The 57183-nt window shown below is 56.9% G+C and carries 51 protein-coding genes (1 of these 51 running past the window's edge); 26 read left to right on the top strand and 25 right to left on the bottom strand.

All coding sequences use genetic code 11. The features are described 5' to 3' along the window. Window positions 1-253: 253 nt before the first annotated feature. Window positions 254-1357: a succinylglutamate desuccinylase/aspartoacylase domain-containing protein gene (locus ABLQ08_RS25720; RefSeq protein WP_352948318.1), complete on the bottom strand. Its 1104-nt coding sequence runs from the start codon at window positions 1355-1357 to the stop codon at window positions 254-256. Here ABLQ08_RS25720 and ABLQ08_RS25715 point away from each other — a divergent pair. The 5 genes from ABLQ08_RS25715 (at window position 1326) to ABLQ08_RS25695 (ending at window position 7061) form a co-directional block, all read left to right on the top strand. Beyond that, window positions 1326-2411: a substrate-binding domain-containing protein gene (locus ABLQ08_RS25715; RefSeq protein WP_352948315.1), complete on the top strand. Its 1086-nt coding sequence runs from the start codon at window positions 1326-1328 to the stop codon at window positions 2409-2411. The genes ABLQ08_RS25720 and ABLQ08_RS25715 overlap by 32 nt on opposite strands. A gap of 98 nt (window positions 2412-2509) precedes the next feature. Beyond that, the gene (locus ABLQ08_RS25710) at window positions 2510-4156 is read left to right on the top strand and encodes an ABC transporter ATP-binding protein (protein WP_352948312.1); all 1647 of its coding nucleotides are present in this window, start codon (window positions 2510-2512) and stop codon (window positions 4154-4156) included. A gap of 11 nt (window positions 4157-4167) precedes the next feature. Further along, window positions 4168-5100 (top strand): ABC transporter permease, encoded by a 933-nt coding sequence (locus ABLQ08_RS25705; RefSeq protein ID WP_352948309.1) that lies wholly within the window; start codon window positions 4168-4170, stop codon window positions 5098-5100. Between the two features lie 2 nt (window positions 5101-5102). Then, window positions 5103-6011, top strand: a complete 909-nt coding sequence (locus tag ABLQ08_RS25700) for an ABC transporter permease (protein WP_352948306.1) — start codon at window positions 5103-5105, stop codon at window positions 6009-6011. Between the two features lie 3 nt (window positions 6012-6014). Then, a complete protein-coding gene (locus ABLQ08_RS25695) occupies window positions 6015-7061 on the top strand; it encodes a DUF475 domain-containing protein (RefSeq protein ID WP_352948304.1) in 1047 nt (348 codons plus the stop codon). Between the two features lie 90 nt (window positions 7062-7151). Here the strand turns inward: ABLQ08_RS25695 and ABLQ08_RS25690 are convergent, their stop codons facing one another. The 4 genes from ABLQ08_RS25690 to ABLQ08_RS25675 all read right to left on the bottom strand — a co-directional run bounded on the left by ABLQ08_RS25690 (window position 7152) and on the right by ABLQ08_RS25675 (window position 10887). After that, on the bottom strand, window positions 7152-7781 hold the full coding sequence (locus ABLQ08_RS25690; protein ID WP_352948301.1) for a helix-turn-helix domain-containing protein: 630 nt from the start codon (window positions 7779-7781) through the stop codon (window positions 7152-7154). Between the two features lie 198 nt (window positions 7782-7979). Then, on the bottom strand, window positions 7980-9191 hold the full coding sequence (locus ABLQ08_RS25685; protein WP_352948298.1) for an NAD(P)/FAD-dependent oxidoreductase: 1212 nt from the start codon (window positions 9189-9191) through the stop codon (window positions 7980-7982). A gap of 115 nt (window positions 9192-9306) precedes the next feature. Then, on the bottom strand, window positions 9307-9630 hold the full coding sequence (locus ABLQ08_RS25680) for a 2Fe-2S iron-sulfur cluster-binding protein (RefSeq protein ID WP_352948295.1): 324 nt from the start codon (window positions 9628-9630) through the stop codon (window positions 9307-9309). Between the two features lie 294 nt (window positions 9631-9924). After that, on the bottom strand, window positions 9925-10887 hold the full coding sequence (locus ABLQ08_RS25675; RefSeq protein ID WP_352948292.1) for a GlxA family transcriptional regulator: 963 nt from the start codon (window positions 10885-10887) through the stop codon (window positions 9925-9927). A gap of 106 nt (window positions 10888-10993) precedes the next feature. On the opposite strand from ABLQ08_RS25675, the gene ABLQ08_RS25670 reads away from it, so the two are divergent. From ABLQ08_RS25670 to ABLQ08_RS25620, 11 genes are all read left to right on the top strand, one after another. Further along, entirely contained in the window at window positions 10994-12244 is a 1251-nt protein-coding gene (locus ABLQ08_RS25670) for a sarcosine oxidase subunit beta family protein (protein ID WP_352948366.1), read from the top strand. Window positions 12245-12261: 17 nt separating this feature from the next. Further along, window positions 12262-12549: a sarcosine oxidase subunit delta gene (locus ABLQ08_RS25665; protein WP_352948290.1), complete on the top strand. Its 288-nt coding sequence runs from the start codon at window positions 12262-12264 to the stop codon at window positions 12547-12549. After that, complete coding sequence (locus tag ABLQ08_RS25660; RefSeq protein WP_352948287.1) at window positions 12546-15503, top strand: sarcosine oxidase subunit alpha family protein; 2958 nt, start codon at window positions 12546-12548, stop codon at window positions 15501-15503. Before ABLQ08_RS25665 ends, ABLQ08_RS25660 begins: the two co-directional genes overlap by 4 nt. Beyond that, window positions 15496-16089, top strand: coding sequence for a sarcosine oxidase subunit gamma (locus ABLQ08_RS25655; protein ID WP_352948284.1), 594 nt, complete (start codon window positions 15496-15498; stop codon window positions 16087-16089). Before ABLQ08_RS25660 ends, ABLQ08_RS25655 begins: the two co-directional genes overlap by 8 nt. Window positions 16090-16513: 424 nt before the next feature. Next, window positions 16514-17500, top strand: a complete 987-nt coding sequence (gene speB, locus ABLQ08_RS25650; RefSeq protein WP_352948281.1) for an agmatinase — start codon at window positions 16514-16516, stop codon at window positions 17498-17500. Between the two features lie 311 nt (window positions 17501-17811). Then, window positions 17812-19140: a flavin monoamine oxidase family protein gene (locus ABLQ08_RS25645; protein ID WP_352948279.1), complete on the top strand. Its 1329-nt coding sequence runs from the start codon at window positions 17812-17814 to the stop codon at window positions 19138-19140. Between the two features lie 214 nt (window positions 19141-19354). Further along, window positions 19355-20635, top strand: coding sequence for an NAD(P)/FAD-dependent oxidoreductase (locus ABLQ08_RS25640; protein ID WP_352948277.1), 1281 nt, complete (start codon window positions 19355-19357; stop codon window positions 20633-20635). Between the two features lie 32 nt (window positions 20636-20667). Continuing rightward, window positions 20668-22050, top strand: a complete 1383-nt coding sequence (locus ABLQ08_RS25635) for an aldehyde dehydrogenase family protein (RefSeq protein ID WP_352948274.1) — start codon at window positions 20668-20670, stop codon at window positions 22048-22050. A gap of 22 nt (window positions 22051-22072) precedes the next feature. After that, window positions 22073-23386, top strand: a complete 1314-nt coding sequence (locus tag ABLQ08_RS25630) for an aspartate aminotransferase family protein (RefSeq protein ID WP_352948272.1) — start codon at window positions 22073-22075, stop codon at window positions 23384-23386. 55 nt (window positions 23387-23441) lie between these two features. After that, window positions 23442-23813, top strand: a complete 372-nt coding sequence (locus ABLQ08_RS25625; protein ID WP_352948269.1) for a cupin domain-containing protein — start codon at window positions 23442-23444, stop codon at window positions 23811-23813. A gap of 103 nt (window positions 23814-23916) precedes the next feature. Next, a complete protein-coding gene (locus ABLQ08_RS25620) occupies window positions 23917-24423 on the top strand; it encodes a GNAT family N-acetyltransferase (RefSeq protein WP_352948266.1) in 507 nt (168 codons plus the stop codon). Between the two features lie 54 nt (window positions 24424-24477). Here ABLQ08_RS25620 and ABLQ08_RS25615 read toward each other — a convergent pair whose 3' ends face one another. From ABLQ08_RS25615 to ABLQ08_RS25590, 6 genes are all read right to left on the bottom strand, one after another. After that, window positions 24478-25215, bottom strand: coding sequence for a type 1 glutamine amidotransferase (locus tag ABLQ08_RS25615; protein WP_352948264.1), 738 nt, complete (start codon window positions 25213-25215; stop codon window positions 24478-24480). 154 nt (window positions 25216-25369) lie between these two features. Then, window positions 25370-26710 (bottom strand): glutamine synthetase family protein, encoded by a 1341-nt coding sequence (locus tag ABLQ08_RS25610; RefSeq protein WP_352948261.1) that lies wholly within the window; start codon window positions 26708-26710, stop codon window positions 25370-25372. Continuing rightward, window positions 26707-27522 carry an ABC transporter permease gene (locus ABLQ08_RS25605; protein WP_352948258.1) on the bottom strand — a complete coding sequence of 272 codons (816 nt, stop codon included), beginning with the start codon at window positions 27520-27522 and terminating at the stop codon, window positions 26707-26709. Before ABLQ08_RS25605 ends, ABLQ08_RS25610 begins: the two co-directional genes overlap by 4 nt. Further along, window positions 27519-28415, bottom strand: a complete 897-nt coding sequence (locus ABLQ08_RS25600) for an ABC transporter permease subunit (RefSeq protein WP_352948255.1) — start codon at window positions 28413-28415, stop codon at window positions 27519-27521. Before ABLQ08_RS25600 ends, ABLQ08_RS25605 begins: the two co-directional genes overlap by 4 nt. Window positions 28416-28427: 12 nt before the next feature. Next, window positions 28428-29567 (bottom strand): ABC transporter ATP-binding protein, encoded by a 1140-nt coding sequence (locus ABLQ08_RS25595; RefSeq protein WP_352948252.1) that lies wholly within the window; start codon window positions 29565-29567, stop codon window positions 28428-28430. A 69-nt stretch (window positions 29568-29636) separates the two neighbouring features. Beyond that, window positions 29637-30725, bottom strand: a complete 1089-nt coding sequence (locus ABLQ08_RS25590) for a polyamine ABC transporter substrate-binding protein (protein ID WP_352948249.1) — start codon at window positions 30723-30725, stop codon at window positions 29637-29639. A gap of 143 nt (window positions 30726-30868) precedes the next feature. On the opposite strand from ABLQ08_RS25590, the gene ABLQ08_RS25585 reads away from it, so the two are divergent. The 7 genes from ABLQ08_RS25585 (at window position 30869) to ABLQ08_RS25555 (ending at window position 38987) form a co-directional block, all read left to right on the top strand. After that, window positions 30869-31519, top strand: coding sequence for a GntR family transcriptional regulator (locus tag ABLQ08_RS25585; protein ID WP_352948247.1), 651 nt, complete (start codon window positions 30869-30871; stop codon window positions 31517-31519). Between the two features lie 119 nt (window positions 31520-31638). Then, a complete protein-coding gene (locus ABLQ08_RS25580) occupies window positions 31639-33015 on the top strand; it encodes a glutamine synthetase family protein (RefSeq protein WP_352948244.1) in 1377 nt (458 codons plus the stop codon). Window positions 33016-33031: 16 nt separating this feature from the next. Then, complete coding sequence (locus ABLQ08_RS25575) at window positions 33032-34426, top strand: aspartate aminotransferase family protein (RefSeq protein ID WP_352948241.1); 1395 nt, start codon at window positions 33032-33034, stop codon at window positions 34424-34426. A 14-nt stretch (window positions 34427-34440) separates the two neighbouring features. Beyond that, window positions 34441-35742: an NAD(P)/FAD-dependent oxidoreductase gene (locus ABLQ08_RS25570; protein WP_352948238.1), complete on the top strand. Its 1302-nt coding sequence runs from the start codon at window positions 34441-34443 to the stop codon at window positions 35740-35742. A gap of 52 nt (window positions 35743-35794) precedes the next feature. Further along, window positions 35795-37129, top strand: coding sequence for an NAD(P)/FAD-dependent oxidoreductase (locus tag ABLQ08_RS25565; RefSeq protein WP_352948236.1), 1335 nt, complete (start codon window positions 35795-35797; stop codon window positions 37127-37129). Between the two features lie 19 nt (window positions 37130-37148). Continuing rightward, complete coding sequence (locus tag ABLQ08_RS25560) at window positions 37149-37508, top strand: cupin domain-containing protein (protein WP_352948233.1); 360 nt, start codon at window positions 37149-37151, stop codon at window positions 37506-37508. Between the two features lie 48 nt (window positions 37509-37556). Next, entirely contained in the window at window positions 37557-38987 is a 1431-nt protein-coding gene (locus ABLQ08_RS25555; protein WP_352948230.1) for an aldehyde dehydrogenase family protein, read from the top strand. Between the two features lie 153 nt (window positions 38988-39140). On the opposite strand, the gene ABLQ08_RS25550 is transcribed toward ABLQ08_RS25555, so the two are convergent. From ABLQ08_RS25550 to ABLQ08_RS25525, 6 genes are all read right to left on the bottom strand, one after another. Next, window positions 39141-40148, bottom strand: a complete 1008-nt coding sequence (locus tag ABLQ08_RS25550) for an Ldh family oxidoreductase (protein ID WP_352948227.1) — start codon at window positions 40146-40148, stop codon at window positions 39141-39143. A 15-nt stretch (window positions 40149-40163) separates the two neighbouring features. Then, complete coding sequence (locus ABLQ08_RS25545; protein ID WP_352948224.1) at window positions 40164-40877, bottom strand: DUF3726 domain-containing protein; 714 nt, start codon at window positions 40875-40877, stop codon at window positions 40164-40166. Then, on the bottom strand, window positions 40870-42558 hold the full coding sequence (locus ABLQ08_RS25540; protein WP_352948222.1) for a hypothetical protein: 1689 nt from the start codon (window positions 42556-42558) through the stop codon (window positions 40870-40872). Before ABLQ08_RS25540 ends, ABLQ08_RS25545 begins: the two co-directional genes overlap by 8 nt. Before the next feature lie 67 nt (window positions 42559-42625). Continuing rightward, window positions 42626-44173 carry a BCCT family transporter gene (locus ABLQ08_RS25535; RefSeq protein ID WP_352948220.1) on the bottom strand — a complete coding sequence of 516 codons (1548 nt, stop codon included), beginning with the start codon at window positions 44171-44173 and terminating at the stop codon, window positions 42626-42628. 24 nt (window positions 44174-44197) lie between these two features. Further along, window positions 44198-45217 carry a membrane dipeptidase gene (locus ABLQ08_RS25530; RefSeq protein ID WP_352948217.1) on the bottom strand — a complete coding sequence of 340 codons (1020 nt, stop codon included), beginning with the start codon at window positions 45215-45217 and terminating at the stop codon, window positions 44198-44200. Beyond that, window positions 45214-46665: an aldehyde dehydrogenase family protein gene (locus tag ABLQ08_RS25525; RefSeq protein ID WP_352948215.1), complete on the bottom strand. Its 1452-nt coding sequence runs from the start codon at window positions 46663-46665 to the stop codon at window positions 45214-45216. Before ABLQ08_RS25525 ends, ABLQ08_RS25530 begins: the two co-directional genes overlap by 4 nt. A 91-nt stretch (window positions 46666-46756) precedes the next feature. Between ABLQ08_RS25525 and ABLQ08_RS25520 the strand changes: the two genes are divergently transcribed. Next, the gene (locus tag ABLQ08_RS25520; protein WP_352948212.1) at window positions 46757-47638 is read left to right on the top strand and encodes a LysR family transcriptional regulator; all 882 of its coding nucleotides are present in this window, start codon (window positions 46757-46759) and stop codon (window positions 47636-47638) included. 85 nt (window positions 47639-47723) lie between these two features. On the opposite strand, the gene ABLQ08_RS25515 is transcribed toward ABLQ08_RS25520, so the two are convergent. After that, window positions 47724-48314, bottom strand: coding sequence for an NADPH-dependent F420 reductase (locus ABLQ08_RS25515; protein WP_352948210.1), 591 nt, complete (start codon window positions 48312-48314; stop codon window positions 47724-47726). Between the two features lie 82 nt (window positions 48315-48396). Between ABLQ08_RS25515 and ABLQ08_RS25510 the strand changes: the two genes are divergently transcribed. Beyond that, on the top strand, window positions 48397-48783 hold the full coding sequence (locus ABLQ08_RS25510; protein ID WP_352948207.1) for a winged helix-turn-helix transcriptional regulator: 387 nt from the start codon (window positions 48397-48399) through the stop codon (window positions 48781-48783). A 96-nt stretch (window positions 48784-48879) separates the two neighbouring features. Here ABLQ08_RS25510 and ABLQ08_RS25505 read toward each other — a convergent pair whose 3' ends face one another. Further along, entirely contained in the window at window positions 48880-49287 is a 408-nt protein-coding gene (locus ABLQ08_RS25505) for a nuclear transport factor 2 family protein (protein WP_352948204.1), read from the bottom strand. Window positions 49288-49848: 561 nt separating this feature from the next. Here ABLQ08_RS25505 and ABLQ08_RS25500 point away from each other — a divergent pair. Then, entirely contained in the window at window positions 49849-51234 is a 1386-nt protein-coding gene (locus tag ABLQ08_RS25500) for a DUF3179 domain-containing (seleno)protein (protein ID WP_352948201.1), read from the top strand. A gap of 36 nt (window positions 51235-51270) precedes the next feature. On the opposite strand, the gene ABLQ08_RS25495 is transcribed toward ABLQ08_RS25500, so the two are convergent. The 6 genes from ABLQ08_RS25495 to ABLQ08_RS25470 all read right to left on the bottom strand — a co-directional run. After that, window positions 51271-52338: a threonine aldolase family protein gene (locus ABLQ08_RS25495; protein ID WP_352948198.1), complete on the bottom strand. Its 1068-nt coding sequence runs from the start codon at window positions 52336-52338 to the stop codon at window positions 51271-51273. Between the two features lie 38 nt (window positions 52339-52376). Further along, on the bottom strand, window positions 52377-53786 hold the full coding sequence (locus tag ABLQ08_RS25490) for an amidase (RefSeq protein ID WP_352948196.1): 1410 nt from the start codon (window positions 53784-53786) through the stop codon (window positions 52377-52379). A gap of 2 nt (window positions 53787-53788) precedes the next feature. Then, a complete protein-coding gene (locus ABLQ08_RS25485; RefSeq protein WP_352948194.1) occupies window positions 53789-53992 on the bottom strand; it encodes a hypothetical protein in 204 nt (67 codons plus the stop codon). A 62-nt stretch (window positions 53993-54054) separates the two neighbouring features. Next, window positions 54055-55206, bottom strand: coding sequence for a M24 family metallopeptidase (locus ABLQ08_RS25480; RefSeq protein ID WP_352948191.1), 1152 nt, complete (start codon window positions 55204-55206; stop codon window positions 54055-54057). Window positions 55207-55256: 50 nt separating this feature from the next. Beyond that, a complete protein-coding gene (locus tag ABLQ08_RS25475) occupies window positions 55257-56414 on the bottom strand; it encodes a M24 family metallopeptidase (RefSeq protein ID WP_352948189.1) in 1158 nt (385 codons plus the stop codon). Between the two features lie 101 nt (window positions 56415-56515). Next, on the bottom strand, window positions 56516-57183 hold the 3' portion of the coding sequence (locus tag ABLQ08_RS25470; protein ID WP_352948186.1) for a TRAP transporter large permease. 628 nt of this gene lie beyond the right edge of the window; only the last 668 of its 1296 coding nucleotides appear in the window; its start codon lies beyond the right edge, outside the window; it ends in the stop codon at window positions 56516-56518.

Below are 57183 nucleotides of genomic sequence, written 5' to 3'. Positions count from 1 at the left end.
AACGTCGGTCGGAGAGGGTGGTCGCAGGCTGCTCTCTCCTTCCATTTGTAGTCCGTGAAATATCTTGAAACATAGAAGAGGCAGCGCTGTGCCGCCAAAGAATTGTATCACCGTGAGGTGATGCCAAAAAGTGCGTTCAATGCAATCCCACAATCACATTGAATGGACCAGAAAACGATCTTGTCTGCAGCCTTAAGGGCCGGTCACCGACCGGCCTCTTTTTTGTTTCTGCCATGTGTGTTTTCGACTGATCTCAGCGGATGAGGTCGCTTGGAGCGTTTGAGATTTCACGTGCAAACCTGCCGCAGCTGCCGCCATTCAGTCGGAAGTGAACCGGCATGATGAAGTAACAATTGTCGACGGGGCTCCGCACTTCCTGCCTTGTGGGGCCGGCATAGCCGAGCAGGGTGCCTTTTTTCGGGAAGAATGTTCCGTTCCTGAAATCGTCTGCATATTCAAACTGGCCGCCCTCGGGAAGGACGATCTCAACAATTTCAAGCTGCTTTTGCGACTGCTCGGAAGTCGTGCAATTTGGGTCAAGAATGCCAACGCATTCCAGGAATTGAAGGGCTATTGCTTCGCCCTCGTCGATGGCGCCGGCTTCCCAGTGCTGGCCTGCCTCGACCTGAATGGCGACGGCGGGGCTATCCGGGTCGCCGAACTGTGAAAAGTCCCTTAACCGCAAGCGGTCTGCCTGGTGCATTTTTCCAGTTAGAACGAAGGGGATCTTAGTGATTTTCGAGATGAGTGAAAGCGCTGCGCGTTTGCCTTGAACCAGCGCAACGGGTTCACCGCGTCCCTGCATTGTATGAATGTCGAGGAGATAATCGACCGATTCGACCAGGGGACGCAGCCTTCGGGCGCGAAGAACCTCACGGTCCTGGTTTTTTTCATCATGCAATTCTGCGCCCCAGACGCGGTTGATGTCGGTGTCGACATACCGGTGCTGATAGGGTTCGTCGGTATCGAAGCGCTCGTAAGCCTCCGGATTTCCGAAGCAAAACGTTAATTTGCCCCTGGTTGGGCGTAGTCCGGATCTCATCAGGCGATCCAGAATGGCCGCGCCTGCTATTTCGTTGCCGTGCATGATGCCGCAGACCATGGCGTGAGGGCCTTCGCGCTCGGAATCAAAGGTCCAGACAAAAGGGATTCCCGAGTTCCCTTCCTCGTAGGCCGAAATTTCCACTGGAGCGTATTCGACTTGCATATAGGACTTTGAGAGTTCGTCCATTACAAATGTAGGCATACAAGTTTTTCCTGCTAATACAATTTGTTTGACAAACAAACATATTGTACGGTAGAGGTCAATACATCGGAGGAATGACATGGCGGACAGCCCAAACGGATCGGCATTCATAGACAAGCTGCGCGCGGAGTTTTCCGAGCTCGCCGCCGGATCGCGCGTGCCGACCATACGCGACGTTGCTGCAAGTCATTCTGTCAGCCAGTTTTCCGTACAAAGAGCATTTGAGGCGCTCAAGGAAGAGGGGCTGATCCAGAGTTTCGTCGGACGCGGGTCGTTTATCGCCGGTGCTGACCAGGTTCCTGTCTCACAAGACAATACAAAGTCGGCGCGCGTATTGATTGTAAGTCACTCCACGCCTTCGCGGCGGGGAGCGGAAATTGCGACTCATCTGCAATCCGCGCTTCATGAGGTTGGCCACAAGCCAATCAGCGTTACTTACTCGGATGTATCGGATCTTCGCGACCTGTTGGGGAAGGGAGGCTTTGATGTCTGCGTCCTGCAGCCGCGCCGGTCGATCCTGCCCGTCGAGGCGCTGGCACTTTTGAAGTCCAAGGCGCGTCACATGATCGTGGAAGGGCGTCAGCTGGAACTGCTTGATGTGGATGTGATTGTGCGTAACCGCGCCAAAAGCATCGCCATGGCGCTGAAGCATCTCAGAACCCAGGGACACCGTCGGATCGGACTGGTCACGGAACGACTTGATGCCGGTGCAGGCTATGGAGAGATTGAAAACCTCTATACCCAAAGCCTCTCGTCGCTTCCAGGTAGGGCGCATTCGCTTGTGTTGCGGGTCAACGACGGAAGCCCGGATGCCGCGGAAGGCATTGCGGCATGCTTGAACGAGGAAATGGGGAATGCCGAAATGGCACCTACAGCCTTCGTCGTCTCCGGCAGGTTTTCCGATGACGAAATCAGGCGTGGCTTTGAGCAGGCAGGATTGAGCGTCCCAAAGGACGTCAGTGTGGTTCACCTTCGCGCGCAGGATGCCAGCACTCCCGTTGACAGAAGGCTGACAGCTGTTGGCCGCAACGCGGAACATGTGGCCAAGGCGATTGTAGACATTGTCGGTTGGCGGCTTGCTCACCCGAACGATCCTTCCGGATTGGTTCTGGATGATCCCAAGCTCGTCGAAGGGAGCAGCACATGCGCAATCCCGGCTGATTGATCATCCCGTGACGCCGAGCGTCGCGGGGTAACCTGAATTTTTCAACGTGAGTGGTCGGCATTCTTGTGGTGCGCGGCGCCTTAGGTGTGAGCAAACGAATGACATTAGAGACCCAAAACGGACATTGCGAAGAACATCTGCCGCTCGAAATTGATCGCATGTCAATCACGCTCGGTCACGGTGCCGGGCTCCGCGTTGTCGATGATTTTTCGCTCAGCGTTCGAAAGGGTGAGATTGTCGGACTTGTCGGTGAAAGCGGCAGCGGCAAGTCTGTCACCTGTCTGGCTGCCATGGGATTGCTCAGCGAAGAATGGCAGATTGACGGCCATATTCAAGTCGCCAACACACACATCGACCGGACCACAGACCGGAAGGATCTTCTCAGTTTGCGTGGCCGCGGGGCGGCCATGGTGTTCCAGGATGCCAACGCTTCGCTCAATCCGATCCAGAAAGTCGGCAAACAGCTGACAGACACGGTTGCCCGTCTGCGAGGCGTCTCCCGTTCTCAAGCGCGGCAGACCGCGCTCGACCTGTTGCGGCAGGTCGAAATGCCCGATCCGGAAGAACGGTTTCATTCCTACCCGTTTCAGCTCTCAGGTGGTCAGAACCAGCGTGTCATGATCGCCCTGGCGCTGGCAGGAAAGCCTGAGTTGTTGTTTGCAGATGAACCGACCACTGCACTCGATGTCACCGTTCAGTCGCAGATCCTGAATTTGATCCGCAAATTGCGTGATGAAACCGGAATGGGAGTGGTTTTTGTCACCCATGATCTTGGTGTGGTGAGCGAGCTCTGTGACACGGTGGCGGTCATGTACAAGGGCAAGCTCCTGGAGCGTGGTTCTGTCGAACAGATCATGACCAACCCGCAAAACGACTATACCAAGAAGTTGCTGGCGGCGATGCCCGCCCTGCCGCATGACGACCCGGGTCCGTCCACGCCGCCGCAGAGCAAGATCGCGGACGAAGCCTTGCTGAGACTGCGAAACGTTGCCTGTGACTACAAGACACGCAAGGGGACATTTCGTGCGGTTGAGGATGTCTCGCTCGCCCTTCGCACAGGAGACAGCCTGGCCGTGATCGGTGAAAGTGGCTCCGGCAAATCGACAATCAGCAAGCTGATGCTTGGGATAGAACCTCCTTCCGAAGGTTCGGCGCTGTTCGAAGGGGAACCTGTTCCGCTTCTGGGAACGCGCGAATACAAACCTTTTGCCCGTAAGGTGCAGTTGGTCCCGCAAAATCCGTATCTGTCGCTCGACCCGCGCGCCACCCTGGGTGATCAGATCGAAGAGCCTTTTGTGATCCATGGGATCGGGTCGCCGGCAGAAAGATTTGTCCGGCGAAACGAGCTTCTGGAAGCTGTTCAACTCACCCCCGCGCATGGGGAGCGCTATCCGCACGAAGTCAGTGGTGGGCAGTGCCAACGTGCGGTGATCGCCCGCGCCCTGGCGCTTGAGCCGAAGCTTTTGATTTGCGACGAAGCGACCGCCTCGCTGGACGTATCCGTCCAGGCGCGCATCATCGAACTGCTCCAGGACCTGCAGGAAAAATTCCACCTGTCACTGGTTTTCGTGACCCATGATCTGCGGCTGATCCACGGACTTTGCAATCGTGTTGCTGTCATGTGCAAAGGGGAACTGGTCGAGCTCAACCGTACAGATGCGATGTTTGCCAATCCGCGGCACCCCTATACCCGCGAGTTGCTGGCCGCAATTCCCGATGTGCTGTCCCAAAGTGCCGCTGAGTAGAAGGTGACGACATGACCCGTATTATCCTGCGCAAACTTTTTCGCGCTGCCCTGACCCTCTTTTTGGTGGTCACCTTCGTGTTTTTTGTTTTGAGGATCACCGGCGACCCTGTGTCGGCGATGATGCCTGACGACACCGACCCGGCGATCATGGAGCAATTGCGCGAGCAATGGGGGCTCAATCGGCCGCTGGGCGTTCAATACGCGGAATACTGGAAAAACCTGGCAACAGGTGATTTCGGAAATGCGTATCGTGACGGACGCCCTGCTCTGGACATAGTTCTGGAGCGTGTGCCGGCGACCCTGAAACTGACACTCACAGGATTTCTATTCATATTGCTCATCGGGTTTCCGATGGGAATTGCCGCTGCGGTCAATCGAGGCTCGGCAGTCGACCGGCTGATCATGACGCTCTCGGTGACAGGCTTCAGCCTGCCGAATTTCTTCCTCGGTATCCTGCTGATCCTGGTGTTTTCCGTGAACTTGCGATGGCTGCCGGCATTCGGATCGGGGCATTGGTACAACCTGATCATGCCGGTTATCACGCTTGGAACTGCTGGCGGTGCGGTCATCGCCAGGTATGTCCGATCCTCAATGCTTGAAGTTCTGAATGCGCCCTATATTCGCGCAGCCAGAGCTTGCGGAATGAGCGAACGGGCGATCATCTGGACCGTGGCGCTGCCGAACGCCGCAATTCCTTCCATCACCGTGATCGGTTTCATGGTCGGTGCGCTCATTTCCGGTTCGATCGTCACAGAAACCGTCTTTGCGTGGCCTGGAATCGGTCGGCTTCTCATTGACAGCGTTTCCTCGCGCGAACTAGCGGTCGTGCAAACCATTGTCATGATGACGGCCGCATCGATGGTGATCGCAAACCTGACAGTCGACATCCTTTATCTGATTATTGATCCGCGTCAGCGCTACGGCACCGGATCGGGAGAATGACCATGTCCCACTCCGATGCAATTGCAGAATTCGCCCCTCATTCGTGGTGGAAAAGGCTTTTCGTGACGCTGGCGCAATCGCCAGGTCTGGTCCGCGTCGCGATCGCCTGGCTGGCCATGATCCTGTTCATTGCACTGACTGCCCGGTTGATCATGCCTTACGACTACCAGGCGACGTCGCTGCTTTCCCGCTTGCTGCCACCAGGCAGCACGGCAATGAATGGTGATTTTCATCTTTTGGGAACCGACCATCTGGGGCGTGACCTCCTGAGCCGTTTGTTCGCGTCGATCCAGCTAACTATGCTGGTGGCGGTATTCGGCACGTTCTTTGGCGCCATTGTCGGCAGCTCCATCGGCTTTGTCGCGGCAAGGTTCAAAGGATGGGTGGACGATGTGATCATGGTCCTGGTGGATTTCCAGGCATCGATGCCATTTGTGATCATCGCACTGTCCGTCATCGCGGTGACTGGAACCGGCAACTTGCTTCTGTTCGTTCTGCTGGTCGGTTTTCAGGGCTGGGAGCGCTATGCCCGTATCTCCCGCGGCCTGACGCTGGCAGCGGTGAACCATGGATACGCCGCTTCCGTTCGCCTCCTTGGGGCCGGAACGATGCGGGTTTACCTCCGCCACATTCTTCCCAATATCCTGGCCGCGCTGATCGTTCAGGTGTCGATCAACTTTCCTGAAACCGTGATCCTCGAAACGTCGATGAGTTTTCTCGGTGTCGGTATTCAGCCGCCCAACACTTCGCTCGGCAACCTTCTGAGCTACGGTCGCGATTACCTCCTGAATGCGTGGTGGATCGCAGGGCTGCCTGGCCTGACGATTTTCTTCACGACCTTGTCGATGAGTATTGTCGGGGATTGGCTGCGCGATGTGCTCGACCCAACCACTGCAACCCGTCCGAGGTAAGGCATGACTTCGATGCGGCAATCAGCGCGGCTGTTCAGAGTGCCGCTTGTCTTTACCGGAGCAGGTCTTGCCGGTGCAGTCCTGGTGGGGTGGAGTTATGAACAGAGCATAAGCGGTGCGCTTTCGTTTCTGATTGTCGCCAGCGTGCTCGCAGTACTGGAAATATCATTGTCCTTCGACAATGCCGTCGTGAACGCCAACACGCTCAACCGGATGACGCCTGTCTGGCAGCGCCGCTTTCTAACCTGGGGAATCCTGATCGCTGTCTTCGGAATGCGCATTGTGTTTCCCCTTGCGATCGTATCGATTGCTGCTCAGATCGGGCCCTTGTCGGCGATCTACCTGGCAGCGGCGGATCCAGCTGAATATGCACGCATCATTGAAGGCGCGCATATCTCGATTTCAGCGTTCGGTGGCACGTTCCTCATGATGGTTGCCCTTTGTTTTTTCATTGATGAAGGCAAAAAGGTGGACTGGATACGCAGCCTGGAATGCCAGCTTCGTAAATGCGCTTCCATCCGAGGCCTCGAAATCGCGCTTGTGCTGATCATCATTCTTGTCGTCTCCGGTTTTCTGCCTGACGGCAAGGCCAGCGAGTTCGTATTCGCAGCTATTCTCGGCCTTCTTACTTTTCTTGGTTTTGAGGCATTGGGGCACTTTCTGGGGGAAAAAGCCAATCTGCCGGGTCACATGGCACGGGGCGGAGTGGGAGCATTTCTTTATCTTGAAATGCTGGATGCATCCTTCAGCCTTGACGGCGTCATCGGAGCTTTCGCGCTGACCAACAATCTGTTTCTGATCGCCATAGGGTTGGGAATCGGCGCCTTTTACGTGCGTTCAATGACAATCATGCTGGTTGAAAATCGGACTTTGACAGAATTTCGCTTTCTTGAGCATGGCGCGTTTTATTCGATCTTCATCTTGTCCGCGATCATGTTCATGCAGTCATTGATGCATGTGCCGGAAGTGTTCACCGGATTGGTGGGAGCCTCTCTCATTCTCTTTGCCGGCTGGCGCTCGATCGAGTACCGCAAAGCGGAAAAGGGATAGCCGGTCTGCAAAGCGGAACGGCACAGATCGAGGCATCGGTGCACATGGACGTTTCCCGTCTGCCGTTGGATCTTTGAAGTCCAATCGTTCTCAGCGCGACTGACGATAGGAGATGATCGACAGGAACTTGATGGGCAGATCCACCAGGACTTCCGGGCCGTGAGGCGCGTCTGCGTCAAAGAACAGAGTGTCGCCCGGCTTAAGGCGATAGAGCCGGTCGCCATGGCGGTAGTCGACTTCTCCTTCCAGCATGTAGAGCATCTCAATTCCGTCATGCTGAAAGGTGGGAAAGACATCCGACTCTTCGGTGAGCGTGATCAGGTAGGGTTCCACCACAACGCCGCTGGTGTTGGCGCTCAGATGACCCAGCAGATTGTACTGATGTCCCGCCCGCGTCCCGGCACGTTCAATCTCCACGCCGTTTCCGGAAGTCGTAAGGACTGCCTCCCTGGTGTCCTCAAAGCGCAGGAACAAAGTGCTGAGCGGAACGTTCAGGGCATTCGCCAGGCCCTGTAGTGTCGTCAGCGAAGGGGAGATGTTGCCGTTCTCGATCTTCGACAACATGCCGACCGAAAGATCCGCCGCGTTTGCCAGATCGGAGACGTTCATGCCCCTTTGGCGGCGAATGGCCCGTACTTCACGTCCGATGGCTTCTTCAAGGTTTCTTTCGACGCCGTCGCGAACCTTGTGCGGATCCTGAGAAAGTTTTCGATGTTTCAAGACACATTCGCCCGGCTGGTAGACATGCCCCCTTGTCCGACAACATGGATTTCAGATCAAGCCATTGATGCTTCCGGGCGAAAGCGAGACATGTCCGGCGCAGCAGGAAACCTGCGACTTATGGGCCGGTCGCCGACGGTCGCAGAGGCGACATTCTCGGGAGCTTTAAGCAGCACAACAAGCACCTGAAGCGCTTCCTTACATCTTTAGCAGTTGCTTCAGATCCGTGTTGAGATCCTCGACGAGGACCGGATCGGCATTCTTTCCGCCATCGATCAATCGCTTGCCGACCATGTAGGCGCGCGGATCGTTCATCGCTTCCACTGCAATCAGATGCTCTTTTCTGTAATACCAGAACGAGGTGGTGAGGCCTTCGCCCCTTCGCGAGACCACTTGATCATAGCCGTTGTTCAGTCCTGCAATTTGCAGCTTCACATCGTACTGGTCCGACCAGAACCAGGGTTTGGCGACATATTCCCTGTCTGCACCGAGCATGTTTTTCGCAACCGTTTCCGCATGTTCGATGGCATTCGGTACACTTTCCAGGCGGATCCTTTCACCGTTGAAGGGAAACGACGCGCAATCGCCGGCTGCCCAGATGGCGGCATCCGACGTGCGGCCGAAGGCATCTGTACGCACGCCATTGTCGATCTCCAGGTTTGCCATTTCGGCCAGTTGGGTCGTCGGGTCGACCCCGATGCCAACGATGACGAAATCGATGCACAGTTCGGATTTGTCGCTGAGGACTGCTGCCGTGACCTTGCCTTCGGCACCGGCCAGCCGCTCCAGGCCGACGCCTTCGCGCAGGTCAACACCGTGGTTCTTGTGCAGGGCGCGGAAATAATCGCTGGTCTGCGGCGCGGCCACGCGTTGAAGAATACGGTCGGCTGCCTCCAGAAGCGTGACTTCCACGCCGCATTTGGCACAGACCGCAGCCGCCTCCAGCCCAATATAGCCCCCACCAACAATCAGGGCTTTGGCGCCGCGCGACACATACGGCATCAGTCCATCGACATCGGCCAGGTTGCGCAGCACGTGGACACCGGCAAGACCGCCTCCCATGGTATCTGGTAGCCGGCGCGGATGAGATCCTGTGGTCAAAGCCAGCTGATCATAGGCAAGGGTTTCTTCCTCGAAGGTGATCGTTCTTGCGACCGGGTCGATTCCAGTAACCTGTCTGCCCAGTTTCAGAGCAATGTTCTGCTCTTCGTAGAACCTGTCCGGTCTCAAATAGAGGCGATCCAGATCCATTTCACCGAGCAGGTAGCCCTTGGAGAGCGGCGGCCGCTGATAAGGCAGGGCCTGCTCCGCGCCGACAAGAGTAATCTCTCCGTCAAAACCTTCCTTGCGCAATCCTGCCACCAGAGACGATCCGGCCTGTCCGGCCCCAATTACGACTACACGGTTCATCTTGTGCCGCCTCCGCCGGCAGAGCAGCTATTGCTGAGAAACATTTCGAGGACCTTCCTTGTCCGGGAAACCGGAATTTTCGCCAAACCGTGCCACCGGATCGCCGTGAGCATCACTAAAACTGGTTTTCCGGAATGTGAACGATCAAGCCGTTCAGCGCGTCTGTCACCTCGATCTGGCAGGTCAGGCGAGAACGAACCAGGTCGGGTTCGCTGGCAAAATCCAGCATTTCCGTTTCCATGTCGTCCTTGGCCGGAACACCTTCGATCCAGGCTTCGTCGAGATATACGTGACAGGTTGAGCAGGCACAGGCGCCGCCGCATTCGGCAACGATACCTGGAATGTTGTTTGTGCGAGCACCTTCCATGACCGTCAAGCCGTTGGCGACTTCCACTTCATGCCTGGTTCCGTCATGCTCCACGTATGTGATGTTTGCCATTTCACTACCTTGTCAATTTGCCTTGCATGCCTGGTTTGACTGTCACTCTAGAACTCGAGCAGAGCTTGCGGTCATTTCGGAATTCGTAGGTAAATTAAGAAATGCGCGATCAATATCTCTGTCAACTCAAAAATTTTAACGAATTAGAAATTAAACTTACAAAATTCTACGTAATCATGAAAAATGAGCGTTGGCAGTCAACCCGGCAGATGCTCGGTCGACGTGCCTCGAACCGGTTGAAAAGATCGATGGGAATGCTGGAGATCACCGATTGCCTTCAAAAGAGGGCCCGCTTCAGTCTTTCACGGTCTTCCGGCGCTCGGACGGCGGGATGCCGAACTTCGCCTTGAAGGCCTTTGCGAAATGCCCCTGGTTCACGAAGCCCGTGGTCAACGCGATTTCCATAAACGGCAGTCTCGTTTTCCTTGTCAGCTCGTCTGCCTTGTCGAGACGGATGTCCAGGTAGCACTGCATGGGGCCGGTGCCCAGTTCCTGGTCAAAGCGACGCTGAAGCTGGCGTTGGCTGACCCCGGCAAGCATAGCGATCTGTTTGAAGGATAAGGGATCCGCGATGTGGTTTTCCATAAGGTCCAGTGCACTGAGAACAACCGGGTGAAGGTTTTTGTTGCTTCCGGCATACCCGGATTTCTGAGGTTGCTCGGGGCTTCTGATCTCCGTGTGAATGAACCAGTCACTGACTGCTCGGGCAAGATCCGAGCCATGATCCGACTGAATCAGGGCGTGCATCATGTCGAGCGGCGCCATTCCTCCGGCGCATGTGTACCTGTCCCTGTCGATTATGAAGAGGCGACGCTCCATCAGAAACCGGTCGGAAAGTTCCGTGAGCTCTTCAAAATGCTCCCAATGAACCGTGAAGCGGCGTTTCTCCATGATGCCGGCTTTTGCCAAAAGAACCGGAGCGCCTGAAATTCCACCAAGATGGGTCCCGTGTGCAGCAAGCGACCTCAACAGTCCGGTAACAGCCGGATCCTTGAACGCCATGACGTCGCCTCCGGCGACAAAAAACAGGATATCAAGTCCATGATCCGGCCCCGTCAGGCAGGTCGTATCGAATGATGCGCCACACGAGGAAAAGGTCGGTCCGCCATCTTTGGAGAAAAACTTGATTTCGTAGAGGGTGTGTTTTGCCAGGAGGTTGGCGGCCCTCAAGGGGTCGACCGCTGCGGCTGCCGACAACAGGGCAAATCCGTCAATGAAAAAGAAGCCGATTTTCCGTTTCGTTTCGTTTCGCATCATCGCATTTCTATAACGGTGACGCGATAAGAGAACAATATGGCCGGATTAAAAAAACTTTCCCGCCGTCTGCTGCCAAACTTGGGTGATCAAACAGCGCGAGGACAAGGTGACTTATTCCGGTTTCAGGTTGATCAGGGAGGCCTTGACAGGTCATGGCGGATGGAAGCCGGTCTGGAGAAATCCCGAACCGCAATCCGCTTACGATTTTGTCATTGTCGGAGGTGGCGGACACGGTCTCGCGACCGCTCATTATCTTGCCAAGGTTTACAAAAAGTCCCGCATTGCCGTCCTGGAAAAAGGATGGATAGGCGGTGGCAATGTGGGCAGGAACACAACGATCATCCGATCCAACTATCTGCTGCCGGGCAATGAACCTTTTTATGAACTCTCTTTGCAGCTGTGGGAAGGGTTGGAGCAGGACCTGAACTACAACGCCATGGTCAGTCAGCGCGGCGTGATGAACCTCTTCCATTCAGACGCGCAACGAGATGCGTTCCGGCGGCGGGGCAACTCCATGATCCTGCACGGATCGGATGCGGAGCTGCTGGATGCCGACGGCGTTCGGCGCGAAGCTCCCTTCCTGAATTTCGACAATGCCCGCTTTCCGATCAAGGGCGCATTGATGCACCGCCGCGGTGGCACTGTTCGTCACGATGCCGTTGCCTGGGGATACGCCCGCTCTGCCGACAGACACGGGGTCGATATCATACAGAACTGCGAAGTAACCGGCTTCAGGATCGAGCAAAACAGGGTTCTGGGCGTGGAAACATCCCGGGGATATATCGGAGCAGGCAAGGTCGGCGTTGCCGTAGCCGGATCTTCGGGAAAAGTCATGTCTCATGCCGGCATGCGCCTTCCCATAGAAAGCCACGTACTGCAGGCGTTTGTTTCAGAAGGCCTGAAGCCTGTTCTTCCGGGCGTCATCACCTTCGGTGCAGGGCATTTTTATGTCAGCCAGTCCGACAAGGGTGGACTTGTCTTCGGCGGTGACCTCGATGGCTACAACACCTATGCGCAGCGGGGTAACCTGCCGGTGGTGGAAGATGTTTGCGAAGGCGGCATGGCTCTCATGCCGATCATCGGGCGCACGCGTCTGTTGCGCATGTGGGGCGGGGTCATGGACATGTCCATGGACGGTTCTCCCATCATCGACCGCACCGGGATCGAGGGGCTCTATTTCAACGGTGGCTGGTGCTACGGCGGCTTCAAGGCAACCCCGGCATCGGGCATGGTCTTTGCCCATCTCCTTGCCACCGATGCTCCTCACGATACAGCCGCCGCCTACCGGTTCGACCGGTTCGAAAAGGGTCTGATGATCGACGAAAAGGGCGTCGGTGCCCAACCCAATCTGCACTAGAGGCTCAGGAAAGACCGATGATTATTCCGCATCCTGTTTTGGGTCCGAGAGACGCCCAGGAATTCGTTTATCTTGGGGACGCATCCCTGCTGAACCGGCCGGATTGGCAGGTCGAAGGCGCTGGTGAAGCGTATCACGACTACATGTACCAACGCGACAATCCTGCAGGTCTTCATCGTGAATTGTGGTTCCACGAACAGGGCGACCGTTCCTGGCTTGTGGTCACCCGCGACACGACAACACACGAAATCCTGAAGGTGGAAATGGCGCGCGATGTCGCTCTTGGGGAAGGGGCTGACCGATGACACAGGCAAACCGTCTCGCCGGTGGGCTGATAGACCGCTCCAAGCAACTTTCCTTCACGTTTGACGGCAAGGTCTATTCCGGTTTCAAGGGAGATACGCTCGCCTCGGCGCTTCTGGCCAACAACGTCAAGCTGATGGGGCGGAGTTTCAAGTATCACCGGCCGCGCGGCGTTCTTTCCTCCGGATCTGAAGAGCCCAATGCTCTTGTCGAATTGCGCAACGGCGCGAGGCGGGAGCCGAACACGCGCGCTACCGTCGCCGAGCTCTTCGATGGCCTGAGCGCGACCAGCCAGAACCGTTGGCCATCCCTGGCATTCGACGCCATGGGCATCAATGATGCGTTCTCAAGTTTTCTGACCGCCGGTTTCTACTACAAGACCTTCATGTGGCCGAAAGCCTTCTGGGAAAAGGTTTACGAGCCCATCATCCGCAAGGCCGCCGGTCTCGGCTCGATCTCCATGGAAGCCGATCCGGACGTCTACGAGAAGGGTTTCCTTCATTGTGATCTTCTGGTGATCGGCTCCGGTCCTGCCGGTCTCGCCGCGGCACTGACCGCGGCCAGAGCCGGAGCACGGGTTGTCCTTGCCGAAGAGGATTTCGAACTCGGGGGGCGCCTCATCTCGGAAGACCTGGCGCTCGATGAAAAACCTGCGCGGGAATGGCTTGGAAACACCGTCTCGGAATTGCGCAGCTGCAAAAATGTGCGCATTCTCTCCAGAACAACCGTGTTCGGGGCATTCGATCATGGCATCCACGGGGCATTGGAGCGAGTGGGCGATCATCTGGCCTCCCCCAATCCCGACCTGCCGCGTCAGATCCTGTGGCGGATCTATGCCGGCAAGACGATCCTGTGTGCCGGGGCCACCGAACGGCCAATTGCCTTTGAAAACAATGACCGCCCGGGCATCATGATGGCGGGCGCGATGCGCGCTTATGCGAACCGTTGGTCGGTTACAGCTGACAAAAGCATCGCAGTCTTCACCAACAATGATGATGGCCACCGGACCGCACGTGACCTCATGAAAAAGGGTGTTGAGGTCAAGGCGGTGATTGATGTGCGCCCGGAAGCGACTTCCCTGGGCGATTATCCGCTTCTTGCCGGTGCAAAGGTAATCGATGCAGCCGGGCGACTTGGCCTCAAGGAGATCAAGGTGCGTCTTGCTGACGGAGGGGTCCGGACCATTTCATGCGGTGCTCTCGGCGTCTCCGGCGGCTGGAACCCGGCTGTCGCATTGACATGCCATCAACGAGGCCGGCCTGTTTGGAACGAGGAAATCGCAGCCTTCGTTCCGGGGGAAAGCCTGCCGGTGGGAATGACGGTTGCAGGTGCAGCCAATGGGACACTGTCGACCGCTGGCGCCTTGAAGGAGGGCGTTGCGCGGTCCGTCGAAGCCTTGAGTGCACTTGGGTTCGATGCTGACGCGATATCAGTGCCTGCGGCTGACGACCGTCCGGCCACACTTTCAGCCTTCTGGCATTCGGGCGAGGGCAAAGGCCGCGCCTGGCTGGATTTCCAGAACGATGTCACGGTTAAGGATGTGAAGCTGGCTCATCAGGAAGGTTTTCTTTCGGTCGAGCATCTCAAGCGCTACACCACGCTTGGCATGGCGACAGATCAGGGCAAGACCTCCAATCTCGGCGGTCTTGCAATCATGGCCGAACTGACGGGCAAATCGATCCCTGAAACCGGCACGACGATCTTTCGGCCGCCTTACACACCTGTTGCCATCGGCGCATTTGCCGGCCGCTCCCGAGATGAGGAATTTCGTCCGGTGCGCAGGACACCCAGCCATGATTGGGCGAAAGAACAGGGGGCCATCTTCGTCGAGACCGGCATGTGGTTGCGGGCGCAGTGGTTCCCACGTGCTGGCGAAACCCATTGGCGCCAGAGCGTGGACAGGGAAGTTCTGGCGGTGCGCAGCTCCGTCGGCGTCTGTGACGTGACCACGCTTGGCAAAGTTGATGTTCAGGGCAGGGATGCGGCAGCGTTCCTCAACAAGGTTTATTGTAACGGCTTTGCCAAGCTGGCTGTCGGCAAGACGCGGTATGGTCTCATGCTGCGGGAAGATGGCATTGCCATGGATGATGGCACGGCAGCACGGCTTGCCGAGGACCACTTCGTCGTCACGACGACAACCGCAAATGCGGTCAGCGTCTACCGGCATATGGAGTTTGTCCGTCAATGCCTGTGCCCGCACCTGGATGTTCAGCTCATTTCGACAACAGAGGCCTGGGCTCAATATGCCGTGGCCGGTCCGAATTCCCGAAAGCTTCTGCAAAAGATCGTCGATCCGGAATTCGATATCTCCAATGAAGCCTTTCCATACATGGGCTGCGCGGAAATCACCGTGTGCGGCGGTGTGCGGGCACGCCTGTTCCGGATCTCGTTTTCCGGTGAACTTGCCTATGAAATCGCGGTACCGACACGCTATGGCGACAGCCTCATACGGGTTCTGATGCAGGCCGGGGAGGAGTTTGACGTGACGCCCTATGGCACTGAGGCGCTTGGTGTACTGCGTATCGAAAAGGGGCATGCAGCGGGGAATGAGCTGAATGGCCAAACGTCTGCGGCGCACCTCGGCATGGGACGGATGGTATCTACCAAGAAAGACAGCATCGGAGCCGTTCTGTCACGCCGTGAAGGGTTGTCCGGCGATGATGGATTGCGCCTCGTCGGGCTGGAGGCAATTGACCCGGCCGCAAATCTTCCGGCGGGCAGCCACCTCTTTGTCGAGGGAAGCCAGAAAGTGGCGTCGAACGATGAAGGCTGGGTCACGTCTGCGGCCTATTCGCCTCACCTGAAGAAGTCGATCGCACTCGGTTTCCTTCAGCGCGGATCGGATCGCCTGGGAGAACAGATCGATGTTGCCAACCCGCTTGAAGGTGTCACCTTGAAGGCCAAGGTCGTCAGCCCGCATTTCGTCGATCCTGAAGGAGAACGCCTCCGTGTCTGAGTATCGCCTCACACCCACGCCTGCACTTGGCCAGGGAAACTCCGTCCCGGAAAAAGTCGCGACCTATGAACTGGAAGAAAACCGGTCGCTCGCCCTTGCTTCGGTCGCCGCCCGGTCCACTCACGGTGAAGAGGTTGCGGCCAATCTGGCGGCACTTCTCGGCAGCGCCGTGCCCCAAGCGGGGACCCTGGTTGAAGGGGAAGATCACGTTGCGTTCTGGATCGGGCCGGATCAGTGGATGGTTGCGGCCAGCCATGACGATCACGAGCTTTTGGCAAGAGAACTGAAAGAACGCTTTGGAGACACGGCCTCCGTCACGGAACAGAATGACGGCTGGGTCTGCCTGGATGTTACCGGATCCGATCTGCCGGTGGTGTTTGAAAGATTGGCGGCGGTTGATGCTCAGACTCTGGAAGCCGGATCCGCTGTCAGAACGGTCATTGAGCATGTTGGCTGTTTTCTGCTTTGCCTGGAAAAGGATCGCCACTATCGGCTTTTCGCGGGACGCTCCTTTGCGCACTCCTTCCACCACGCAATCCTGACGGCGTTGAAATCGACAGTCGCAATCCAGGAGACACACGGATAAAAATTGCCCAGGCAATTGCTCATTGCGATGAAACAGACAGGTGGCCGGACTCCGGTCACCTGTTTTCATTTGGGACCAGTCGAGATCGATGTTTTGATATTTGATTAAAAGTGCAATGTTTGGAAACCGGATTCTAATGGGGTTTTCAATAGTCATCCAGAGAGAGAAAAAATGGTAATTATCTGAAATAACAAAAATATTCACTGTCTAGATTATGATGAGGCTATGCTTTTTGCAATCGAAGGATTGTGAGACTTCTCCGTTTGGAATAATATGATCAAAAGTAGTAGTTGTGCGAGTCGATGATACGGTGGAGCGTCCAAGCAACGACTGGGGCGGCGCTGCCTCCGGTGGCAATCTGTTTCCGGTCAGATTCTTTCATTAGCCGCACAACTTCATTGGTCTGAAAAATGAGGGACTATTGATGGCTGAGACCGATAACGACGAACTGGTTGATGCGGCTTTCATGAGGCGAAGCCTGATGGGGTCTTCCATCGAGGCGAGTTATGCCGGAGCCTTGAGTTTTCAGCGCAGGAAATACACCAAGGACCTGGCGGGTGTGGATGTGGCTGTCACCGGCATTCCTTTTGATCTGTCGGTCAGCAACCGGCCCGGAACCCGTTTTGGACCTGAGGCGATCCGCAAGGCGTCTGCTCAGCACTCCTGGGGCCCGGTCTGGCCGTGGAGGTTCGATCCGTTCGATACGCTGGCGGTGACCGACTATGGCGACTGTATGCTCGACACGGGCATGCCTGCCGAAATTCCTCAGGAGATAGAAGACCACATTTCAAGGATCATTGGAGAAGGTGTTTCGACCCTGGTTCTGGGTGGTGACCACTTCGTCACCTATCCGACGCTTAGGGCCTATGCGAAGAAATTCGGGCCAATCGGTCTTGTTCAGTTCGATGCTCACCGGGACGTTGAGCCGGACACATCCGGCCGCATTGATCATGGAAGCATGTTCAACAGGGCGATCAGGGAAGGGATCATCGATCCGAAGCGTTCTGTCCAGATCGGTATCAGGACCTGCTATCTGGGCGAAAAATCCTACGGTATGACTGTGATCTTCGCCGATCAGGCTCAGGAAATGCAGGCGTCTGAGATCGCGACCGTCATCAAGGACGTGACTGGCAGTGGTCCGTCTTACCTGACGTTTGACATCGATTGTCTCGATCCTTCCGCGGCTCCGGGAACAGGAACGCCGGTGCCTGGTGGACTTTCGAGCTACCAGGCCTTGTCGATAATCCGTGAGCTGAAGGGCATGGATTTTGTCGGCATGGATGTGGTCGAGGTCTCGCCGCCTTACGATCATGCGGAAATGACTGCGAACGCGGCTGCCATGATCGCGACGGAACTTTTGTGTCTGAAGAGCTGGGCCAGGGGCGCAAGGCCGACGCCCATGGGTGAGTAAGGACAGCGTCAGAATTCAATTCCTCTTCCAGCCAATTTGGGCAGGAATTCAACGTAACTGTCTGGCCTCCAATTTTCTGGATTTTCGTGTCTGGCGCATTCGGCAAGTGCGGTCTGATCTTTACGTCTTTGCTCAATGGCAGCCCGTTGTCGTGCTCTCCGGGGGGGCGTTGAATAAGAATTTTTATCAAAACTAAATCTAGCCGAAACAGAAAAATGCATAGAGTAAAACAAGATAAATAGTAACTTTTCTGCACTTGAGTCTCTGAAGAGGGTGTCGTAGAAAAATTTTGATCAAAAAATGAGGTGATCATGATTGCGATTTCCAGGAGAAGCTTTCTGCTCGGAGGTGCGGCGACGCTGGCGGCGCCATTGTATGTTGGACGGGTTTATGCCGCGGATGTTGATGTGGTGGTCATTGGGGCTGGTGCGGCGGGTGTTTCGGCATCGCGCGAGTTGAGGCGCAGAGGGCTGACGGTCACGACAATCGAAGCTGATGGGCGCATAGGCGGGCGGGTTCATACCGATTACGAGATCTTCGGGGCTCCCTATGATGTCGGGGCGCACTGGCTTCATTTTGGCGAAGAAAATCCCTTTCTTGAATACGGGCAGAACAACGGTTTCGACATGTACAGAGCTCCGGATGAAGAGGTTTTCTATGTTGGAAATCGCCTGATTTCGGAAGACGAGGGCAGGGAACTCGAAAAGGCCCGCAGAAAGGCGCTGAGCGCAATCTCTAAAGCCGGCCGAAAAGGGAGAGACATTGCTCCCGCTGATGTTGTGCCCGATCTGGGGGATTGGGCGTTGACCGTGAACCTCTACGAAGGCGCGTATGAAATTGCGAAAGATTTCGATCATTTCTCCTGCGCGGACTGGTACACGGCGGAAGACGGAACCGACTGGTATTGTCGTGAGGGTTTCGGAGCTCTGTTTGCGCACAGCGCGCGCGACGTTCCGGTCACGTTGAATACCGCAGCAAGCAAGGTTCGCTGGGGCGATCAGGGAGTCGAGGTTCTGACCGACAACGGTACGATCAGGGCCCGAGCTGTTGTCGTCACCGTTTCAACAGGCGTTCTTGCCAGTGGAGATATTGAGTTCGATCCACCTCTGCCCGTGAAGAAGCAAGAGGCGATCAGCGTGCTGACGATGGGGCACTACATTCACGTCGCGCTGCAGCTCAAGGACAACTTCTTCGGGGTTGGGGAAGATGGATATTTTGCGTTCAAATCGACAGAGGCATTGAACGGTGCGCCGATGGGTTTCGGGGCGCTTGTCGATGCCGGTGGTCATGGCATTACCTACTGCGACCTTGGTGGTGAATTTGCCCGGCAGCTGTCTGAGGAAGGGTCAGGTGGAATGTATGACTATGTTCTGGAGGAGCTGAAGAAGACCTTCGGCAGCAGTGTTGAGAGCGCTGTCCTCAACAGTTCGACATTTGACTGGACTGCCAGTCCCTTCACTTATGGTTCTTATGCATCGGCGGAACCGGGCGGAGCGTGGTCACGCGCTGAGTTGCGCAGGCCGGAGGCAGGGCGGATTTGGTTCGCCGGTGAAGCGCTCAGTGAGAATGATTGGGCCACGGTTGCCGGAGCGCATAAGTCAGGTTTGGCGGCTGCGGCGGAGATTTCCGGTACTTTGTGAGTTGGTGCCGAGGTTATGCGATGGTGCGAGGCGGTGCGAGCTATGCAGCGCCTCGTTTTAATTTGATCAAATTAATTTCAATCATGCTGAGTTATCACCGGTATTGGATGTATTGGCGCATTTTGATTAATTAAAACAAGCAGAAACAAAATTGTGAAGTCTACGCTTGCAAGCTCTTTTGGATTGAATTATTTTTGATCAAAAAGAGGATGAGATGCACGTAGACTCCTATTATGCAGCGACAGCCCGTGATACCAGGGGCTTTGCCCGGTTGGCCGGCACCTACGATGTGGATGTCGCAATTGTTGGCGGCGGCTTCAGCGGGGTTTCCACGGCCGTGGAGCTGGCAGAGCGCGGCTTTAGCGTGGCGCTGCTGGAAGCTGAGAAGATCGGTTGGGGTGCCACAGGTCGCAATGGCGGGCAGGTAACCGGCAGCCTGTCGGGTGACGTCGCCATGGCGCGGGAGTTCCGGCGCACTGTCGGAGCGGAAGCCGACGACGTCGTCTGGCAGACCAGATGGCGCGGTCACGACATCATTCGCAATCGGATCGAGAAGTACGGCATAGAATGTGACCTCAGCTTCGGTCATCTGCAGGCGGCGATGAAGCCCACTCACATGGAAGAATTGAAAGCCGTTCAGGACGAAGCGCAAAAACGCGGCATGGCCGACGATCTTGAACTGCTCGAAGCCAGCGATATCCCGGACTATCTGGAAACCGATCTCTACTGTGGCGGCCTCGTGAACAGACGCAACATGCATGTCCATTCGATGGACCTTTGCGTGGGCGAGGCGCGCGCAGCCGAAACGCTCGGGGTGAAGGTTTTTGAAAACTCGCGTGTTCTCGAAATCGAACACGGCTCCCGTCCGACCGTGGTCACCGCTGACGGCAGAGTGAAGGCGGACAAGGTTCTGATCGCCGGCAACGCCTATCATTTCCTCGAACAGAAGACCCTTGCCGGAAAACTGTTTCCGGCGTCGCTGGCCAACATGGCGACGGTCAAGTTGGGAAAACAGGTTGCTCGCAAGATCAATCCGCACAATCTGGCGGTCTACGACTGCAGGTTCGTCCTGGACTATTATCGTTGCACCGCCGACCACCGGCTGATGTTTGGTGGCGGCATCAATTACTCAGGCCGTGACAGCAAGGATATCGCTGCGGAGCTGCGCCCGGCGCTTGAGCGGACGTTTCCACGCCTCAAGGGTGTCGATATTGAATTCAGCTGGACGGGCGTCGACGGGATCGTGCTCAACCGCATACCGCAGGTCGGCAAGGCCGGTGACAACGTTTTTTACATGCAGGGGTATTCCGGTCACGGGATCGCGCTGACCCACATCCTGGGAGAGATAATGGCCGAAGCGCTGGCCGGCGATCTTACTGAATACCTGATCTACGAGAATGTTCGTCACCTCAAACTCCCCTTCACCCGGTCGCTCGGCAGCCAGGCCATCGCACTGGGCATGATGTACTACAAACTCAGGGAAAAGCTGCGCTGAGCGCCCAGTAAGCGCCCTGAAGGAGATCCAACATGGCAGAAATCAGGTGCATATCGCCCGTTGATGGCGAGGTGTTCGCAGCGCGGCAGGCAATGCCCAGGGCGGAGGCGCAGGAGCGGATCCGGCGCAGCAGGATCGCAGGCAAGTCCTGGGCGGCGCGCCCTTTGGCGGAGCGCTGTGCTTTGGTGATGAAGGCAATCCATCAATTGGCAACCCATCAGGATGAGGCCGCCGAAGAAGTGACCATGATGATGGGAAGGCCCAAGGCGCAGTTCTTCGAGTTCAACGGCTGTATTGAGCGGGCGACCTACATGGCCGGCATCGCAGAGACGGCGCTGGCACCCATTGTGGCTGAAGACAGCGACAGCTTCGAACGCCGGATCGAGCGCGAGCCAGTTGGTATCGTTTTTATCGTTGCGCCCTGGAATTATCCTTACCTGACCACGATCAACTCGCTGGTCCCTGCATTAATTGCCGGTAACAGCGTGATCATGAAACATGCCGCTCAGACACTGCTGGCCGGTGAGCGCATTGTAAATGCTTTTGAGGAAGCCGGGTTTCCGGAAGATGTGTTGCAAAATGTCTTCTTCGATCATGCCACCACCTCGGACCTGATTGGCGAAGGCCACTTCGGCTTCGTCAACTTCACGGGCTCCGTTGGCGGCGGCCAGGCGATGGAAAGAGCTGCCGCAGGCACGTTCACGGGCGTCGGCACGGAGCTTGGTGGCAAGGATCCGGCCTATGTCATGGAGGACGCCAACCTGGAGGCCGCCGTATCCGCTCTTATGGACGGTGCGTTTTTCAATGCCGGTCAGTGCTGTTGCGGTATCGAGCGGATCTACGTTCACGAACGCCTCTATGACCGTTTCGTAGAAATGGCTCTCGCCGAGGTCAAGAAACTCAAGCTTGGCAATCCGCTGGAAGAAGGAACCACGATCGGTCCGATGGCCAATGTGCGCTTTGCGAGCGAAGTGCGGGACCAGATCCGGGAAGCGATTGCAGATGGTGCGAGAGCGCTGGTTCCAGAAGGGTATTTCGCAGTTGACGATGGTGGTGCCTATCTTGGGCCGCAGATTCTGGTGGACGTGACCCATGACATGCGGGTGATGCGCGACGAAAGCTTCGGACCCGTCGTCGGCATCATGAAAGTGTCGTCGGACGAAGAGGCGATCGGTCTGATGAACGACAGCGAGTTCGGCCTGACCGCAAGCCTGTGGACCGAAGACGCAGACCGGGCTGCCCGGATCGGCCGGCAGATCGAGACCGGAACCGTATTCATGAACCGGTGCGACTATCTCGATCCGGCTGTGTGCTGGACCGGTTGCAAGAACACCGGTCGCGGGACGACGCTTTCCGTGCTCGGTTACCAGTCTCTCACCCGCCCAAAATCCTTCCATCTGAAAAAAGCGCTGTAGTTACGGCGGAAAGAGGAACTTCATGAACATTCAGAACCGAGATCTCGGCGCTTATTGGATGCCGTTCACGGCCAACCGGCAATTCAAGGCCTCTCCCAAGATCCTGTCCGGTGCAAACGGGATGCACTACACGACGGAAGATGGGCGTCAGATTATCGACGGAACAGCCGGTCTGTGGTGCTGCAATGCGGGTCATGGCCACCAGGAAGTGGCCGATGCCGTTTACCGCCAACTCAGTGAGATGGATTATGCGCCCAGCTTCAACATCAGCCACAATCCAGCGTTCGATTTCGCAAACCGCCTGAAGGCGTTGGCTCCAGATGGGTTCGATCATGTTTTCTATACCGGTTCCGGGTCGGAGTCGGTGGACACCGCGCTCAAGATTGCGTTGGCCTATCACCGGGCCCGGGGGGAGGCGTCGCGGACACGGTTGATCGGGCGCGAGCGCGGCTATCATGGCGTTGGTTTCGGCGGTATTTCGGTCGGTGGCATCGTCAACAATCGCCGTCACTTTGGCGGCATGCTGACCGGCGTCGACCATTTGCGTCACACCCATCTCCCGGAGAATGCGTTTTCAAAAGGTCAGCCGGAACACGGAACCGATCTGGCGGACGATCTGGAACGTCTGGTTGCGTTGCACGGCGCTGAAACGATTGCGGCCTGCATCGTTGAACCGGTGGCGGGGTCGACTGGCGTTCTCGTACCACCCAAAGGCTACCTGGAACGGTTGAGAGAGATCTGTACGAAGCATGGAATTCTGCTGATCTTTGATGAGGTGATAACCGGTTTCGGCCGTCTGGGTACGCCGTTCGCCTCGCAGTTTTTTGGTGTGACGCCTGACCTCTTCACCACGGCCAAGGGGCTCACCAACGGTGTCGTGCCCATGGGAGCGGTTTTCGCACAGAAACACGTCCATGACGCGTTCATGCAGGGGCCGGAAGACATGATCGAGTTGTTCCATGGCTACACCTATTCAGGTCACCCGGTTGCCTGTGCCGCGGGCCTTGCGGTGCTCGATATCTACGAGAAGGGGGAGCTGCTGACGCGGGCAGCAAAGCTGAACGGCAAGTGGCAAGACGCGGTGCATTCGCTGAAGGGCAAACCGAATGTCATCGACATCCGCAATCTGGGACTGGTCGGGGGCATCGAGCTCGCAAGCCGGGAAGGGGCTCCAGGAGCGCGGGCGTACGAGGTGTTCACGGAGTGCTTTGAGCAAGGCGCGCTTATCCGCGTCACCGGCGACATTATCGCATTGTCACCACCGCTGATCATTTCCGAAGACCAGATAGAAGAACTGATCGGGATCGTGAGAACCGCGATCCGCAAGATCAGCTGATCTGCCAACTGGCCCGGCAGATGCCGGGCCTTTCTCCAACGGAGTTTCACTCTCGATGCGCACGAACCAAATTACCCGCGTAGACCAGTCCGTTGCAAAACTGGCTGACACTATTCCGGCCGAAAAACTGATCTCAGGCAAGTCGCCAACCAGCCTCTGGAATGCGTTCTCCGATACTTCCGAGCAGTTCTACGTCGGTCAGTGGTCCAGCGAAGCCTGTAAGCTGCACGTCAGCTATTCAGAAAACGAGCTGTGTGTTCTGGTCGAGGGAACCGTCAGGATGGAAAACTCCGATGGGGAGAGCTGGACCTTTGTCGCGGGTGACGCCTTTGTCATTCCGGCCGGATTTGCCGGTACCTGGGAATCGGTAACACCCGTGCGGAAGATTTATGCTGCGTTTGAGGCTGCTCCCGATCCAGGAGCCTAGCTCCAGGCGGTCTCGTCCTGAAACTCCAGGCCAGGTGACTTCGCGCCTTGGTCTTGACCTTCTCGCCTGAATTGCGGATGACCTGCCTGAACAGGAGGTCCGCATGGTGGCAGGGGCAATAAAGATCAGGCGCATTCAAGCCGATGAAGTGGAGGCTTTTCGGCAAATTCGTCTGGAAGCGCTACGTGCCGAGCCTGCCTTTTACGCCAGCAGCTACGAAGACTGGGTAGATCTTCCCATCGAGGAGTGGCAGTGCCGATTGAACGACCCGGTGTTTGTTGCTTTCCTGGGCGATGAACCCGTTGGCATTACCGGTTTGCGCCGGCAGCCCTCCAGCAAAATGGCTCATCGGGCCACCCTTGTGATGGTCTATGTGCGCAAGTCTCTACGTGGATCCGGGCTGGCCAGGGACCTGTTGCACGTGTCTGTTGACTGCGCGCGTGATCTCGGCATTTTGCAGTTGGAACTGGCCGTGAGTGCAGAGAACCCTGCCGCAATTTGCTTCTACAAACGGCAAGGTTTCTCCGAAGTCGGCCGAATTCCCGGCGGCTTCCGTCACGAAGGCCGGGAAATTGACGATGTCGTCATGGTTCATCGCCTGGCAACTTAGTCGGTTGCAGGAATACCTTTTGACAGCAGAGACTGTTTCGGGATCAGCGCGATCTCAGGCAGGTTCCTTCTGGCGCTGCTTCAGCAGATGATCGCGGATCAACTCCGCCAGATGAGACCGGTTGTCATCCATCACCATGCTATCCTGAGCCTGATCGACATCCTCGCTCTTGAGCACGGTGCCGCGACGGCTTTCCAGCAACGCACTTGCATATGGTTTGCCGAATTCAGGGTGTCCCTGAACGGTGATTGCAAATCCCGGATACCAAAGCCCGGCATGCTCACAGAATTCGGTCGACGCGATGGTCACGGCGTTTTCGGGGACTTCTTCAACCTGGTCCTGATGATAGGCCTGGATCGCGATTTTGTCCGGCGCTTCGCCCAGCTCTTCCGGCCATGAACTGGTCGTCGGGTATTCATGCACACCAAGGCCCCAGCCTTTGCCGGACTTGCGGACGATACCGCCCAGAGCCTGAGCGATGATCTGATGGCCAAAGCAGATGCCGAACATGAGCTTGCCCGAAGACCGGACTTCACGAACGAACTCTTCCAGCGGCGGGATCCATGGATGGTCTTCGTAAGCTCCGAATTTCGATCCGGTGATCACCCACAGGTCGGCTTCGTGAGCGCTGGCCGGAAACTCCATGTCCAGAACAGCATAGGACGAATATTCCGCGTCCAGCACGTTGAGCCACTGGCGTACCATGCCTGGATAGTCACCATGCGTATCTGCCAGCTCTACCGGCGGCCGGCCGGTTTCCAGAATGCCGACGCGGATTGGCTTGTCGTTCATCTCCAGACTTTCTTCATCTTGTCGTTCACTCGGTGCTTCATGAGCCGAAGCAATATCCGATCAGTTAAGGTTTGTGTCCCCAAATCCCTAACTCACCGGCATCAATTATCCGTTCCGAAACCCTCTGACGTTCGTTCTTTTGGCAAATCCAGTCTTACATCCTGCTGAGATAGTACTCGTATTCAGCTGGTGTGATCGGGTTTTGGATGGTGCCGATCTCGTCTCGTTTAACTGTCACAAAGAGATCTCTGTAGTCACCAAAAATATGCTGAGAGATCGACGATTGCTCAAAGCGGGCGACCGCGGACGTCCAGTCGTGCTCCAGCGGACTGGACGGCACGCTTTGCGGATCGTCAAGCGGCCGCGGCAGTGATGGAGCGTTGACCAAACCATCCATGATGCCTCCGAGGATGGCGGTCAGAACGAGATAGGGGTTCGTATCCGCACCGCTGATGCGGTGTTCGAGCCTCGCGCCAGGACCTTTGGTTTCCGGTAGCCGGATGGATGCAGCGCGATTGTCGATCCCCCAGTCCGGAGTTGCCGGGGCAAAGCTGTTTGGCAGGAACCGCCGGAAGGAGTTGCCATGAGGTGCAAAAATCGCCTGAAGATCGCGCATGCTATCGAGAACTCCGGCCACCGCATTCAAAAGGTGTCGAGATGTTTCTTCCCCGTTTGCGGGAGTGAAGATGTTCTTCCCGTCACTATCCAGTACGGACGCATGAACATGCATGCCATTGCCCGGGTGCTCCAGGTAGGGCTTGGCCATGAAGGTTGCCTCGAACCCGTGATTGGCAACAACGCCCCTCACCAGGCGCCGGAACAGGATCGCCGTTTCCGCTGCTTCGAGCACATCATCGGTATGATGGAAATTTATCTCGAACTGACCAGGGCCGTACTCGGCAATCAGCGTGTCAGTCGCGAGCCCCTGCATTGCGCTTGCCGAGAGAATGTCATTGAGAATTGCTTCACGGCGGGCCAACAGCTCCATGTCATAATTCTGCGCGTCGGGACTGAAGGAGGGCGGCCGTGGTGCTTCCGATCGTTCGGAGCGGGCCCGTACGATATAAAACTCCAGCTCGGTCGCCACTACCGGGCGCCAGCCCCTGTCCCTGAACTGTTGCCAGACCGACCGCAATTGCTCGCGTGGCGATAACTGGCTGACGTTCCCCTGCATGTCGGTCATTTCCACCAGAACCTGGGCAACGTTTCCTTGCTGCCAGGGCGCCGGCAGCAGGGTGCCGCTGATCGGTTTGAGAATGCCGTCGGGGTCGCCGACTTCAATTCCAAGACCGGTGTTCTTGACCTCATTGCCCATGATCGCAGGCGCATAGGTGGAAAGGGGCAGGCGAACCGCCCCTTTCTCCAATTTCTCGACACCATCGCCGGAGAGCCATTTCCCCCGCAGGACTGCGTTGATGTCACACAGCAGCGCTTCTATCCGGTCCGGAGTACCGTGCTGCTCACAATAGTGGTTGTATTCTTCGATGAAGCTCATGCCTGCACCGCCAATTGTTCTTCTTTCTGACGCTGCCTGACGGCGCGTTTGCTCATCAGGGAAGCGGTAATCGTGCCGACGGTGACGATACAGATCAGTATCGTCGACAGGGCATTGATTTCCGGGCTGACACCCAGGCGCACCGAGCTGAAGATCTTGATCGGCAACGTGGTCGACGAAGGTCCTGCTACAAAGGAGGCGATCACGAGATCGTCCAGCGACAAGGTCAGGGCCAACAGCCAGCCGGAGACCACAGCGGGCGCGATGATCGGCAAGGTGACCAGCCTGAAAGCTTCGAATGGCGAACATCCGAGGTCACGCGCGGCTTCCTCGACGGATCGGTCAAAACTGACAAGGCGCGAACTGACAACCACCGACACGTAGCACATCGAGAAGGTCGTATGAGCGAGCACGATGGTGAGGATCCCGCGATCCAGCCCGATAGCAATGAACAACAGCAGCAGTGAAAGGCCGGTGATCACTTCAGGCATTACGAGCGGCGCATAGATCATGCCCGAAAACAGCGTCCGGCCGTAAAAGCGCCCGCCGCGCACCAGAACATAGGCCGCCATGGTTCCGAGCACGGTCGCAGCGAGCGAGGAGGCCATCGCCACCTTGAGCGTCACGAGTGCGGCGTCGAGGAAGGCCTGATTTTGAAAGACCGAGGCGTACCACTTGGTTGAAAAGCCGCCCCAGACGGTCACAAGCCTCGATGCGTTGAAGCTGTAGATGATCAGGATCACCATGGGCAGATACAGAAATGCGAAACCCAGGGTGAGCGACGTGGCGTTGAACCAGGTTAGACGTCTCATTGTTCAGCCTCCATCGCCTTTTGCTCGTTGCGCTGATAGAGCACGATCGGAATGATCAGGATCAGCAGCAACACCACGGCCACCGCACTGGCGACAGGCCAGTCGCGATTTGCAAAGAACTCTTCGAACAGCACCTTGCCGATCATCAACGTTCCGGAGCCACCCAAGAGCGAAGGGATGACAAACTCGCCCAGGGCCGGGATGAACACCAGGAACGATCCTGCAATGACACCCGACTTTGAAAGCGGCACGGTGACGAGCCAGAACGCTGTGGTTCTGGAGCACCCCAGGTCTTCCGCCGCCTCAATCAGGGAGATGTCCAGCTTTTCGAGCGTCGAATAGATCGGCAGGATCATGAACGGGCAGTAGGTGTAGACGATACCGATATAGACAGCCCAGTTGGTGTTGAGGATCGTCAGCGGCTCGCCAATGATGCCGAGCCACATCAGGAACTGATTGAGCAGGCCTTCCTGGCTGAGGATACCCATCCAGGCGTAGACCCTGATCAGAAAACTCGTCCAGAAGGGCAGGATCACCAGCATCATCAGGGTCGGACGCCATTCGTCCGGGGCGTTTGCCATGCCGTAAGCGATCGGGAAGCCGACCAGCAGACAAAGGAACGTCGATATCAAGGCGATCTGGAGACTGGACAGATAGCTTTTCCAGTACAGATCGTCGGTTGTCAGGAACACGTAGTTTTCAAAATCGAGCTCCGCAAAGAACGCCTTGATCGACTCCCAGCCGCCGGACAGATCCAGCGTCGGTGTGTAGGGCGGAATGGCGATAGCGGAATCGGAAAGAGAGATCTTCAGAACAATTATGAACGGAACCAGGAACAGGGCCAGCAGCCACAGGTAAGGAACCGCGATCAGGATCAAGCGTCTGTAAATCATGGGTCCAATCCGTTACCTGACAAGTACGATGCCGGCGGTTTCGGTCCAGGAGAGCCAGACATCGTCCTCCCAGGTCAGTTCCCTGCGCGCAATGCGCCGGTTGTTCGCGGTTTGCGCCTTGACCATCGTTCCGTTGCTGAGCTCGACTTTGAAGGTCGAGATGTTTCCCAGATAGGCGATGTCATGGATCTTGCCGCGCACCGAATTCGTACGGTCGGTCGGGCGTTCCTTTCCGATGGAGACCTTTTCCGGGCGAATTGCGAACGTGCATCGCGCGGTCGTGCCGGGAGCATGCGGGCATTCGGCGATGATCGGAGATTGATCTTCTGCCCAATGCAGCTCGGTCTTGCCGTCGCCGCGTGGTGTTGCATTGCCTTCGATCAGGTTCACGTCGCCGATAAAATCCGCGACATAAACGGAGTTCGGTGTCTCGTAGATCCGGTCCGGCGTTTCAACCTGCACCAGCTCACCGTGATCCATGACGGCAATGCGGCTGGCAACCGTCATGGCCTCTTCCTGATCGTGGGTCACGATCACAAAGGTGGTGCCGGTTTTTTCCTGGATGTCCATCAACTCGAACTGGGTATCCTGGCGCAGCTTCTTGTCGAGCGCGCCGAGGGGCTCGTCCAGCAGCAGGAGTTTCGGTGCCTTGGCTAGGGAACGCGCCAGCGCAACTCTCTGCCTTTGCCCGCCGGAAATCTGATGCGGCTTGCGCTTTGCAAACTTGTCCAGCTGAACAAGGTTGATCATTTCCTCGACCCTGGCCGCTATCTTGTCTTTCGGCAATTTGTCGCGTTTGAGACCGAAGGCGATGTTGTCCCAGACGGTCAGGTGCGGAAACAGCGCATAGCTTTGGAACATCATGTTCACGGCACGCTTGTTCGGGGGGACGTAAGCCATATCCTGGCCGTCGATTGTGATCGTGCCGTCCGTCGGCGTTGCAAAGCCGCCAAGCATGCGCATCAAGGTGGTCTTGCCGCAGCCGGACGGGCCAAGCAGGGCAAAGAACTCCCTGCGGTAGATGTCGAGGTTGACGTTATTGATCGCGGTGAACGTTCCGAACCTTTTCGTGACACCCTTGAATGAAATCAGGGGAGCCTCGTGCGGGTCCTCCCACGGCGCAAATACACTTGCCTGAACCAGCTTATCCATTTTTCCCTCCTCACCGAAACCGCCCGGCCGAAATTGGGCCGAGCGGTCGTTGACGTTGTGACTGTAAATTCAGGTGCCTGACTTGACCTTGGTCCAAAGTCTTGTGGCAGCGCGCTGCGTCTTCGGTGGCCAGGGAGTGGTGGTGTAAAGATTGTTGAGGGTTTCCTCATCCGGATAGATCGCGGTGTCGCCGATCACATCCTCGTTGAGGGATTGGGTCTTCGGGTCCACTCCATTGGCGAAGTAGACGAAATTCGATGCAGCGGAGATGTTTTCCGGATCAATGATGAAATTGATGAAGGCGTGTGCGCCTTCAGGATTCTTCGCGTCGGCCGGAATTGCCATCTGGTCGAACCACATCAACGAGCCCTGTTTCACAGGGTGATAAACGATTTCAACGCCGTTATCGGCTTCCGCTGCGCGGTCCCGGGACTGCAGGATGTCACCGGACCAGCCGAAGACGGCACAGATGTCGCCGTTGGCCAGCGCGGAAATGTATTCGGAGCTGTTGAACTTGCGCACATAGGGCCGAACGGCAGAAAGAAGCGGTTCCGTCTTCTTGATGACTTCAGGATCCTGGCTGTCAGGGTCTTCGCCGAGGTAGTTGAGGGCCGCCGGGATGATTTCGCCCGGAGCGTCCAGGAAGTAGACCCCGCATTCCGCCAGTTTCTCCATGTATTTCGGATCGAACACGAGATCGAGCGAGTCGACCGGTGCGTCGGCGCCCAGAATTTCCTGTACTTTCGGCAGGTTCACGCCGATGCCGGTAGTGCCCCACATATAGGTCACGGAATAGGAGTTCTCGGGATCGTATTTGGCGGTGCGTTCCTGGATGACATTCCACAAATGCTCGGCATTGGGCAACTTGGATTTGTCCAGCGGCTGGAACACACCGGCAGCAATCTGTCGCTGCAAAAATGTGGCCGATGGAACAACAAGGTCATAGCCGGACCCGCCTGCAAGAAGTTTTGTTTCCAGAACCTCGTTGCTGTCAAAAACATCATAGACCAGGTCGTAGCCGGTCTCTTCCTCGAATTTGGTCAGAAGGTCTTCGTCGATGTATTCGGCCCAGTTGTAGACACGGACTTCCTCCGACCAGGCAACCTGCGCCGACATGAGCGCAGCAGCGAAAACGGTACATGATTTCAGCTTGAGCATTTGTTCCTCCCTATGCCCTTTGCAGCTGTCGGAATTTTTGATCAAAAAATTTGGTTTGGCAATCCCTCTTCTTAAGTTTGATAATTTTGGGGCGATTCAGTAACTTCGAATAGCACCGCGAAAACTCGATAGAAGGGAGTGAAATGAACCAGTTAGTAGGCAAGAAGCCGGAACACGAGGCGATCTATTCCGAAGTCAAGGAATTGATCCTGTTTGGGGAGGTTGCTCCTGGTCAGCCTCTTACGATCCACGGCCTTGCAAATCTGATCGGGGCAGGGGTTACCCCGGTCCGGGAAGCCATTCGCAGACTGACTGCGGAGGGGGCGCTGGAGTCGCTTGAGAACCGGCGGGTGGCAGTTCCCAAGATGACGGTTGAGAAACTGCAGCAAATTCAGCTGGTGCGCTTGTCCGTGGAGCCGGCATTGGCGGAGTTGGGGGCGAAAAAGTGCAGTAAATCAGACTTCTCGGAGCTTGAGCGGTTGGATGGACTCGTGGATCAGGCGATCCAGAATGGGGATATTCGCAGGTACCTTGAGGCGAACTACCGGTTCCATTTCACACTCTACGAAAAGGCTGATGCGCAGATCCTTCAACGCATTACGGAATCCCTGTGGCTTCAGATCGGACCGTCCCTTCGGGTCAATTGTGGGCGTTTCGGAACGTCAAACCTGGTGGATCAGCATCAGGAAGCGATTTCCGCATTGCGCAATGGCGACATGGATGGCGTGAAGCAGGCGTTTGAGGGTGACATTCAGCAGGGCATGGACTTCGTCCGGCAGGCGCTCGACGAGTGATCCCGAATTCTTCATCAAAAACAGCACTTGAAAGGATATGGTTGACTAATTGAATTTTTTTGATCAAAACTTTCGCAAAGAATTTGAGCGTCGACCTGATCGGCGCTGTGGAGGTTTTGATGAAATTGGCGGGCACGAAACACTGGCAGGATGATCTGCCGGAAGAATTTGCTGAATATGCCCAGGGACGCAGGGTCGAAGAGGTTGAGTGCATCGTGCCCGACCTTGCCGGAACCTCCAGGGGCAAGGCCATGCCTGCGGCAAAGTTCGATCCCCGTGCGGAACTGGCACTGCCTATCTCTCTGTTCTACCAGACGATATCCGGTGAATACGTGGATATGGAGATTGCGAACCAGTGGCTGGAGCGGGATATCATCCTGCGGCCGGACATGAGCACGGCCTGTGCCATTCCCTGGTCCGAGGATCTCTCGGTTCAGGTTATTTGCGATCTGTTCAACCGGGATGGAAGCCCATTGGCCATCGCGCCGAGAACACTTCTGCGGCGGGTTGTTCAGGCATACCGGGACAAGGGCTGGAAACCGGTCGTTGCGCCGGAGTTGGAATTCTATCTGACCAAGCCGAATCTTGATCCGAACGAACCGATCGAACCTCCGCTTGGAAGGACGGGACGAAAAGGCGTCAGCCGTCAGGTCTATTCCATGGCCGCAGTTGATGAGTTCGGTTCGGTTATCGACACAATCTATGACTTCGCCGAAGCTCAGGGACTTGAAATCGATACCGTTATCCAGGAAGGCGGAGCGGGCCAGATCGAAATCAACCTGATGCATGGCGACCCTGTGCATCTCGCGGATCAGGTTTTCTATTTCAAGCGCACAATCCGGGAAGCGGCGCTGAAGAACGGCGTGTTCGCAACTTTCATGGCAAAGCCCATTCGCGATGAACCGGGCAGTGCCATGCATGTGCATCAGAGCATCGTCGACATGGAAACCGGCGAAAACATCTTTTCCAACGCCGATGGGTCTCCTTCCGATCTGTTTTACGGATTTGTCGGCGGGTCACAGAGGTATTTGCTGCAGGTCGTTCCACTGCTTGCCCCTTACGTGAACTCCTATCGCCGAATAACGGTCGAAGGACAAAGCGCACCTTCCAATCTGGAATGGGCGGCAGACAACAGGACGACCGGTTTGCGCGTTCCGCACTCATCACCATCGGCCCGGCGGCTTGAAAACCGGGTAATCGGCATGGACTGCAACCCGTATGTGGCCATCGCCGCATCGCTTGCCTGCGGTTATCTGGGAATGGTCAACCAAACCAGTCCGCGCGAGGAAGCCCGGGAAGAGGTTTGGGAAGCGGAAGAGCCGCTACCCGGAAGCCTCGGTGAAGCGCTTGACTGGTTCCACGACGCCTCTGAAATCCGGGCGGTCCTGGGGGAAGAGTTCTGCAGTCTCTATGCGGATATCAAGCGCGCCGAGGACGAGGAATATCGGCGGGAAATCTCGCCGTGGGAACGTCAGCATCTTCTTTTGAACGTATGAATGGAGGGTCAGGAAAATGACAACGATCGCAAACCATCTGCCCACATCCGAGTTGCAAGCCATCGACGCGGCGCACCATATGCACCCATTCACGATGGGCGAGGAGCTTGCTCAAAAAGGTGCTCGCGTGATTACCGGAGCAAACGGCGTCTGGCTGAAGGACAGCGAAGGCACCGACATCCTGGACGGAATGGCCGGGCTCTGGTGTGTGAATATCGGCTATGGTCGTGATGAGCTGGCCGAAGTCGCCGCGCGTCAGATGCGGCAGCTGCCTTATTACAATTCGTTTTTCCAGACCACCAATGTGCCGGCACTGATGTTGGCCAAAAAGCTGGCCGAACTGGCTCCCGGCGATCTGAACCACGTGTTCTTCGCAAATGGCGGATCGGATGCAAACGACACCAATATCCGCATGGTGCGTACCTATTGGGCTGAAAAAGGAGAACCTGATCGTCAGGTGATCATCTCCCGCTGGAATGCCTACCATGGCTCGACCATTGGCGGCACGTCCCTGGGCGGCATGAAGGGAATGCACAGCCAGGGAGGATTGCCTATCCCGGGGATCGAGTTTATCGACCAGCCGCACTGGTACGCTGAAGGTGGTGGAATGTCGCCTGAGGAGTTTGGTCTGGAACGTGCGCGCCAGCTGGAAGCCAAGATCGAAGAAATCGGCCCTGACAAGGTTGCTGCCTTCATCGGCGAGCCCATCCAGGGCGCCGGCGGAGTGATCGTGCCACCTTCCACCTACTGGCCGGAAATCCAGCGCATCTGCAAGAAATACGGCATCCTGCTGATTGCGGACGAAGTGATCTGCGGCTTTGGGCGAACCGGCAACTGGTTCGGGTCCGAGACCTTGGGCATTCAGCCCGACATCATGACAGTGGCCAAGGGACTCAGCTCCGGTTACGCCCCGATCGGCGCGTCGATCGTGTCTGATGAAGTTGCGAACGTTCTGGAAAAGACCGAATTCAATCACGGCTATACCTATTCGGGTCATCCCGTGGCCTGCGCAATCGCGCTGGAAAACCTTCGCATCATTGAAGAAGAGGGCATCATCGATCATGTCCGAAACGTTGCGGCGCCCTATCTGAAGCAGAAATGGGAAGCACTGACGGATCACCCGTTGGTGGGTGAAGCAAGGATCGTAGGCATGATGGCTTCCATTGCCCTCACACCCGACAAGGCGAGCAGGGCTCCGTTTGCCGCTGATGCAGGCACAGTTGGCTACATCTGCCGCGAGCGCTGCTTTGCGAACAACGTCATCATGCGTCATGTCGGAGACAGGATGATCATTGCACCGCCGCTCACGATCACATGCGAGGAAATTGACACCTTGATCGAACGTGCTCGCAAGTCGCTGGATGAGTGTCTGGAGCAAATCCGGTCTGACGGCATTTACGAAGCCGCCTGAGGAACGAGTCTCACATGGATCTGCTGACAGCAAACGACCGCTTGGGCGCGTACCCGAATTCCTACTATGCCGACATGGCAGAAACGCTCGCCCCGTTTCCGGAAGCGCATGGATCGCTTGATTGCGACGTGTGTGTTGTGGGAGCCGGATTCACCGGACTTTCAACTGCATACCATCTGGCTCAGCGAGGGTATGATGTGGTTGTTGTGGACGCGCAACGCGTTGGCTTCGGTGCATCGGGCCGCAATGGCGGTCAGGTCAGCATGGGACAGCGCGTTGAGCAGGACGAACTTGAAGACATGGTTGGCGAGGAACATGCGCGCCAACTGTGGGATATCGGCGCGCAGGCCGTGGATCTGGTTCGTGAACTCACAAAAATGGAGGAGGTCCACACTCCGTTCCACGACGGCGTGATCCATACGGTCCATCGCGAGCGTTATCAAAAGCACAATGTGCAGTATGTCGAGCACATGTCCTCGAAATACGGGTACGACAAGCTTCGCCTTCTGGACAAGGAAGAGTGCCGCCATCTGGTCAATTCACCGGCCTATTATGGCGGCACGCTCGACATGGGCGCAGGTCACGTCAATCCCCTGGAGCTGGCTTTGGGGCTTGCGCGCCTGGCGGTTAAATCCGGTGCGCGGATTTTCGAACAATCGAAGGTTACCAGGATCAGGGAAGGCGATCCGGCCATTGTCGAAACCGAAGATGCCAGCATCAAGGCGCGCTACGTCGTTATGGGTTGCAACGGTTATCTCGGGACCATGCATAAACACGTGGCTCAACGGGTGATGCCGATCAACAACTTCATCGTCTCGACAAAGCCGATGGGACCGGAAGCGCAGGAACAGATCATCCGGAACAATCACGCGGTGGCCGACAGCAAGTTCGTGATCAACTATTTCCGGTTTTCGGACGATCATCGTCTGTTGTTCGGCGGGTCCGAGAGTTACGGCTACAAGTTTCCTGCAGACATTGCAGGCGCCGTGCGCAAGCCGATGAGCGAGATCTTTCCGCAGCTGAAGAACGTCGAGATCGATCACGCCTGGGGAGGGACCCTTGGCATCACGATGAACCGGATGCCGCATTACGAGCGCATGTCAGGTAATATCCTGTCGCTTTCAGGCTTTTCAGGTGCAGGTGTTGCCTTGGGCACGTTGTCCGGTCAGATCGCGGCAGAAACGATCGCCGGGCAGGCGGAGCGGTTCGACATCATGGCCAGCGTCCCAACCAGGAAATTTCCCGGTGGGCCGATGTTCCGCACACCGTTGCTGGTCTTGGCGATGCTGTGGTTCAGTCTTCGGGACAAGCTTTGATGGGTCATTCCTGTGGTAAATGCTGCGCGGGTGCTGCCGTGAAAGGTTTGGCATGAAGCGCATTTACGAGCCATTGGCCTATGGTGAGCGCCCAATCAGGGACCGCTATTGGGACAGCACGATTGCTGGACCGGGGATCGAATATCCGGCTCTGGAAGGCGAGACCTCTTGCGAATTCGCGATCATTGGCGGCGGATACACGGGCCTGTCCGCAGCGCTGACCCTGGCAGACAATGGTGCCGATGTGGTGCTTCTGGATGCCAAGTATCCCGGATGGGGAGCATCGGGGCGCAATGGCGGACTGGTCTCAGTCGGCAGTGCCAAGGTTGATGATGAACACGTCATAAGGAAGTACGGTGAAACCGACGCACGCGTTTTCTTCGACGCAGAGCGTGCTTCGGTCGATCTGGTCGAAGACTATCTTGTCCGCTTCGCACTTGACGTAGACCGACACTCCAGAGGCTACACCTACGTAGCTCATCGGCCTGGCATGGAGGATGCGCTTAGGGCTTATGGTGAGGAATATTCCAGCCGGTACGGCCTCCCATATGAATTTGTTCCGGGCGAGGAGATGGCCGGGCATGGATTGAAAAGTCCGGATTTCCATGCAGCGGTGCATTTGCCGATCGGGTTTGCTCTCAATCCGATGAAGTTTGTGCTCGGATTGACCCGCCAGGCCGAGAAGGCGGGTGTGCGCATGTTTTCAAACACAGCTGTCTCCGAAATCAGTCAGGGCGGTGGACATGTTCTGAAGACGCCTCGAGGTGTGGTTCGGGCAAAGAAGCTTCTGATTGCGACCAACGGCTATTCTTCCGACGATTTGCCGAGAGCCTTTGCCGGCCGTTATCTGCCAGTCCAGTCCAACATCCTGGTCACCCGCCCGATGAGCGATGATGAGATCGGGAAGCAAGGCTGGTGGAGCAGGCAGATGGTGTGCGACACACGCACTTTGCTGCACTATTTCCGTTTGTTGCCCGACAACAGAATGTTGCTTGGCCTGCGTGGATCGGTCCGCGTGACCGAGGCGAATATTGCTGCGACCGAGGCAAAGGCCCGTGCCGATTTCGAACGCATGTTTCCAGAGTGGCGACATGTCGAGACGGAACATTTCTGGTCCGGCCTGATTTGCATGACGCGCAACCTTGTGCCCTTTGCCGGTCCGGTGCCGGGATTGGAAAATGCCTGGGCTGCCCTTGGATATCACGGTGGCGGCGTGACCATGGCGCCATATGCCGGCGCCTTGATCGCGGACATGGCACTTGGTTTCTCGCGACGACCTCATCCCGATCTGATGAAGCGGCCTTTGCGCCGCTTCGAATTGGGACCTTGGCGACGCGCTTCGCTGCCTCTGGCGTTCAGTTGGTACAATCTCAAAGACAATCTGTGATCCTGCAAGGGAGCCTGAAATGGGTGTTTTGAACCTGAAAAACCTGCCTGAAATACCCGAAGATCAATTGGAAGACTGGGGCGCGGTGCCTGAGCCGATCGACAGCGCGCCTTCGCGGTTACGCGGGCTTGTGCTTGCGGATAATGAAGATGGTTCTGAAGTCGGGGTCTGGTCTTGCAGTCCTGGAAAATGGCGTCGCCAGATCAAGGATGCCGAGATGTGTTTTTTTACCCATGGTGCGTGCACCTATACTGACGAACAGGGAAATGTGACCAGGATCAACGCTGGTGATCTTGTCTATTTTGCGGCCATGAGCCTGGGCGTTTGGGAGATAACCGAACCCGCCCGCAAGGCCTTTGTCACCTACAAAAGCAAATAGCTGCGCCTTTCCGGCGTTTCCTTTTTTCTCAAGACCAAAAGGCCAGATATGTCCTACGCACATACCGACAAGTTCTATATCAACGGCGAATGGGTCGATCCGCTGTCATCGACCCCGATTGACGTGGTGAACCCGGCAACCGAAGAGGTTTTTGCGACGCTCTCCATGGGAACCGCTGCGGATATCGACCGTGCGGTTGCCGCGGCAAAGGAAGCGTATAAATCCTGGGGGCGCACAACGCCGGAAGAGCGGCTTGCCGTACTTGAGCGCGTTTACGAGGTCTACAAGCGCCGCTTTGAAGAATTCGCCGTGGCAATATCGACCGAGATGGGCGCGCCGATCTCGATGGCGAGAGAGCAACAGGCAGCTGTCGGGCTCAGCCACCTGAAGGCGATGATCCGGGCGCTGAAGTCATTCGAGTTTGAAAAGACCATGCCCAATGGGGACACGCTGGTACGTGGACCGATCGGGGTTTGCGGCATGATCACGCCGTGGAACTGGCCCATCAACCAGATCGTGCTGAAAGTAGCTCCGGCATTGGCCGCAGGCTGCACGATGGTACTGAAACCGTCGGAATTGACGCCGATTTCCGCAATTCTCTATGCCGAGGTACTGGACGAAGCCGGTGTGCCGGCAGGTGTCTTCAACCTGGTTCACGGGGAAGGCCCTGAAGTGGGGGCAGCCCTGTCGCGCCATCCGGACGTCACCATGATGTCCTTCACCGGCTCCTATCGCGGAGGCACTGCCGTCAGCGCCGACAGCGCGCCCTTCGTGAAGCGCGTTGCGCTTGAACTTGGCGGCAAGTCGCCGAACCTGATCTTTGCCGATGCAAACCTTGAAGAGGCGATCGAAAGCGGTATCGACTCCGTTACCGGAAACACTGGCCAAAGCTGTGATGCACCCTCGCGCATGCTGGTCGAAGCATCGGTCTATGATCGGGCGGTTGAACTTGCGAAAAGTGCTGCGGAAGCCATCGCGGTTGGAAATCCGGCGGAAGAAGGGACGCATATCGGTCCGCTGGCATCCGAAGCCCATTTCAACAAGGTTCAGTCCATGATCCAGATGGGCATCGATGATGGCGCAACACTGGTGACAGGCGGCACCGGCAAACCGGACGGTTTCGAGACCGGCTATTTCGTCAAGCCGACGGTTTTTGCCAATGTCACCAACGATGCACGCATCGCACGCGAGGAGATCTTCGGCCCTGTGCTGGTGATGATCCCGTTCAAGGATGAAGAAGAAGCCATCGAACTTGCCAACGACACCGACTATGGCCTGTCGTCCTACATCTATTCGGGCGATCGTGACCGGATCAGCCGTGTGGCTCGCCGGTTGGAGGCCGGCATGGTCAATGTCAATGGTAACTATATCGCCTCGGGTAGTCCCTTCGGAGGCTACAAACAGTCCGGCATCGGACGCGAAGGCGGTGTGTTGGGTCTCGAAGAGTTTCTTGAGGCCAAGGCAATTTCCGCCTTTTAAGCCGAAGTGCCAGTCGAATACTGTTAATCCGGGCAAGGTTGTTGCCCGGATTTATCTGACAAGAACTGCTCCGTTCTCACATATGTCGAGGTTCAACGCTCGGCGATCGCGGACCTTGTTTCGTGTTTGTTGCACTCTGATCCGAAGCAGACCTCAAAGCCACATTTCGATTTTTTCAATCGTCGCCGAGTTTACTTCAACGCCCTTGCGTTTGGCACGGCGCCGTGCCGCGTTGCGTCCGTCTCCGGGAACGCGAACGCCGGGCTGATCCCGCATTTCTTCAACAAGTGCAGTCAGCCGCTCGGTGAAATGACCTCCCGAGGTCGCTCCCGGATCTATTGCCAGAAAGAACTGTCCGGTTTTGGGTGGACCTCCCTTGGTGCCCGCAAACGGGCTGGCATTGAAGCCGAGCGTTGCTCCCGTCATGGCAGCAGCCATCAGTTCGACCATCAACGCAACGCCGACGCCCTTGTAGCCGCCACTTGGAGCCATTGAGCCCTTGAGTGCAAGCTCCGGGTCGGTCGTTGGTCGTCCGTCGGAATCAAGTGCCCATTCCGGAGGAATGGGACGTCCTTCACGGGCATGTTTGGTGATCTCGCTCTTGGCGATCACGCTTGCGCTCTGATCGATCAGGATCGCTGCTGACCCGTCGCTGTCAGGTGCTGCAATCGAGAACGGATTGGTCCCGACGACTGTCCGGCATCCGCCGACCGGAACAATGGATGCCGGAGCGTTCGTGAAGCCGATCCCCAGCAGACCGTCTTCTGCCAATCGCCGAGTGTGACACCCCAGAACGCCGCAATTATAGGAATTGTGAATGGCAAGCGCTGCGACCCCATATTGGCGAGCCGCCGGAACCAAGGCCTCGAAACCCAGCTCGATCGCGGAGTGGGCAAAGCCGGTCGCTGCATCGACGGTGACCACTGCGGGAGCCGGCTGTGATCGGACAGGTTGCGCTTTTCCGTCAACCTTGCCGCATTGAACGTGCTCGCAGTAGATCGGGATATAGGCCAGTCCGTGGCTTGCAATTCCGCTTGCTTCAGTTTCGGCCGTCGCAGCTGCAAGCGGGCGCGCGTTTTCCGGCGTGGTGCCTGCATTCACCAATGCGCGCTGAGCCAGGACTTCAATTTCCTGAAGCGTTAGAACTTGGACATCTGTCACGAATATTTCCTCTGGTCAGTCATTGTCACTCTCAAGAGAACCGGCTCCGGCGCGAGAGCGCTCCGATGGCGGCACGGTGGTCTTGAGCGCAAAATTGTTCAGTTTTTCGATTGTTTCGAGGTCGACCGGCACCACACTGCGTTCGCGGAAACTGTCAGCCTCAAGAGTTTCAATCTGAATTTTCAACTCGCTGACTCTCCCGGCAGACAGCGCAGTCACATCTCCCAGGACGTCGCCGTTCGTCGTCACCCCGGTCTTTTGTCCGAGGCAAATCACGCTGAGATTCTTGCCCAGAGTTTTCGCGGCTGCGGCCAGAAACGGCAGTACCAACAGCGGATGGCTGACAGGGCCAGTCTCCAGACTGCCCTCAGTGAGTTGTGCTTCGGGCAGATCGGCGTAGTCGGACAGGGTTGCACCCAGGGCGATCGGGCAAAGTGGTATCGACGTGCCTGCACTCCATTGACCGATCCGGACCTGAGGGCAGATGTCCTGCCACGTCATGCCGGTCGCGAAGGTCAAATGAGACGCCAGGTTTCCGGGGCCATCCAGACCCCGGGCGTAAAGCCATGCGGCCGCATATCCCGCTTCTTCAGCCAATCCCCAGCTCATGCCTGCGCCGCGCCCAGCCTTGGAGCACAAAGCGGAAACCTCGTTTCGCGACATCAGCGGCGCATCGGTCCTTGCCGCAGCCGTTGGCAGGGCTTCTCCAACAGGGTTGTGCTTATCCATGCCCATTCTCCGTGCCATCCGTGTGTTCCAGGGGATAGGGGGCACCCTGGAAAAGGCAGATGCGTACCCACTTGTCAGAGCGCGGGTCGAAATGCGTTGCGCCAAAAAACGCGAGCTTGCAGCGCATCAGATCGATGGGAAGCATGTCGTTTGAAATAAGGTTGTCCTGAACTTCCGCGAAGGGGTAACGGTCGGCGAGCTGGACCCGGCGCACGATGAAACGATGTTCAGGGTGACGCAGCAAAAACTCGGCAATGCTTTGATTGTCCGGTGCTTTGGACAAGTGGGCATGCAGCTCGCTGGCCAGACGACCAATGCACAGTGGCTGCTCGCGCTCTGCACCGTCATCCAGGTTCCGTTCCCCGAGGCGTGGCTCCAGCTTTTCTTCCGAGACGTACCAGAACCGCGCGGTGTTCTCCGGCTGCGAAAAGTCTGTCGCAAGCGCCCAGGTGTAGTGCTCGTCAAGCAATGATCGCACTTGTTGATTTGTCATGGCGCCATCAATGCGGAAGGACGTGGCTTCGTCAGCACTCATGCAGTCGGACAGACCGTCGATGAGCTCGCCATGAGGTTCCAGCATCAGCGACAGCAACGCTTCCTGGCCTTCAACGGATAGAGACTGTTGGCCCCAAAGCCACAAGTCGTTCCACGGACTGGGACCTGCCGTCGCCGGAAAGGTCTGCAGCTTTCCTTCGAGCATGTTGAAGTCCCGCCTCAGATCGTCCAGCTTGGCAATTTGAATGGGATGCTCCGAATGCCATTGCGCCAGATTGACCTTTGCATTCTCATAGGCCTTGCGCAGATCCGAGACAGCTTCAGGGTTTGCGGCCTCAAGACTGCGAACCCTGGCCAGCGCTTCCTCTCTGGCTGTTATCCAGTTGTTCAGCAAAACAGGATGCCGGATGATGAACGGCGCCATGCCCAGACCGGTCGAGTTTCCGACGCCGAGCCGTGCCTTGACTTCAGGGGAAAGCCGGACAGCTTTGTCTCCCCCCTTGATTTCGGCAAGATGTTCGACAACGTCGGCGCAGAATTGCCGGGTCAGCCAGACAGACAGCATTTCCACCTGGAACGGCGCTTTGAACTCGGGACGGTCGCGGATGACATCATGATCGGCAGCACCGAATTTGCCTGCACCGTAGACCGCGGTGGTGCGCATAAGGTAGCCGACGGCCTCAATTTCGGCGATGTCCGGCTGAGAACCTCGGGACAGGCGATCAACGACATGATTGAACAGGCGGACGGACCGGTTGGCGCGGCTCAGGGACAATTCCCTGACCGACACTCGGCCAGCCTCCTGCAAAGGCACGTTTCTTTCCAGGCGGTCCAGATCTTCTTCTTCCGGAACACCATCGAAGAGCGCAAAAGTAGCGTCCCAGGCCGTGGCGATGACACGGTCTGAACGCATGTCTTCGGGCAAGTCATGGGCGAACGCGACAAGGCTGTAGGTGCGCTCGGGACCGATTGCGCAGTAAACCGCCCGGCCGACGCCCTTGTCGTTGAGGTCCCATACCGGCCGGGTGAATTTCCAGCCTTCGTTCTGAAGACGCCTGAGCAGCACACGCAGGAACGACAATCTGGTCGGGTGTGCAGAGCCCATGCGCGCAAGCCGCATCACGTCTGCAGGGGATCTCCAGCTTCCGTTTTGCATTGGTGTCCTGTCCCGTTCTTGCATGCGCATGTCAACGTTACTCCTGTATCGGCGTTGATGCAGCTCCCGGATGGCCGACCCTCCCGGGAACGGCGTCTTACTTGCGGCCGAGGGCCAGAGTGATGCGCAGGGCGTCCCAGATGGACGGAAGCAATACAAGCGATACAGGCACAGCCGTCACGACGATGAAGCTTTGAAGCTTGCCGATGCCGCCCGATCCGGTCGAGATCAGGATAAGCGCCATCACACCCATTGCCAGACCCCAGAAGGCGCGCAGGGCTGTTGACGGGGCGTCGTTGGACATGGCGGTGGCGATCACGAAGCTCATGGAGTCGCTGGTCGTGGCCACGAAGATCATGGTCAGGATCAGAAACAGCATGGACAGCAGGAAGCCGAGTGGCATGGCCTGCGTAATGGCCAGAAGACCCGCAGGCAGATTGAAGCCCTCAAACGGGCCGGAAATGACGCCTGGTGTCATCTGTTCAAACGCAATGCCCGATCCGCCGATGATGGTGAACCAGAAGTTGGTCACGATCGGGGCTATGATCGACAGCATGATGATGATCGAGCGGATCGACCGGCCACGGCTGACCCGTGCGATGAAGATCGCCATCAACGGTCCGTATCCCAGGAACCAACCCCAGAAGAAGACGGTCCACCAGCCGAGCCAGCCCGGAGCGCCGAAGAGCCCGGAGTCACCACGATACATGGTGAGCGAGAAGAAGTTGGAGAGATAAGTTCCAAAGCCTCCGAAAAAACCTTCGAATATCGACAGCGTCGGACCTGCAACGAGCATGAAGGCCAGAAGTGCGAAGGCCAGCAGGATATTAAGCTTGGAAAGCAGCTGGATGCCCTTGGAAAGACCTGTGATGGCCGAAACCGTGTAGACACCGGCAAGCGCCAGAATGACAACGGCTTGTGTTGCAAACGTATCGGGAATTCCAAACAGGGCATTCAACCCGTAGGACATTTGCAATCCCAGAAAACCGATCGGACCGACGGTACCGGCAACGACGGCAATGATGCAGCTTGCATCGGCAATCAGGCCGATCGGACCGTTGAGCGCGCGATCACCGAACACCGGGTAGAGCAGTGTCCGTGGCGCAAGCGGCAGGCCCTTGTCATAGTGGTAGTGCATCAGCATCACGGTCGTCAGTGAGCCGAGAATTGCCCAGGCAAGGAAGCCCCAATGAAGGAACGATTGCGCCAGTGCCGCGTCAGCGCGTGCCTGAGGATCGGCACTGAGGTCGCCAAACAGCGGTGGCGTTGAAAGATAGTGAGCGATCGGCTCACCGGCTGCCCAGAATACGCCGCCCCCGGCCAGCAGGGTACACATGATCATAGAACCCCATTGGAATGTCGTGAACTCCGGGGTTGCCAACTTGCCCATGATTGTCCGGCTGCCGGGCAAGAAGCAGATGAGAATTCCGATGAGGAATGTCGCCAGCAGCAGCACCTGCCAGTAAAGGCCGAAATACTGGGCCGAAACACCGAACCCCCAGTCCACAAGCGCGGACAATCCCTCGATGTCGATAAGCGCATATGCGCAGAAGATGAGAATGAACCCGCCGGTCACCGCAAAGAGCGGCTTGTCAACGAGACCCTGACCGGCGCTCACGCGGCCGGTTTCAGTTACGTCGGTCATATTTTCCTCCCAAAAATAATCGACCTATTCAGCCGCGTGCGGAACCTTTCCCGATTTGTCCGCAGGTCTGCCAAAACTCGTTTTGAAGAAGCGCAGCCAATTGCCTCCCATGACTGCGTCGACCTCGTTCGAGGTCATTCCGATGGCAGTCAGCCCATCGGAAATCCGGTTGAAGTGTCTGTTGTCGGAGAACCACTCGGGCATGTCCGGAAAGCCGGGGGCGTCAGCAGAACCTTCGCCGTAGTCGATTGACTTGGTCCAGCGCCCCACCCGCATCCACTCAACGACGCTGTCAGGCTGGTCCTGGCAAAGGTCGGTGCCGATCCCGATCCGGTCGATGCCCATGAGGTCCGCAGTGCGTGCGATCATTTCGCAGAAATCCTGCAGTCGGCAGGCGCTGCCGCCCTTCAGGTGGTGCGGATAAACGGAAAACCCGAGCATGCCGCCGCTTTGAGCCAGCGCCTTCAAGACAATGTCGGACTTGTTCCGCAGTGCCGGATGCCAGCTTGCCGGATTGGCGTGGGTGATCGCGATGGGGCGCGTGGAGTGCTCGATCGCTTCGAGTGTCGAACGCTCGCCGGAATGGCTCATGTCGACAACCAGACCGACCCGGTTCATTTCACTGATGACTTCCCGGCCCATGCGGGTAACGCCGGTGTCCTCTGCCTCATAGCAGCCTGAAGCCAGCAGCGACTGGTTGTTGTAGGTCAGCTGCATGAAGCGCAGGCCGAGCGTGTGCAGGATCTCCACCAGGCCGATGTCGTCTTCCATGCAGGACGGGTTTTGCGACCCGAAGAAGATGGCGGTTCGGCCTGTCTGTCTGGCCAACTCAACATCAGCACCCGTGCGGCCCTGGAAAATCAGTTCCGGAAAGGTCTCAAACCAGCGATTCCACTGTTCAATGTTGTGAACGGTTTCGCGAAAATTCTCATGGTAGGTGATGGTGACGTGGACTGCGTCCACGCCGCCTTCGCGAAGCTGCCGGAAAATCTTTTCGGACCAGTTTGCGTATTGCAGACCGTCGATCAGAGGTGCGCCGGTCATGACACGTCACCGGCGGCGACATATGCCGTTTTGACGGAGGTGTAGAACTCGGCCGCGTAGCGACCCTGTTCGCGAGGTCCGAAGGACGAAGACCCGCGACCACCGAACGGAACGTGGTAATCCGTGCCGGCAGTCGGCAGGTTCACCATGATGCATCCTGCCCGCATGTTGGCCCTGAAATGCGATGCGCGGGCTAGCGAACCCGTCATGATGCCGGCGGTCAGCCCGAACTCGCTGTCATTGGCAATTGCCAGGGCTTCGTCGTAGCTGCCGGCCTTGATGACACTTGTCACCGGGGCGAACATTTCTTCACGGTTGATGCGCATGTCGTTGCGGGTATTCGCGAAAACAGCAGGCGCCATGAAGTAGCCTTCGGTCGGACGCTCCAGGCGATCACCGCCGCACAGAAGCTCGGCTCCTTCACTCTGGCCAAGCCCGATATATTCGAGGTTTTGCGTCAGCTGGCTTTCGCTGACCACAGGGCCGATCTGGGTCCCTTCTTCAAGCGCATGACCAACCCGAAGAGCCTTGGCCGCTTCCACCAGTCGCTCGACAAAAGCATCGTGTATTTTTTCGTGAACGATCAGTCTGCTGGCGGCGGTGCATTTCTGGCCGGTCCCGCCGAAAGCTGCATTGGCGGCATGGGCAACGGAAAGGTCCAGATCGGCATCGTCCATAACCAGCATGGGGTTTTTCGACCCCATTTCCATCTGCACCTTGGTCATGTTGGTAACTGCGGCAGCAGCAATCGATCGGCCGACCGGTACCGAGCCGGTAAAGCTGATCGCATCCACTGCGGAGCTTTCGATGAGGCGCTGCCCCACATCGCGTCCAGGTCCGCTCACCAGGTTGAAGAGACCAGCCGGAATGTCTTGCCGTGCAATGATTTCGGTCAGCGCGATCGCACTCGCCGGTGTGATGTTTGCAGGTTTCCAGACCACGGCATTGCCGAAGGCGAGGGCGGGCGCGATTTTCCAGGCAGGTGTAGCAACCGGAAAGTTCCACGGGCTGACAATGGCGACAACGCCCACGGCTTCCCGTCGAACATCGATCTCTATACCGGGACGTACGCTTTCGGCCAGGTCTCCGTGGAGACGCAGGGCCTCGGCTGCAAAATAGGTAAAGAACTGACCGGCCCGATAGACTTCGCCCTTGCCTTCAGCCAGGGGCTTTCCTTCTTCGCGCGAAAGCAGGCGACCGATCTCTTCGGCCCTTGCCATCAGCTCGGTACCGATTGCCATGAGGACGTCATGACGCTTTTGAACACCCGCGCGCGACCAGACCGGCTGCGCGGCGCGTGCTGCGGCCAACGCTTCGTCGAGTTGGGTTGCGCTCGCCTGACCGTAGGTTCCAATCACATCCGACAGGTCGGAAGGATTGCGGTTCTCGATCCCGGTCGTGCCATTTTCCCAGCGGCCGGCAATGTAGATCCCGTTATTTGCAGTCATGATGCCTCTCAAGTTTTCTGAAACCATCTAGACATCAGATGAAATTTCAGACAATCTTGAACTTCTTAACGTTTTTTCAGGAAAACTGAAGTTGGCTATCAAGCTGGAAATGCTGAGGGTTTTTCGAACAGTTGCAGAGCAGGGGACGCTCGCAGCTGCCGCTAACGCGCTCGGACGTACACCATCGGCGCTTTCCATGATGCTGGCTCAGCTGGAGGAAGAGCTTGGCGCCCCTTTGTTCGAAACGGATCGAAAGAACCGCCTTTCACCGCTCGGCGAGCTGGTTCTGGCTGAAAGTACCCATGCAACGGACACGTTTGACCGCAGCCAGGAGGCGATCCGCCGCTATGTTTCCTCCACGGCGGGGACGGTTCGCATTGTCACGGTTCCTTCTGCCACGGTAAACCTCCTGCCTGAACGTATCTCCGCGTTCTCGCTCAAGCATCCGGATGTCAGGCTGGAGATCGGCGACGCAGACAGCCGGTCGGTCCGCCGCAGAATCCGCCTTGAGGAAGCCGATATCGGGATCGTGACTTCAACGCCGGACGCACCGGAAGAAGGCACAGTTGTGCTGCAGGACGATCTCGGGATCGTGTTTCGGCAGGGAGGTGAAATTTCGAAGAAGGTTGAAGCAGGTATCGAACCGAGCTGGTCGTTTGCCCGTCTTGAGCCCTTTATCGGCAATGCCCTTTGCGACCTGGTCGCCAACGAGGATGTGAAGGACGTCTGGGCGACCTGCACGCTGGAGGCCAGAAACACGACAGCGTTGCTTTCCTTCGTTCGGGAGGGTCTCGGTGCAACAATTCTGCCCGAGGGTGCAGTTACTCACCAGGGAGCGGAAATCGGCTTCACACGCCCCGCAGATCCACTCGCCCAGCGTCAGCTGCGCATGATCCGTAACCCTGACCGACGCCTTAGCCCGGTCGCCGAAGAGTTCTGGAACTATTGTCAGAATGCGTGGTCTAGGACTTGAATGGGAGAGCAGGAAGTCTGTGCCCCGGAGGGCGGGGCACAGAGGCGGTCAGTTGTTCTCTTTGTGGCGCAATGAAGCTTTCCTATTAAGCCTGATGGTACAAAAAGGCAGAATTTGTGCCGCCGCCCTGACCAACCGCCAGCTCGATGTTCAGATGGGCCATCGCTTCGAGGTAGCGCGCAGCACTCAGCTTGTTGATGGAAACCGGCTTGAAACCGGCGTCACGCGCAAGTGCGGCAACGGTATCGACCGCGGCCTCATCGTCGCCCGCCGCAAAGGCAGTGATGTTTTGACCTTCACGTTTGATGGTGTCCACATGCATTACGTCAGCAAAGATAGTATTGAAGGCCTTGACGACCCTTGATCGCGGCAAGACCTTGCTGATTTCTTCTGCCGCTGATGTCTCTTGCCCCAAGAGCAATGGAGACCAGTCGTCGTTCAGCGGATTGGTTACATCCACAACGATTTTGTCTGCAAGCAGATCCGCCAGGGGAGCCAACACCTCTTTTGCAGCGTGATAGTGGATGGCGACGACGACGATGTCACAATGCAGGGCGACCTGTTGCAGTGAAACCCCGCCGCTTCGGCTGCCCACCAACACTTCGTACCCGCCTTGGGCCAGCAGAGTACTCAGTCGTGAGCCGACATTGCCATTTCCCAGAACACCAATTCTCATCTGTGTCTCCTATTCGGGATTGCGTAGAAGGCGAAAATGAGCATCCTGGTATCTATCGTCAATTAGGTACCCAGGGGTAACTATGGAGCAAAATTCTGAAATCGAGCCGGATGCGTTTGTCTTGGCCTGTCCATCACGAGATATTCTGGCTCGATTGGCGGAGAAATGGACAATGCTGGTTGTGGTGGCATTGCAGGATGGTCCAATGCGCTTTGGTGCATTGAAGCGGCGTGTCGAAGGGGTGTCGCAAAAAATGCTGACACAAACGTTGCGCAATCTGGAGATGGACGGACTGGTTACGCGGCAGGTGTTCGACGAAATGCCGCTGCGCGTCGAGTATGAATTGACAGAGTTGGGTCAGGAACTTGTTCCGTTAAATCAGGCGATAAAGACCTGGGCGGAGCAGAATATGGAAAAAATCATCGCGTCCCGCGCTGCTTCGACGAGGAAAGGGACACCAATCGGCTGAAAAACCGAGAAAGTCAGTTTGACTCTAACTGAACTCAGGCTCACGCCGAGCAACTCAAGGTCCTGCGCAGATTGGATCATTCGCGGAATGGACCTGCTACTGGAACGGGTCGAAACAATCATAATTTCGCAAGCTGACCACTTTGCCGTCCTGAAAGTCGAACACAGCGACGCAGTGTGCGCATAGCGCCTGTCCGGCACGTAGCGGTGGCAGGTCGACCTCCATTGTGCCGCGCCACACCATTTCCAGAATGACGCAGTCTTCGTTTGCCAGTTCGCGCACTATTTCATAGCTCTGCTCTCGAAGAATGCCGCACGCTTTTTCTATGTCTGCCTTTAGCTGATCGAGATTTCGGTGCTCACCCTGAGGCTTGAACAGATTTGGCCACTCCGTCTGCGCGACGTTCTCAGAAAAGAACGTATCCAGACAACTTCCGTCCATGCTCTCGACTGCTTTGACAAAGCCGTTGGCAGCCGAGAGGTTCATACGGGCCTGAATATTCATCACTGGTTCCAGATAATCGAATTGCGGTCAAGAAATCGGTACCGACACGCCGATAACGTGGCCGATTGTCAAAACGGCCGTTCGGACCAATGTGATGGCTCAATATGTCTGAGACGGTAGGCAATGCGTTCTACAGAACCATGAGTGCGCCGTTTCGTTGCTTGACGATTTTGTCGTTCAAAGAACCAGCCTGAGGTTTCTGTCGTTGTTCAAAAACGGTTTCAATTGTATCCGCCGCCGCAGAAATTGAGCCGCTCCTGCTGTCCCGAACTTTCCGTTTCAGGACCATCGGTTTCCATCAACGGGACTGCGAACATCGCGTCAACAGAGGTAAAGAACAAGCAGGGGTGGTTGCGTGACTGTTCTTGCCGATCACCTCTCCTCACCGATTGCTGATTTATCGTGACTGGCGAGCATTATGCTGAAGGAAGTTTAATCCCGGCACGCTCCGGTTCTTGATTGAAACCACGTCTGTCTGAACAGAGCGCTGCAGGTCACATCGGCAGTTTCTGCTGCCTGATGTGAGCCTGGAACTGAAATTGGCACGCGAAAGGCCTTTCCATGGCACTGGCATCTGGTTCCCGATCCCGAAACTTTCTGATTGCGTCGCTGGTGGGTTTTTCTCTGGTCTGGTCAGCTGAATTGAAAAGCCAGGAAGCCGTATCCCTGCCGGATTATGTAACCGAGCAGTTCGGCAAACCTCCCGCTGTTCCGGACGGTCCGCTATCCGAAGAGTTGCAGACCGCTGTGCAGGTGGCCTTTGTCGACGTTCTAACGCAATCGACCTGGGGACAGGAACAGACAGGCGCTCTCCGGAAAGTCGCGGAGTCAAAAGATCCTCGAATTGCCTGGATTATTGCCGATCTGATGCGTTTTGCATCCGGTCGACAGTTGAACACGGCACTCGCCGGTGCAGCTTCCAGGTTGCTCGAAATTGAGGAGCCGACCGAAAATCACTGGGGGGTCGTCACGGATCATCTCATTGCATGGAACATTCCGGCACCTCCAGACTACCTAGAGGTGAAACGCGCCATATTCACGAGTCTGGTTCCAGGCTGGGAGAAGATCTTTGTTGAAGGCGACATCGACTGGAGGCAGGTTTCCTGGGGTGGCGTGCTCATCGATGATCGGGCTTACGATACGACGGACGAGGCGTGCAATTGCATACCCGCAGCAGACAATCCGGACATAAGCAGTGCAGAAGATGCAATCTGGCTCAAAGACGAAGATATTGTTTTTGGCATTGAGGTGAACGGCGAATACCGGGCGTATCCGCGCCGCATCATGGAAGTGCGCGAGATGGTCAACGACACACTCGGCGGAAGGGATCTCGGAATACCGTATTGCACGTTGTGCGGAGCGGCTCAGGCCTATTTCACGGATCAACTTCCTCAGGGTATCGAACGGCCAGTTCTGCGCACCTCGGGACTGCTCATTCGCTCCAACAAGGTAATGTACGACGTGAACACTTATTCCGTGTTCGACACGTTCCTGGGCAAGGCGGTGACTGGGCCTCTTGCGGAAAAGAACCTGCAACTGAAACAAGCCAGTGTCGTGACGACCGACTGGGGCACCTGGAAAAAGGCGCACCCTGAGACCACGGTGCTGGTTGAAGCGCTCGCGCTGGGCCGTGACTTTGATTTTCGCAACGGGCGGGACGCCAATGGACCGATCTTTCCGGTCGGCGATGTCGATCCACGGTTGCCGGTTCATGAGGATGTCATTGGCGTCGTCACGGCGTCCGGAAAGCCGGTGGCGTTTCAGCGAAGCAAAGCCTTTGCGGCCTTGAAGAATGGCGATGAGATTGCATTTGAAAATGTTCGCCTGAAACTTGACGCTGGCGGCATTCGAGCCGTTGATGCCGATGGTTCCGATCTTGGTAGTCATCAGGCGTTCTGGTTCGCCTGGTCGCAATTCCATCCTCAGACGGAGCTCTGGCCCGGATGAGTTGGCGACCGACAAGCGTGTCTGCTCAGGCGAAACCTAAGCGCTGATGCCGAGGTTGGAACTGGTGTAATTTTGACAAGCCTTTTCCAGAAGTTCGATCTGCGCAAGATCATCGCAGTAAGACATGACCAGTCTGTGGCCGTGTCCATTCGCATCAACGGCCCATGGGCGTAAACGCATCCCCGAGCCTCTCAGGCCTTCCGAGAGCGCTGGAGGCAGAATGGCGAAAACCTCGTTGATATGAACCGGATGGGTGATTTCGACGCCGGAACATTGCGAAAGGGCGAACGCCACACGTCTGGCATTTGAATTTGCACGTTCCGAATTTTTGCGCCAGAGATCCCGTTCAAGGTAGCTCAGCAACTGTGCGGACATGTAACGCATCTTGGACGACAAGTGCCCAGCCCGCTTGTGCATGAAGCCAAGCACTTTCGCAATTTCCGGATCAAAGGTGACGACGGCTTCGGCGTTCATCGTACCGTTCTTGGTGGTGCCGAAGGTCAGCACGTCGACACCCGCCTTCCAGGACATTTCTGCCGGGGTTGCGTCGAGATGGACTAGCGCATTTGCGAACCGAGCCCCGTCCATATGGAGCTTCATGCCCGCGTTATGGGTGATTGCGCTGAGTTCAGCCAACTCCTCCAGAGAGTAGGTTACACCGGCCTCTGTTGCCTGGGTAAGGCAAACGGTGCTGACCTGCATATGGTGGACATTGCCGGTTCCGTGGTCGTGAAGAGCCCGCTTGAGCGTCTTCGCAGTGATCTTGTTGTGCGCTCCTTCCAGAAGGCTCATTCGACCACCGCCGGAATAGAACTCCGGAGCCCCTCCTTCGGTGGTGAGCACATGAGCATCGCGATGACAGAATATGGTGCCGTAGGACGGCGTCACCGCGCCCAGGGCGAGACCGTTTCCTGCGGTTCCGGTACCGACCGGAAATACAAATGCCTCCCGTTCGAAAAACTCCGAATATGCAGGGTTCAGCCGCGCCGTCCAGCGATCCGCACCATAGGCGGTTTCAATACCTGTGTTGCAGTCGTTAAGGGCTTGCATCACCTGCGGACAAACCGGAGCACCGTTGTCTGAGTTGAAAGAAAAGGAGGTCATGAAACTCGGTTTCGCGTGTCGAGGGAACTGATGGTGTTTCAGGCATCTACATTCGGCAGAGGAATGGAGAAGGCCTCATTGCGCTCAAGATTATGGGCTGCCTGAAAGAGGATCTTTTCCTCAAAATAGCGACCGACGAGCTGAAGACCCATCGGCAGCCCTTCAGAATGCAATCCGCAGGGCATCGTCAGAGCCGGATGCCCGGTCATGTTGAAAAATGTGGTGAAGCGGGTGATGGCATTGCCGACCGCTTCGTCGACACCGTCGCGTGTTGTTTTGACGGTCCCGAGTTTTTGGGCGATTTCCGGTGTTGCCGGGGTCAGGATCAGGTCGACATCGCTGAACAGCGCGTTGGTTTGTTGGCGATAGCATTCGATAAAGCGCTTGGCTTTTACATAGTGCTCGGCCAGCACGCATTGCCCGAGTGCAAGCCCGGCCCTGAAGTCCTTGCCGTAGAGCTCGCCGCGATCCTGCAGGTAAGCCGAATGAGCGCTCAGAGCTTCGGGCATCTGCACGGTGAGTGAAACCGTCCGGGTGTGTTCCATGTCGGGGAAGGTAACCGGAACCAGTCTTGCTCCCTGATCGCTCAGATGTTCTTTCACTCTCTCGAGTGCCATCAGGATTTCGGGGTCAACGCGCTCAAAATAGAAGTTCGCCGGTATCCCGATCCGTAGGCCTGATATGCTTTCGCCCAGGTCCTGCGCATAATTCTCCTGCGGCAAGTTGATCGAGGCCGGGTCGCGCGGCTCGTAACCGGCAATGATGCTTAGGATATCCGCACCGTCGGCAACCGTTCGCGTCATGATGCCCACGTGATCGAGCGTCCAGCAATACGGCACGACGCCGTGTGTCGGCACTCGGCCGATTGTCGGCTTCAGACCGACGAGACCGTTCAACGCAGCCGGTGCGCGCACGGAGCCACCAGTATCCGTGCCAAGGGCAGCAGGCACCAAACCGAAGGCGACAGCTGCGGCGGAACCGCTGGAGGAACCTCCGGCAAGGCGCGTCGGATCATAGGCGTTGACGCAAGTACCGTAGACATCGTTTTCGCCGGTCGCCCCATACGCAAACTCGTGCAGGTTGGTCTTGCCCAGACTCAACGTGCCTGCGGCACGCAGCTGAGCGATCGCAAAGGCATCCTCCGTTGCGATCCGGTCATGAAACACCCGTGATCCTGCCGTGGTTGGCACGCCCCTGACATCAAACAGATCCTTGCTGGCATAGGGGATACCGGCGAGAGGAGACCCAGCCAGATCGGTATGGGTCAACATCGCGGCTGCAGTGGCCGCGTCTTCGGTCGTCTCGGTGATGAAGGCGCGGGACACAGCGTTGTATGCAGCAATGCGGCCGGCGAAAACATCGACGATCTCGCCAGGCGTAATTGTCTTTGCATCGATCATCTTCCTGAGCGACCGGATATCCTGGAATGCGATTTCCGTAGTCATCATTCTTATCGTTTTTGAACTGTTAGAGCGGGAGGCGTGTCGCCCAGATCGATCTTGCGCAGGGTTTCCAGTTCGTCGAGCAGATCCTGAAAGCCGGTGATGATGCCCAGTTTCGGGTTCACCAACTCATCAAGTTCGGCATCGGACCAGTCGTGGCTGGCCAGCTGATTGCAAATGTTTTGCAAGGTAGGCTTTGTCAGCGGTTTCATCGTTGATCTCCTGACATTCGGGAGGCGGAGGGAAGTGCCGCGCGTCGGAACAGTGCGTGCCCTCAACGGATGATGAGGGTTTCTGGGGTTTGATTTGTGAGGATTTCGGCACCGTTTTCAGTCAGTAGAACAGTGTTGGAGACGAAGTAGTCGACAACATCGGTGTTGGTGAACCAACTGTGTGCGTGAAACACCATGCCCACTTCAAGCGTGCGTTCCGACTTGGGAAAAAGCGACGTCACCATTGACCCTCCTGTCCAGCTTGGCGGAAAGCCGATGCCGACCATGTAGCCGCAGTGATGACGTTCGTAGTCGTGCAACCCAGCCGACGCCGCCACCTCCCGCCACGCCGCATATGCATCTCCGGCCTTGCCGCCGGGTTTCAGTGCGCCACAAATGGCCTTCATGCCGTCGATTGCAAGCTGAGCCGATTTTTCCGCTGCCTCAGGTGCGTTGCCGACATAGACCAGACGGCCCATAGGGGCCTGGTACTTCCTGTAAGCCGCGCAGGTTTCCAGGAACACCGCATCGCCATTGCGGAAGATGTCGCCGCGCCATGTTGTGTGCTCCTCGCCGAGACGGGTTGTCGGGCGGATGAACGGACCGAAGCCGGGATATTCGCTTCCCTCAAGGATCATCCTGTTGTGGTAGGCCGCCGCAATTTCATAGTCGCTAGCACCATCGCGGACCGCTTCGATTGCCGCCAGCGTTCCCAGGTCGGCGGCGCGGGCGGCCTTGCGGGTATAGTCCATTTCAAGCGGAGATTTTACCTGACGCAGATCATCGATGACCCCTGAGGCATCCACCCAGTTCGCGTCACCCGCCTGGATCAGTTCCGCGTGACGCGGTGTCAGGAACAGGCTGCGTTTCTCGATGCCGATCCGTCCGCCTTTCAGTCCGAGATCGGAAACGGCTTTGAGCACGTAATCGGACAGTTCCTCATGGTCCTTGTGGCCATAGAAGGCTGCGTTGTGCACCTGATTGTCGACGGTGATCTTTTCCATCCCGCGGCAGACAAGACCCATCTCGCCATTGCGGTTCAGGACAAGCACGTGGGCGGCAAAGAAGCCCCAGTGATCCAGTCCGGTCAGCCAATAGATGCTTTCAGGGACCGAGACGAGGATGCCATCGAGTTCGTTGGCGGCCAACGCCTTGCAGGCACGGGCAACACGGGATTCAAGTTCCGCAGGCGGAAACGGAGTTGTGTCGGACATTGTGTCGAATTCCTGATTTGACTTTCCTGTCTTTCCGAAAGCTGTCTGGATCAATGTTTGCTCAACAGGATCTGGCGTGGGTAATCGGTGATGTAGTCGGAACCCGTTTCTGTCACGACGACCGAGTCGCCGATGCGGCCGGCCGTGACACCGTCGACCGAAATGCCACCGTCAACGGCGAACGTCATTCCGGGTTGCAGTACGGTCTTGTCGCCCGCTTTCAGTTCAGGAGCTTCCAGATAGGCAACGCCGATTGACCGGCCCGTCCGGTATCCGGTCTCATAGCCTCGCTCGCGATAGATTTCGTTCGCGGCAGCGGCGACGTCCTCGGCCAGAACACCGGGTTTGATGGCGGCAATTGCTGCTTGCTGGGCCGCAATGGCCGCTTCCTGAACGTCGCGTGCCTGGTCGGTGACATCGCCGATGTGAAACATGCGGTCGAAGCCCAGCTTGTATTGCTTGAACTGGGCCATGTTGCAGAAGCAGAAATAGACAGGATCGAATTTCCGGTACGCCTTCACGCTGGCGCGCCGATGGACCATGGAGGTGTCCGTGCCGCTTTGCAGGATCTGCAGATTGTGGATCATGGGTGAGACGAACCGGTCCCAGCCGGTATCCGTCAGGAAGTCTGCCGCTTTGCGGGAGCCTGCTTCGATGACCGCCAACGCGGATTCGTACTCCTGGGCGCCTTCGCGCAAGGAATCGTGGGCGGCCGCCATCATGGCTCCGGCAATTTTGCCGGCTTCCTTCATCACATTGATTTCAAATGCAGTCTTGATTGTGCGCATTTCGCCCAGAACGGGTGAGATATCCTTCAGAGCAACACCGGGATAAGTATCGTCCAGGTGATTGCGGACGATCGCTGGAATGGTGCCGCGCTCGATCCAGATTTCACTCGGACTATCGCCGAGAGCACCTGCCAGAGCACGACCCCAGGTGCGCTGACCGATATCTTCCCAGATGCGAACGTCTTCGACCCAGGTCATCTCGGCGACCATTTCCGATTCCATCAACGGTGTGATGACCACCGGCGCCTCGTCGGCATCGACCACAAGCATGGTCGGCCGACCAAATTCAATGCCAAGATACCCCCAGAAGCCGGCGAGGTAGGCGATAGAGCTTTCGTCGGTGAATACCGCTTTTACTATGCCGCGCTCTTTCATACGCTGCTGCAACTGCATGGTTCGTTTTTGAGCTTCTTCGAGCATTTTTCCTCCAGACGGCTGTGTCGAAGCCTGACAGATCCGAATTCTGTCACAGGTTTGAGAAAAGCGCCCCGCCCGAGGGCGGGGCAGTTTCAGAGGGAACTTCAGTCGAGGAGTCCAGGGAGAAACAGAGCGACCGGCGGCACGAAAGTCACGATGAACACCATCGGCAAATGACCGAGCAGCAGAAACTTCATCGTCGGGCCGACATAAGTCGACAGCGGTTGACGCGTGACCCCGCCTGCCATGTAAAGCAATGGAGCACAGGGGGGCGAAATGTTGCCAAGTCCCAGATTGGTTCCGACAATGGCTGCGAAATGGATCGGGTCCAGTCCGATCTTCTGCGTTACCGGCAACAGGATGATCGCTGCCAGAATACCTCCCGACACATCATCGATGATCATTCCCATAATCAGAAGCAGAAGGTTGATCAGGAGCAGGATGACGATCCGATTTTCCGATATCTGCAGCAAAAGGTCAGCGAATTGTGTCGGGATCTTCGCAAGGACCATCCCGCGGCTCATGACGAACAGGAAAAACAGCACCATCAGGATAGCTCCCGTCAGGCGGGCGGCTTCGACCGTTGAATTGAAGAGCTTGTCGAATGGCAGGGTGCGATAGATCAGCATGCCGACAGCAAGCGTGTAGACCAGCGCCATGGCACCTGCTTCGGTCGGAGTGGCCACCCCGCTATAGATCCCTCCCAGAATGATAAACGGCATGACGATGGCAAGGCTGGCGCGTTTGCCCGTTCGGCCGATCTCCCTGAGGC

It is taken from the genome of Roseibium sp. SCP14 (assembly GCF_040329475.1).
Lineage (GTDB): Bacteria > Pseudomonadota > Alphaproteobacteria > Rhizobiales > Stappiaceae > Roseibium.
Note: the sequence above shows the minus strand (reverse complement) of the source record. Positions and strands in the feature narration are given on the sequence as shown.

What these genes read in the sequence shown, in the direction of transcription:
- ABLQ08_RS25715 (WP_352948315.1), top strand. Translation starts at nt 1,326, where the DNA reads ATGGCGGACAGCCCAAACGGATCGGCATTCATAGACAAGCTGCGCGCG.
- ABLQ08_RS25720 (WP_352948318.1), bottom strand. Translation starts at nt 1,357, where the DNA reads ATGAATGCCGATCCGTTTGGGCTGTCCGCCATGTCATTCCTCCGATGT.
- ABLQ08_RS25710 (WP_352948312.1), top strand. Translation starts at nt 2,510, where the DNA reads ATGACATTAGAGACCCAAAACGGACATTGCGAAGAACATCTGCCGCTC.
- ABLQ08_RS25705 (WP_352948309.1), top strand. Translation starts at nt 4,168, where the DNA reads ATGACCCGTATTATCCTGCGCAAACTTTTTCGCGCTGCCCTGACCCTC.
- ABLQ08_RS25700 (WP_352948306.1), top strand. Translation starts at nt 5,103, where the DNA reads ATGTCCCACTCCGATGCAATTGCAGAATTCGCCCCTCATTCGTGGTGG.
- ABLQ08_RS25695 (WP_352948304.1), top strand. Translation starts at nt 6,015, where the DNA reads ATGACTTCGATGCGGCAATCAGCGCGGCTGTTCAGAGTGCCGCTTGTC.
- ABLQ08_RS25685 (WP_352948298.1), bottom strand. Translation starts at nt 9,191, where the DNA reads ATGAACCGTGTAGTCGTAATTGGGGCCGGACAGGCCGGATCGTCTCTG.
- ABLQ08_RS25680 (WP_352948295.1), bottom strand. Translation starts at nt 9,630, where the DNA reads ATGGCAAACATCACATACGTGGAGCATGACGGAACCAGGCATGAAGTG.
- ABLQ08_RS25675 (WP_352948292.1), bottom strand. Translation starts at nt 10,887, where the DNA reads ATGATGCGAAACGAAACGAAACGGAAAATCGGCTTCTTTTTCATTGAC.
- ABLQ08_RS25665 (WP_352948290.1), top strand. Translation starts at nt 12,262, where the DNA reads ATGATTATTCCGCATCCTGTTTTGGGTCCGAGAGACGCCCAGGAATTC.
- ABLQ08_RS25660 (WP_352948287.1), top strand. Translation starts at nt 12,546, where the DNA reads ATGACACAGGCAAACCGTCTCGCCGGTGGGCTGATAGACCGCTCCAAG.
- speB (WP_352948281.1), top strand. Translation starts at nt 16,514, where the DNA reads ATGGCTGAGACCGATAACGACGAACTGGTTGATGCGGCTTTCATGAGG.
- ABLQ08_RS25645 (WP_352948279.1), top strand. Translation starts at nt 17,812, where the DNA reads ATGATTGCGATTTCCAGGAGAAGCTTTCTGCTCGGAGGTGCGGCGACG.
- ABLQ08_RS25640 (WP_352948277.1), top strand. Translation starts at nt 19,355, where the DNA reads ATGCACGTAGACTCCTATTATGCAGCGACAGCCCGTGATACCAGGGGC.
- ABLQ08_RS25635 (WP_352948274.1), top strand. Translation starts at nt 20,668, where the DNA reads ATGGCAGAAATCAGGTGCATATCGCCCGTTGATGGCGAGGTGTTCGCA.
- ABLQ08_RS25630 (WP_352948272.1), top strand. Translation starts at nt 22,073, where the DNA reads ATGAACATTCAGAACCGAGATCTCGGCGCTTATTGGATGCCGTTCACG.
- ABLQ08_RS25625 (WP_352948269.1), top strand. Translation starts at nt 23,442, where the DNA reads ATGCGCACGAACCAAATTACCCGCGTAGACCAGTCCGTTGCAAAACTG.
- ABLQ08_RS25620 (WP_352948266.1), top strand. Translation starts at nt 23,917, where the DNA reads ATGGTGGCAGGGGCAATAAAGATCAGGCGCATTCAAGCCGATGAAGTG.
- ABLQ08_RS25615 (WP_352948264.1), bottom strand. Translation starts at nt 25,215, where the DNA reads ATGAACGACAAGCCAATCCGCGTCGGCATTCTGGAAACCGGCCGGCCG.
- ABLQ08_RS25610 (WP_352948261.1), bottom strand. Translation starts at nt 26,710, where the DNA reads ATGAGCTTCATCGAAGAATACAACCACTATTGTGAGCAGCACGGTACT.
- ABLQ08_RS25605 (WP_352948258.1), bottom strand. Translation starts at nt 27,522, where the DNA reads ATGAGACGTCTAACCTGGTTCAACGCCACGTCGCTCACCCTGGGTTTC.
- ABLQ08_RS25600 (WP_352948255.1), bottom strand. Translation starts at nt 28,415, where the DNA reads ATGATTTACAGACGCTTGATCCTGATCGCGGTTCCTTACCTGTGGCTG.
- ABLQ08_RS25595 (WP_352948252.1), bottom strand. Translation starts at nt 29,567, where the DNA reads ATGGATAAGCTGGTTCAGGCAAGTGTATTTGCGCCGTGGGAGGACCCG.
- ABLQ08_RS25590 (WP_352948249.1), bottom strand. Translation starts at nt 30,725, where the DNA reads ATGCTCAAGCTGAAATCATGTACCGTTTTCGCTGCTGCGCTCATGTCG.
- ABLQ08_RS25585 (WP_352948247.1), top strand. Translation starts at nt 30,869, where the DNA reads ATGAACCAGTTAGTAGGCAAGAAGCCGGAACACGAGGCGATCTATTCC.
- ABLQ08_RS25580 (WP_352948244.1), top strand. Translation starts at nt 31,639, where the DNA reads ATGAAATTGGCGGGCACGAAACACTGGCAGGATGATCTGCCGGAAGAA.
- ABLQ08_RS25575 (WP_352948241.1), top strand. Translation starts at nt 33,032, where the DNA reads ATGACAACGATCGCAAACCATCTGCCCACATCCGAGTTGCAAGCCATC.
- ABLQ08_RS25570 (WP_352948238.1), top strand. Translation starts at nt 34,441, where the DNA reads ATGGATCTGCTGACAGCAAACGACCGCTTGGGCGCGTACCCGAATTCC.
- ABLQ08_RS25565 (WP_352948236.1), top strand. Translation starts at nt 35,795, where the DNA reads ATGAAGCGCATTTACGAGCCATTGGCCTATGGTGAGCGCCCAATCAGG.
- ABLQ08_RS25560 (WP_352948233.1), top strand. Translation starts at nt 37,149, where the DNA reads ATGGGTGTTTTGAACCTGAAAAACCTGCCTGAAATACCCGAAGATCAA.
- ABLQ08_RS25555 (WP_352948230.1), top strand. Translation starts at nt 37,557, where the DNA reads ATGTCCTACGCACATACCGACAAGTTCTATATCAACGGCGAATGGGTC.
- ABLQ08_RS25545 (WP_352948224.1), bottom strand. Translation starts at nt 40,877, where the DNA reads ATGGATAAGCACAACCCTGTTGGAGAAGCCCTGCCAACGGCTGCGGCA.
- ABLQ08_RS25540 (WP_352948222.1), bottom strand. Translation starts at nt 42,558, where the DNA reads ATGCGCATGCAAGAACGGGACAGGACACCAATGCAAAACGGAAGCTGG.
- ABLQ08_RS25535 (WP_352948220.1), bottom strand. Translation starts at nt 44,173, where the DNA reads ATGACCGACGTAACTGAAACCGGCCGCGTGAGCGCCGGTCAGGGTCTC.
- ABLQ08_RS25530 (WP_352948217.1), bottom strand. Translation starts at nt 45,217, where the DNA reads ATGACCGGCGCACCTCTGATCGACGGTCTGCAATACGCAAACTGGTCC.
- ABLQ08_RS25525 (WP_352948215.1), bottom strand. Translation starts at nt 46,665, where the DNA reads ATGACTGCAAATAACGGGATCTACATTGCCGGCCGCTGGGAAAATGGC.
- ABLQ08_RS25515 (WP_352948210.1), bottom strand. Translation starts at nt 48,314, where the DNA reads ATGAGAATTGGTGTTCTGGGAAATGGCAATGTCGGCTCACGACTGAGT.
- ABLQ08_RS25510 (WP_352948207.1), top strand. Translation starts at nt 48,397, where the DNA reads ATGGAGCAAAATTCTGAAATCGAGCCGGATGCGTTTGTCTTGGCCTGT.
- ABLQ08_RS25505 (WP_352948204.1), bottom strand. Translation starts at nt 49,287, where the DNA reads ATGAATATTCAGGCCCGTATGAACCTCTCGGCTGCCAACGGCTTTGTC.
- ABLQ08_RS25500 (WP_352948201.1), top strand. Translation starts at nt 49,849, where the DNA reads ATGGCACTGGCATCTGGTTCCCGATCCCGAAACTTTCTGATTGCGTCG.
- ABLQ08_RS25495 (WP_352948198.1), bottom strand. Translation starts at nt 52,338, where the DNA reads ATGACCTCCTTTTCTTTCAACTCAGACAACGGTGCTCCGGTTTGTCCG.
- ABLQ08_RS25490 (WP_352948196.1), bottom strand. Translation starts at nt 53,786, where the DNA reads ATGATGACTACGGAAATCGCATTCCAGGATATCCGGTCGCTCAGGAAG.
- ABLQ08_RS25485 (WP_352948194.1), bottom strand. Translation starts at nt 53,992, where the DNA reads ATGAAACCGCTGACAAAGCCTACCTTGCAAAACATTTGCAATCAGCTG.
- ABLQ08_RS25480 (WP_352948191.1), bottom strand. Translation starts at nt 55,206, where the DNA reads ATGTCCGACACAACTCCGTTTCCGCCTGCGGAACTTGAATCCCGTGTT.
- ABLQ08_RS25475 (WP_352948189.1), bottom strand. Translation starts at nt 56,414, where the DNA reads ATGCTCGAAGAAGCTCAAAAACGAACCATGCAGTTGCAGCAGCGTATG.